The sequence below is a fragment of the Streptococcus devriesei DSM 19639 genome, from assembly GCF_000423725.1.
In the GTDB taxonomy this organism is placed as follows: Bacteria; Bacillota; Bacilli; order Lactobacillales; family Streptococcaceae; genus Streptococcus; species Streptococcus devriesei.
Map to the genome: position 1 here is coordinate 1 of NZ_AUIN01000014.1, position 57,671 is coordinate 57,671.

General features: G+C 42.1%; 49 protein-coding genes, 7 tRNA genes and 6 pseudogenes (1 of these 62 running past the window's edge). 55 read left to right on the plus strand and 7 right to left on the minus strand.

Annotated features, from left to right (window positions below; genetic code table 11):
- Window positions 1–183: 183 nt before the first annotated feature.
- The 16 genes and pseudogenes from G573_RS0103470 (at window position 184) to lplA (ending at window position 13,533) form a co-directional block, all read left to right on the plus strand.
- Window positions 184–257: transfer RNA gene (locus G573_RS0103470), tRNA-Met, on the plus strand.
- 6 nt (window positions 258–263) lie between these two features.
- Window positions 264–336 (plus strand) — tRNA-Phe (locus G573_RS0103475).
- Window positions 337–351: 15 nt separating this feature from the next.
- Window positions 352–432 (plus strand) — tRNA-Tyr (locus tag G573_RS0103480).
- A 6-nt stretch (window positions 433–438) separates the two neighbouring features.
- A tRNA-Trp gene (locus G573_RS0103485) sits at window positions 439–509 on the plus strand.
- A gap of 14 nt (window positions 510–523) precedes the next feature.
- Window positions 524–596, plus strand: a tRNA-His gene (locus tag G573_RS0103490).
- 8 nt (window positions 597–604) lie between these two features.
- Window positions 605–676, plus strand: a tRNA-Gln gene (locus G573_RS0103495).
- A gap of 15 nt (window positions 677–691) precedes the next feature.
- Window positions 692–775 (plus strand) — tRNA-Leu (locus tag G573_RS0103500).
- A gap of 236 nt (window positions 776–1,011) precedes the next feature.
- Window positions 1,012–5,406 carry a PolC-type DNA polymerase III gene (locus G573_RS0103505; RefSeq protein ID WP_027975410.1) on the plus strand — a complete coding sequence of 1,465 codons (4,395 nt, stop codon included), beginning with the start codon at window positions 1,012–1,014 and terminating at the stop codon, window positions 5,404–5,406.
- Between the two features lie 179 nt (window positions 5,407–5,585).
- The gene (locus G573_RS0103510; RefSeq protein ID WP_027975411.1) at window positions 5,586–6,014 is read left to right on the plus strand and encodes a MarR family winged helix-turn-helix transcriptional regulator; all 429 of its coding nucleotides are present in this window, start codon (window positions 5,586–5,588) and stop codon (window positions 6,012–6,014) included.
- A gap of 78 nt (window positions 6,015–6,092) precedes the next feature.
- Window positions 6,093–6,647 (plus strand): NADPH-dependent FMN reductase, encoded by a 555-nt coding sequence (locus G573_RS0103515; RefSeq protein WP_027975412.1) that lies wholly within the window; start codon window positions 6,093–6,095, stop codon window positions 6,645–6,647.
- Window positions 6,648–6,939: 292 nt separating this feature from the next.
- Window positions 6,940–7,908 (plus strand): thiamine pyrophosphate-dependent dehydrogenase E1 component subunit alpha, encoded by a 969-nt coding sequence (locus G573_RS0103520; RefSeq protein WP_027975413.1) that lies wholly within the window; start codon window positions 6,940–6,942, stop codon window positions 7,906–7,908.
- A 121-nt stretch (window positions 7,909–8,029) separates the two neighbouring features.
- The gene (locus G573_RS0103525) at window positions 8,030–9,031 is read left to right on the plus strand and encodes an alpha-ketoacid dehydrogenase subunit beta (RefSeq protein WP_027975414.1); all 1,002 of its coding nucleotides are present in this window, start codon (window positions 8,030–8,032) and stop codon (window positions 9,029–9,031) included.
- A 248-nt stretch (window positions 9,032–9,279) separates the two neighbouring features.
- Window positions 9,280–9,529 (plus strand): annotated as a pseudogene (locus G573_RS11765) (biotin/lipoyl-containing protein); the annotation flags it as partial.
- Between the two features lie 101 nt (window positions 9,530–9,630).
- A pseudogene (locus G573_RS0103530) lies at window positions 9,631–10,647 on the plus strand (dihydrolipoamide acetyltransferase); the annotation flags it as partial.
- Between the two features lie 68 nt (window positions 10,648–10,715).
- Window positions 10,716–12,455, plus strand: coding sequence for a dihydrolipoyl dehydrogenase (gene lpdA / locus G573_RS0103535; protein ID WP_027975416.1), 1,740 nt, complete (start codon window positions 10,716–10,718; stop codon window positions 12,453–12,455).
- 88 nt (window positions 12,456–12,543) lie between these two features.
- Window positions 12,544–13,533, plus strand: coding sequence for a lipoate--protein ligase (gene lplA / locus G573_RS0103540; protein ID WP_027975417.1), 990 nt, complete (start codon window positions 12,544–12,546; stop codon window positions 13,531–13,533).
- A gap of 133 nt (window positions 13,534–13,666) precedes the next feature.
- On the opposite strand, the gene def is transcribed toward lplA, so the two are convergent.
- Both def and G573_RS0103550 read right to left on the minus strand, forming a co-directional pair.
- Window positions 13,667–14,281: a peptide deformylase gene (gene def, locus G573_RS0103545; protein WP_027975418.1), complete on the minus strand. Its 615-nt coding sequence runs from the start codon at window positions 14,279–14,281 to the stop codon at window positions 13,667–13,669.
- Window positions 14,282–14,354: 73 nt separating this feature from the next.
- Window positions 14,355–15,002, minus strand: a complete 648-nt coding sequence (locus tag G573_RS0103550) for a cyclic nucleotide-binding domain-containing protein (RefSeq protein WP_027975419.1) — start codon at window positions 15,000–15,002, stop codon at window positions 14,355–14,357.
- 96 nt (window positions 15,003–15,098) lie between these two features.
- Between G573_RS0103550 and G573_RS0103555 the strand changes: the two genes are divergently transcribed.
- From G573_RS0103555 to rpsI, 16 genes are all read left to right on the plus strand, one after another.
- Window positions 15,099–16,274: an MFS transporter gene (locus tag G573_RS0103555; RefSeq protein WP_027975420.1), complete on the plus strand. Its 1,176-nt coding sequence runs from the start codon at window positions 15,099–15,101 to the stop codon at window positions 16,272–16,274.
- 379 nt (window positions 16,275–16,653) lie between these two features.
- Entirely contained in the window at window positions 16,654–19,323 is a 2,670-nt protein-coding gene (gene adhE / locus G573_RS0103560) for a bifunctional acetaldehyde-CoA/alcohol dehydrogenase (RefSeq protein ID WP_027975421.1), read from the plus strand.
- Window positions 19,324–19,530: 207 nt separating this feature from the next.
- Window positions 19,531–19,800, plus strand: a complete 270-nt coding sequence (gene rpsO / locus G573_RS0103565) for a 30S ribosomal protein S15 (protein WP_003090378.1) — start codon at window positions 19,531–19,533, stop codon at window positions 19,798–19,800.
- Between the two features lie 422 nt (window positions 19,801–20,222).
- The gene (gene pnp / locus G573_RS0103570) at window positions 20,223–22,415 is read left to right on the plus strand and encodes a polyribonucleotide nucleotidyltransferase (protein WP_027975422.1); all 2,193 of its coding nucleotides are present in this window, start codon (window positions 20,223–20,225) and stop codon (window positions 22,413–22,415) included.
- Window positions 22,405–23,145, plus strand: a complete 741-nt coding sequence (locus G573_RS0103575; protein WP_027975423.1) for an SseB family protein — start codon at window positions 22,405–22,407, stop codon at window positions 23,143–23,145. Before pnp ends, G573_RS0103575 begins: the two co-directional genes overlap by 11 nt.
- A 17-nt stretch (window positions 23,146–23,162) precedes the next feature.
- Window positions 23,163–23,786: a serine O-acetyltransferase gene (cysE, locus tag G573_RS0103580; protein WP_027975424.1), complete on the plus strand. Its 624-nt coding sequence runs from the start codon at window positions 23,163–23,165 to the stop codon at window positions 23,784–23,786.
- Between the two features lie 52 nt (window positions 23,787–23,838).
- Window positions 23,839–24,015: a hypothetical protein gene (locus G573_RS11405; RefSeq protein ID WP_156888792.1), complete on the plus strand. Its 177-nt coding sequence runs from the start codon at window positions 23,839–23,841 to the stop codon at window positions 24,013–24,015.
- A gap of 11 nt (window positions 24,016–24,026) precedes the next feature.
- A complete protein-coding gene (cysS, locus tag G573_RS0103590) occupies window positions 24,027–25,370 on the plus strand; it encodes a cysteine--tRNA ligase (protein WP_027975425.1) in 1,344 nt (447 codons plus the stop codon).
- Entirely contained in the window at window positions 25,363–25,758 is a 396-nt protein-coding gene (locus tag G573_RS0103595; protein WP_027975426.1) for a Mini-ribonuclease 3, read from the plus strand. The genes cysS and G573_RS0103595 overlap by 8 nt, the downstream gene beginning before the upstream one ends.
- A 164-nt stretch (window positions 25,759–25,922) precedes the next feature.
- Window positions 25,923–26,423, plus strand: a complete 501-nt coding sequence (locus G573_RS0103600; RefSeq protein ID WP_027975427.1) for a beta-class carbonic anhydrase — start codon at window positions 25,923–25,925, stop codon at window positions 26,421–26,423.
- 46 nt (window positions 26,424–26,469) lie between these two features.
- Window positions 26,470–27,210: a 23S rRNA (guanosine(2251)-2'-O)-methyltransferase RlmB gene (gene rlmB, locus G573_RS0103605; protein WP_027975428.1), complete on the plus strand. Its 741-nt coding sequence runs from the start codon at window positions 26,470–26,472 to the stop codon at window positions 27,208–27,210.
- Window positions 27,211–27,325: 115 nt separating this feature from the next.
- Entirely contained in the window at window positions 27,326–28,186 is an 861-nt protein-coding gene (locus G573_RS0103610) for a DegV family protein (protein WP_027975429.1), read from the plus strand.
- Window positions 28,187–28,320: 134 nt separating this feature from the next.
- Window positions 28,321–28,815 carry a hypothetical protein gene (locus tag G573_RS0103615; protein WP_027975430.1) on the plus strand — a complete coding sequence of 165 codons (495 nt, stop codon included), beginning with the start codon at window positions 28,321–28,323 and terminating at the stop codon, window positions 28,813–28,815.
- The gene (locus G573_RS0103620; protein WP_027975431.1) at window positions 28,812–29,006 is read left to right on the plus strand and encodes a helix-turn-helix transcriptional regulator; all 195 of its coding nucleotides are present in this window, start codon (window positions 28,812–28,814) and stop codon (window positions 29,004–29,006) included. Before G573_RS0103615 ends, G573_RS0103620 begins: the two co-directional genes overlap by 4 nt.
- Before the next feature lie 360 nt (window positions 29,007–29,366).
- Complete coding sequence (rplM, locus tag G573_RS0103630) at window positions 29,367–29,813, plus strand: 50S ribosomal protein L13 (RefSeq protein ID WP_027975432.1); 447 nt, start codon at window positions 29,367–29,369, stop codon at window positions 29,811–29,813.
- A gap of 21 nt (window positions 29,814–29,834) precedes the next feature.
- Window positions 29,835–30,227 (plus strand): 30S ribosomal protein S9, encoded by a 393-nt coding sequence (gene rpsI / locus G573_RS0103635; protein WP_027975433.1) that lies wholly within the window; start codon window positions 29,835–29,837, stop codon window positions 30,225–30,227.
- A 106-nt stretch (window positions 30,228–30,333) separates the two neighbouring features.
- Here the strand turns inward: rpsI and G573_RS10885 are convergent.
- Both G573_RS10885 and G573_RS11735 read right to left on the minus strand, forming a co-directional pair.
- Window positions 30,334–30,600: pseudogene (locus tag G573_RS10885) on the minus strand (tyrosine-type recombinase/integrase); the annotation flags it as partial.
- A pseudogene (locus G573_RS11735) lies at window positions 30,593–30,709 on the minus strand (phage tail tip lysozyme); the annotation flags it as partial. The pseudogenes G573_RS11735 and G573_RS10885, both read right to left, overlap by 8 nt.
- Window positions 30,710–31,494: 785 nt before the next feature.
- On the opposite strand from G573_RS11735, the gene G573_RS0103650 reads away from it, so the two are divergent.
- The 6 genes and pseudogenes from G573_RS0103650 to msrA all read left to right on the plus strand — a co-directional run.
- On the plus strand, window positions 31,495–32,409 hold the full coding sequence (locus G573_RS0103650; protein WP_027975436.1) for a magnesium transporter CorA family protein: 915 nt from the start codon (window positions 31,495–31,497) through the stop codon (window positions 32,407–32,409).
- Between the two features lie 37 nt (window positions 32,410–32,446).
- Window positions 32,447–33,301, plus strand: coding sequence for an SDR family NAD(P)-dependent oxidoreductase (locus G573_RS11250; RefSeq protein WP_027975437.1), 855 nt, complete (start codon window positions 32,447–32,449; stop codon window positions 33,299–33,301).
- A 197-nt stretch (window positions 33,302–33,498) separates the two neighbouring features.
- A pseudogene (locus G573_RS11255) lies at window positions 33,499–33,722 on the plus strand (uracil-DNA glycosylase family protein); the annotation flags it as partial.
- A 135-nt stretch (window positions 33,723–33,857) separates the two neighbouring features.
- The gene (locus G573_RS0103660) at window positions 33,858–36,827 is read left to right on the plus strand and encodes a MucBP domain-containing protein (RefSeq protein ID WP_084522372.1); all 2,970 of its coding nucleotides are present in this window, start codon (window positions 33,858–33,860) and stop codon (window positions 36,825–36,827) included.
- A gap of 613 nt (window positions 36,828–37,440) precedes the next feature.
- On the plus strand, window positions 37,441–37,878 hold the full coding sequence (msrB, locus tag G573_RS0103670; protein WP_027975439.1) for a peptide-methionine (R)-S-oxide reductase MsrB: 438 nt from the start codon (window positions 37,441–37,443) through the stop codon (window positions 37,876–37,878).
- Window positions 37,879–37,908: 30 nt separating this feature from the next.
- Window positions 37,909–38,403 (plus strand): annotated as a pseudogene (gene msrA / locus G573_RS0103675) (peptide-methionine (S)-S-oxide reductase MsrA); the annotation flags it as partial.
- 260 nt (window positions 38,404–38,663) lie between these two features.
- Here msrA and G573_RS0103680 read toward each other — a convergent pair.
- A complete protein-coding gene (locus tag G573_RS0103680) occupies window positions 38,664–39,776 on the minus strand; it encodes an NADH-dependent flavin oxidoreductase (protein WP_027975441.1) in 1,113 nt (370 codons plus the stop codon).
- A gap of 122 nt (window positions 39,777–39,898) precedes the next feature.
- Between G573_RS0103680 and G573_RS0103685 the strand changes: the two genes are divergently transcribed.
- From G573_RS0103685 to G573_RS0103720, 8 genes are all read left to right on the plus strand, one after another.
- The gene (locus G573_RS0103685; protein WP_027975442.1) at window positions 39,899–40,429 is read left to right on the plus strand and encodes a TetR/AcrR family transcriptional regulator C-terminal domain-containing protein; all 531 of its coding nucleotides are present in this window, start codon (window positions 39,899–39,901) and stop codon (window positions 40,427–40,429) included.
- A 662-nt stretch (window positions 40,430–41,091) separates the two neighbouring features.
- Entirely contained in the window at window positions 41,092–41,802 is a 711-nt protein-coding gene (locus G573_RS11690; protein ID WP_027975443.1) for a GntR family transcriptional regulator, read from the plus strand.
- A 65-nt stretch (window positions 41,803–41,867) separates the two neighbouring features.
- Window positions 41,868–42,269: a PTS sugar transporter subunit IIA gene (locus tag G573_RS0103695; protein WP_027975444.1), complete on the plus strand. Its 402-nt coding sequence runs from the start codon at window positions 41,868–41,870 to the stop codon at window positions 42,267–42,269.
- Entirely contained in the window at window positions 42,266–42,736 is a 471-nt protein-coding gene (locus G573_RS0103700; RefSeq protein ID WP_027975445.1) for a PTS sugar transporter subunit IIB, read from the plus strand. The genes G573_RS0103695 and G573_RS0103700 overlap by 4 nt, the downstream gene beginning before the upstream one ends.
- A 22-nt stretch (window positions 42,737–42,758) precedes the next feature.
- Window positions 42,759–43,538, plus strand: coding sequence for a PTS mannose/fructose/sorbose/N-acetylgalactosamine transporter subunit IIC (locus G573_RS0103705; RefSeq protein WP_027975446.1), 780 nt, complete (start codon window positions 42,759–42,761; stop codon window positions 43,536–43,538).
- Window positions 43,539–43,549: 11 nt separating this feature from the next.
- Window positions 43,550–44,365 carry a PTS system mannose/fructose/sorbose family transporter subunit IID gene (locus tag G573_RS0103710; protein WP_027975447.1) on the plus strand — a complete coding sequence of 272 codons (816 nt, stop codon included), beginning with the start codon at window positions 43,550–43,552 and terminating at the stop codon, window positions 44,363–44,365.
- Window positions 44,366–44,398: 33 nt separating this feature from the next.
- Window positions 44,399–45,364: an SIS domain-containing protein gene (locus G573_RS0103715; protein ID WP_027975448.1), complete on the plus strand. Its 966-nt coding sequence runs from the start codon at window positions 44,399–44,401 to the stop codon at window positions 45,362–45,364.
- A gap of 55 nt (window positions 45,365–45,419) precedes the next feature.
- Entirely contained in the window at window positions 45,420–46,040 is a 621-nt protein-coding gene (locus tag G573_RS0103720; protein ID WP_027975449.1) for an HAD family hydrolase, read from the plus strand.
- A gap of 249 nt (window positions 46,041–46,289) precedes the next feature.
- Here the strand turns inward: G573_RS0103720 and G573_RS0103725 are convergent.
- A protein-coding gene (locus G573_RS0103725) for an IS3 family transposase (RefSeq protein WP_169364438.1) occupies window positions 46,290–47,635 on the minus strand; the annotation gives its coding sequence in 2 pieces (ribosomal slippage) (window positions 46,290–47,179 and window positions 47,179–47,635; 1,347 coding nt in all).
- A 272-nt stretch (window positions 47,636–47,907) separates the two neighbouring features.
- Between G573_RS0103725 and G573_RS0103735 the strand changes: the two genes are divergently transcribed.
- The 7 genes from G573_RS0103735 to G573_RS0103765 are packed head-to-tail and all read left to right on the plus strand — an operon-like array spanning window position 47,908 to window position 54,261.
- Window positions 47,908–48,789 (plus strand): substrate-binding domain-containing protein, encoded by an 882-nt coding sequence (locus G573_RS0103735; protein ID WP_027975452.1) that lies wholly within the window; start codon window positions 47,908–47,910, stop codon window positions 48,787–48,789.
- A gap of 10 nt (window positions 48,790–48,799) precedes the next feature.
- Window positions 48,800–49,645 (plus strand): phosphate ABC transporter permease subunit PstC, encoded by an 846-nt coding sequence (pstC, locus tag G573_RS0103740; RefSeq protein WP_027975453.1) that lies wholly within the window; start codon window positions 48,800–48,802, stop codon window positions 49,643–49,645.
- A gap of 2 nt (window positions 49,646–49,647) precedes the next feature.
- The gene (gene pstA, locus G573_RS0103745; protein WP_027975454.1) at window positions 49,648–50,532 is read left to right on the plus strand and encodes a phosphate ABC transporter permease PstA; all 885 of its coding nucleotides are present in this window, start codon (window positions 49,648–49,650) and stop codon (window positions 50,530–50,532) included.
- Complete coding sequence (gene pstB, locus G573_RS0103750; protein WP_027975455.1) at window positions 50,525–51,274, plus strand: phosphate ABC transporter ATP-binding protein PstB; 750 nt, start codon at window positions 50,525–50,527, stop codon at window positions 51,272–51,274. The genes pstA and pstB overlap by 8 nt, the downstream gene beginning before the upstream one ends.
- Window positions 51,271–51,927 carry a phosphate signaling complex protein PhoU gene (gene phoU / locus G573_RS0103755; protein WP_027975456.1) on the plus strand — a complete coding sequence of 219 codons (657 nt, stop codon included), beginning with the start codon at window positions 51,271–51,273 and terminating at the stop codon, window positions 51,925–51,927. The genes pstB and phoU overlap by 4 nt, the downstream gene beginning before the upstream one ends.
- Window positions 51,924–52,601, plus strand: coding sequence for a winged helix-turn-helix domain-containing protein (locus G573_RS0103760; protein ID WP_027975457.1), 678 nt, complete (start codon window positions 51,924–51,926; stop codon window positions 52,599–52,601). The genes phoU and G573_RS0103760 overlap by 4 nt, the downstream gene beginning before the upstream one ends.
- A complete protein-coding gene (locus G573_RS0103765) occupies window positions 52,594–54,261 on the plus strand; it encodes an ATP-binding protein (RefSeq protein WP_027975458.1) in 1,668 nt (555 codons plus the stop codon). The genes G573_RS0103760 and G573_RS0103765 overlap by 8 nt, the downstream gene beginning before the upstream one ends.
- A gap of 298 nt (window positions 54,262–54,559) precedes the next feature.
- Here the strand turns inward: G573_RS0103765 and G573_RS0103770 are convergent, their stop codons facing one another.
- Entirely contained in the window at window positions 54,560–55,312 is a 753-nt protein-coding gene (locus G573_RS0103770) for a MurR/RpiR family transcriptional regulator (RefSeq protein ID WP_027975459.1), read from the minus strand.
- A 158-nt stretch (window positions 55,313–55,470) separates the two neighbouring features.
- Here G573_RS0103770 and G573_RS0103775 point away from each other — a divergent pair, with 158 nt between their 5' ends.
- Window positions 55,471–57,318: a glucose PTS transporter subunit IIA gene (locus tag G573_RS0103775; RefSeq protein WP_027975460.1), complete on the plus strand. Its 1,848-nt coding sequence runs from the start codon at window positions 55,471–55,473 to the stop codon at window positions 57,316–57,318.
- Window positions 57,319–57,328: 10 nt separating this feature from the next.
- A protein-coding gene (locus G573_RS0103780; protein ID WP_027975461.1) for a glycoside hydrolase family 1 protein crosses the window boundary here: on the plus strand, window positions 57,329–57,671 show its 5' end (the start). The gene runs 1,121 nt beyond the window's last position; 343 of the gene's 1,464 nt are visible here — the first part of the coding sequence; the start codon lies at window positions 57,329–57,331; its stop codon lies off the right edge, out of view.

Consider the following 57,671-nt stretch of genomic DNA (forward strand, 5'->3'; position numbering starts at 1 on the left):
GGAACGGTCTTGAAAACCGTCAGGCGTGTAAAAGCGTGCGTGGGTTCGAATCCCACATCCTCCTTAAGTCATGAAGACGTTAAGAAAATCCGTATAAAAGTAGGGAACTGACGCAGCGTGGTTAGCACGCAAGGAAGTTTATCTTTTTTACTAGGATTTTAGTCTGAATACTGTTATTATTGTCGCGGGATGGAGCAGTTAGGTAGCTCGTCGGGCTCATAACCCGAAGGTCGTAGGTTCAAATCCTGCTCCCGCAATAGGAAGGCTCGGTAGCTCAGTTGGTAGAGCAATGGATTGAAGCTCCATGTGTCGGCGGTTCGATTCCGTCCCGCGCCATAGTATATAATTTTAGGAAGGGTAGCGAAGAGGCTAAACGCGGCGGACTGTAAATCCGCTCCTTCGGGTTCGGGGGTTCGAATCCCTCCCCTTCCATACCTTACGGGCATAGTTTAAAGGTAGAACTAAGGTCTCCAAAACCTTCAGTGTGGGTTCAATTCCTACTGCCCGTGTTAATAATATTTTGGCGGGTGTGGTGAAGTGGTTAACACACCAGATTGTGGCTCTGGCATGCGTGGGTTCGATCCCCATCACTCGCCTTTATTATTGGGGTATAGCCAAGCGGTAAGGCAAGGGACTTTGACTCCCTCATGCGCTGGTTCGAATCCAGCTACCCCAGTTTGTAATTATACTAGCCGGCGTGGCGGAATTGGCAGACGCGCTGGACTCAAAATCCAGTGTCCTCACGGACGTGCCGGTTCGACCCCGGCCGCCGGTATAGTTTAGAGTCTTCAAACAGTGGTTTGAAGACTTTTTTATCATATTTATAATGAAATGCTTTGATTTTACTGATAAGTGCTGCCACAATTTGAGAGAATTAGTTAATAATGCAGGATTAATTGTTTGCATACGAATAGCTGCTTGTTTCATTGGCTGCACTGGAAGTTTTGACTTTTGTCTCGTCAATAGTTTTGAATTATGATAGAATAGAACTAGTAATTGTGAGGAATTGATATGTCAGAAATGTTTAAAAAACTGATGGATCAGATTGAAATGCCGCTTGAAATGAAAACTTCAAGGGCTTTTTCGTCTGCCGATATTGTGGAAGTGAAGGTTTGGCCTGAGAGCCGTGTTTGGGATTTTCGCTTTTCGTTTGACGCCGTTTTGCCGATTGATCTTTATCGGGAATTATCCAGCCGTCTTGTTTCTAGTTTTGAAAAAGCTGATATTAAGGCTGTTTTTGACATTGAGGTGAGTCACCCTAACTTTTCTGATGAACTCTTGCAGGCTTATTATCAAGAAGCTTTTGAGCTGCCTTCTTGCAACAGTGCCAGTTTTAAGAGTTCTTTTTCTCATTTAAAAGTTTCTTATGATGGGAATAAGGTTCTGATTGCAGCACCGCAATTTGTTAATAATGATCATTTCCGCCAAAATCATCTGCCTAAATTGGAACAGCAGTTCGAGCGCTTCGGCTTTGGGCAGCTGACTTTTGATATTGTTTCTGATCAGGCAATGACTCAGGACCTCAAGACGCATTTTGAGGCTTCCCGTGAGCAGCAGATTCAAAAGGCCAGCCAAGAAGCCTTACAGGTTCAGAAATCTTTGGAAGCGTCGATGCCGCCTGCTGAAGAGGCTCCTAAACCTGCTTATGATTTTAAAGAACGTATCAAAGAGCGGCAAAGGGCCTTTGACAAGGCGGATATTACGCCCATGGTTGAAATTGAAACAGAAGAAAATCGCATTACCTTTGAAGGCGTAGTTTTTGATGTTGAGCGCAAGACAACAAGGACTGGCCGTCACATTATCAATTTTAAAATGACCGATTATACTTCCAGTTTTCCTATGCAAAAATGGGTGAAAGATGATGAAGAACTTAAAAAATATGACATGATTACCAAGGGGTCTTGGCTGCGGGTACGGGGGAATATTGAAAATAACCCCTTTACAAAGGCGCTGACTATGAATGTGCAGAATGTTAAGACCATTGTCCACCAAGAGCGAAAAGACTTGATGCCTGAGGGAGAAAAACGTGTTGAATTTCATGCTCATACGAATATGTCCACGATGGATGCCCTGCCAACTGTTGAGCAATTGGTTGCCAAAGCGGCTCAGTTTGGACATCCGGCGGTAGCGATTACTGACCATGCGAATGTGCAGAGCTTCCCTCATGGATATCATGCCGGTAAAAAGAATGGCATCAAAGTCTTGTTTGGCTTGGAGGCAAATCTTGTCGAAGACCGCGTGCCTATCACCTATAATGAAATTGATCTGGACATGAACGAGGCGACCTATGTTGTTTTTGACGTGGAAACAACAGGCCTCTCAGCCGTCAATAACGATTTGATTCAAATTGCTGCATCTAAGATGTATAAGGGAAATATTGTTGAGCAGTTTGATGAATTTATTGACCCGGGCTACCCCCTCAGCCAGTTCACGACTGACTTAACAGGGATTACGGATCAGCATGTTAAAGGGGCAAAACCGCTTCTGCAGGTTTTGCAAGAATTTCAGGCCTTTTGCCAAGATACGGTTTTGGTGGCTCACAATGCAACTTTTGACGTTGGCTTTATGAATGCGAATTATGAGCGAAACGGCTTGCCGACAATCACACAGCCGGTTATTGATACCTTAGAATTTGCCCGCAATCTCTATCCTGAATACAAGCGCCATGGTCTAGGGCCTTTGACGAAACGTTTTCAGGTATCTTTGGAGCATCACCATATGGCCAATTATGATGCGGAAGCAACGGGCCGCCTGCTTTTCATCTTTCTTCGGGAAGCTAAAGAAAAGCACGATGTTACTAATCTTTTAGATTTGAATACCAAAATTGTTGATGACGATTCTTATAAGAAAGCCCGAGTTAAGCATGCGACCATTTATGTGCTCAATCAAAAGGGGCTGAAAAATCTGTTTAAACTGGTCAGTCTGTCCAATGTTACTTATTTTGCCGGTGTAGCCAGAATACCAAGAACAGTACTTGATGAGTACCGCGAGGGTCTTTTATTGGGGACAGCCTGCTCAGACGGTGAAGTTTTTGATGCCGTCTTATCAAATGGGATTGATGCGGCTGTTGAAGTGGCTAAATACTATGATTTTATTGAAGTTATGCCGCCTGCCCTCTATGAGCCTCTTTTGGCTCGCGAATTGGTTAAAGATAAAGCGGGGCTTGAGCAGATTATCAAGGACTTGATCGAAGTTGGAAGACGCTTGGATAAGCCGGTTCTGGCAACAGGTGATGTTCATTATTTGGAGCCGGAAGATGGGATTTATCGTGAGATTATCGTCAGAAGTCTGGGACAGGGAGCCATGATTAACCGCCCCATTGGCCGCGGGGAAGCTGCCCAGCCGGCTCCTTTGCCTGAAGCGCATTTCCGGACAACCAATGAAATGCTGGATGATTTTGCCTTTTTAGGAGAAGAACTGGCACGCGAGATTGTGATCAAAAATCCCAATGCTATGGCAGATCGCTTTGAGGATGTTGAGGTTGTCAAGGGAGATCTCTATACCCCCTTTATTGAAAATGCCGAAGAAAAGGTTGCTGAGATGACCTATGAAAAGGCCTTTGAAATCTATGGCAATCCTCTGCCCGACATTATTGATCTGCGCATTGAAAAGGAACTGACGTCGATTTTGGGGAACGGCTTTGCGGTGATCTACCTAGCTTCGCAGATGTTGGTAGAACGCTCTAATCAACGCGGTTATTTGGTTGGCTCGCGCGGTTCTGTCGGCTCCAGTTTTGTAGCGACCATGATTGGGATTACAGAAGTTAATCCTATGCCGCCTCATTATATTTGCCCTAATTGCAAGCATTCCGAATTTATTACCGACGGTTCTGTCGGTTCCGGCTACGACCTGCCTGATAAAAATTGTCCTGAGTGCGGCCATAGCTATCAAAAAGATGGTCAGGATATTCCTTTTGAAACCTTCTTAGGCTTTGATGGGGATAAGGTTCCCGATATCGATCTGAACTTCTCAGGCGATGATCAGCCGAGTGCTCACTTGGATGTCCGCGATATTTTTGGAGAAGAATATGCCTTTCGTGCGGGAACTGTAGGTACTGTTGCTGACAGAACAGCCTACGGTTTTGTTAAGGGTTATGAGCGGGATTACGGCAAATTTTACCGCGATGCTGAAGTTGACCGTCTGGCACAAGGATCAGCCGGTGTGAAACGGACAACCGGCCAGCATCCGGGGGGGATTGTTGTTATTCCCAATTACATGGATGTCTATGATTTTACGCCTGTTCAGTATCCGGCTGATGATTTGACGGCCGAATGGCAGACGACCCACTTTAACTTCCACGATATTGATGAAAATGTCCTTAAACTTGATGTTCTCGGCCATGATGATCCGACCATGATTAGGAAATTGCAGGATTTGTCCGGGATTAATCCTAAGGATATCCCGGCTGATGATCCTGATGTCATGAAACTTTTTTCAGGGACAGAAGTTCTAGGAGTTACTGAGGAACAAATCGGAACACCGACAGGGATGCTGGGGATTCCTGAGTTTGGGACTAATTTTGTCCGCGGCATGGTTGATGAAACCCACCCGACGACGTTTGCGGAGCTTCTGCAGCTCTCGGGGCTCTCTCACGGAACAGATGTCTGGCTGGGGAATGCTCAGGATCTGATTAAGCAGGGGATTGCTACTTTGTCAACGGTTATCGGCTGTCGTGACGATATTATGGTTTATTTGATGCATGCGGGTCTGGAGCCGAAGATGGCCTTTACCATTATGGAGCGCGTGCGTAAGGGAGCCTGGCTGAAAATTTCTGAGGAAGAGCGCAACGGCTATATCGCAGCTATGCGTGAAAATAATGTCCCTGACTGGTACATTGAATCCTGCGGAAAGATTAAGTACATGTTCCCCAAGGCCCATGCAGCAGCTTATGTTTTGATGGCTCTGCGTGTTGCTTATTTCAAGGTTCACTATCCTATTTACTACTACTGTGCTTATTTCTCCATTCGTGCTAAAGCCTTTGAACTCAAAACAATGAGTGCCGGTCTTAATGCTGTTAAGGCACGCATGGCTGATATTAGCCAGAAAAGGCGCAACAATGAGGCTTCCAATGTTGAAATTGATCTTTTTACGACTCTGGAAATTGTCAATGAGATGCTGGAGCGCGGCTTTAAATTTGGCCAGCTGGATTTGTACCGAAGCGAAGCTACGGAATTTCTTATTGACGGGGATACGTTAATACCGCCTTTTGTAGCTTTGGAAGGCTTGGGCGAAAACGTCGCTAGGCAGATTGTTAAGGCACGCAGTGAAGGAGAGTTCCTTTCCAAAACCGAACTGCGCAAACGCGGCGGTCTGTCTTCTACCCTGGTTGAGAAGATGAGTGATATGGGAATTCTTGGCAATATGCCGGAAGATAATCAATTATCACTTTTTGATGATATTTTCTAATATTTTATAAAACCGGAATATTTTTTTTCCGGTTTTTTTGCTATGGACAGCTGAATTCTATGAACAAGGTGTTTTCTGAGAGGATAAAAGAGAGAGTGAGTAAAAGCAGGAGATCTTTCTTGCTAATAACACTAACTAGTAGTAAAATAAAAGGTGATACAGACCATAGGAGGAGTTGTATGGGGAATTTAGATAAGAATCCCGCAGTCAAGGCCATGGTTGTTTTTCGAAAAGCCATGCGAACAATTGATGCCCAAGTTGCTCCCAGCTATAAGGACAACGGCCTGACACCGACACAGTTTGCGGTTTTAGATGTTCTGTATGCCAAGGGAGAGATGACTATCAGCCGCTTGATTTCTTCTATATTGGCAACATCCGGAAATATGACGGTCGTCATTAAAAATATGGAGCGCAATGGCTGGATTTATCGAAAGCCCGATCCAAAAGACAAGCGTGCCTGGGTTGTTGGCTTGACCGAGGCTGGCAGGCAGCTGATTCAAAAAGCTTTGCCTGAACATATTGCTCTGGTCGAAAGATCCTTTTCGGTCATGACTAAAGAAGAGCAGCTGCTTCTGATTGATCTGCTGAAGAAATTTAAAAATCTTTAAGAAAAAGCAATTATTATACAGGGCAGGGCTGGCTCATTATTACTATTTAGTGATAAATTTAACTTTTAAGGAGATTTTATGACAAAGAAAATTCTATTCATTGTTGGTTCATTTAGCACAGGATCATTTAATCGGCAATTAGCGAAGAAAGCGGAAGAAATAATAGGGGACAGAGCTCATGTTTCTTACTTGGATTATGAGCGTGTTCCCTTGTTTAATCAGGATTTAGAGGTACCGGTGCATCCTGAGGTGGTCCATACCCGCGAGGAAATCCAAGAAGCGGATGCCATCTGGATTTTTTCACCGGTGTATAACTACGCCATCCCGGGAGTGGTCAAAAATTTACTCGACTGGCTGTCGCGTGCTCTTGATTTGTCAGACCCAACGGGTCCGTCTGTTCTTCAGGATAAATTGGTGACTGTTTCATCGGTAGCTAATGGTATATCAGCAGAAGAAGTCTTTAAAGATTACCGTTCTTTGCTGCCTTTTATCCGTATGAAGCTGGTTGATCAGCTGACAGGTGTGCCTATCAATCCGGAAGCTTGGGGAACAGGAATTCTGGAAGTTTCGCAGGAAAAATTAGCGGAGCTGTCTGATCAAGCGGATGCCTTGCTGTCTGCCTGCGATAACTAGGATAATTCACATCAGCAAATTTTCAAAAGAAGCTGAGACTTTGTGCTAATCCTGCAAAAGGGTGCTCGCAGATGTCTCGGCTTTTTAACTATGAAAGCAGCGATCTGTTTCTTGGCAAATCAAAAAAATGCTTAGGAACAGCGTCTTAAAAGTCTTTGAGAAAAGTTTGTGAAATAAATAATTAAGAACACAAGAAAACCATTGTTATAGGCTTAGAAAGCGGTTAAAATTCTTGCAGATTGTGAAAATTTAGTCTATGATAGAAGAGTAAGAAAGAATTTTGGAGGTTATTATGGTAACTTTGTCTAAAGAGCAATATTTGGATATGTTTCTAAAAATGCAGCGCATTCGCGATGTTGATATGAAACTCAATAAACTTGTACGCCGTGGTTTTGTACAAGGGATGACTCACTTCTCGGTCGGAGAAGAAGCTGCTTCAGTTGGCGCTATTGCTGATTTGACAGATCAGGATATTATCTTTTCCAACCACCGCGGACATGGTCAGACGATTGCTAAAGGAATTGATATTCCTGCACTCTTTGCAGAGCTGGCCGGCAAGGCAACTGGCTCTTCTAAGGGCCGCGGAGGTTCCATGCACTTAGCCAATCTTGAAAAGGGCAATTACGGAACTAATGGGATTGTTGGCGGCGGCTATGCTCTGGCAGCTGGTGCTGCTTTAACGCAGCAATATGAAGGAACAGGCAATATTGTCATTGCTTTTTCAGGTGACTCTGCGACAAATGAAGGATCCTTTCATGAGTCTGTCAATTTGGCTGCGGTCTGGAATCTGCCGGTTATTTTCTTTATTATCAACAACCGTTACGGTATCTCGACAGATATTAATTATTCAACTAAAATTCCTCACCTTTACATGCGTGCAGATGCTTATGGAATTCCGGGCTATTATGTTGAAGACGGTAACGATGTCATCGCTGTTTATGAAAAGATGCACGAAGTTATTGACTATGTTCGCTCCGGCAATGGCCCTGCTATCGTCGAAGTTGAGTCTTACCGCTGGTTTGGCCACTCAACAGCTGATGCCGGTGCCTACCGTACCAAAGAAGAAGTAGATGCTTGGAAGGCTAAGGATCCTCTGAAAAAATACCGTACTTATTTGACAGACAATAAAATTGCTACCGATGAAGAACTTGATGCCATTGAGGCAGAGGTTGCTCAGGAAATTGAAGAGGCCGTCAAGTTTGCTCAAGACAGCCCGGAACCAGAACTCTCAGTAGCTTTTGAAGATGTCTGGGTAGATTAAGCTATTTTGTCAAAAAACAGTCTGAGAACTGTAACAGTTAATAGGCAGAGCAGTATTTTTGCTCCTGCTCTGCGGTTCGAAAAAAGAGCAGTTTACTTTTTTGATAGAGGAGAGAATTTAAATGACTGAAACAAAAGTAGTAGCTTTGCGTGAAGCGATTAATCTTGCCATGAGCGAGGAGATGCGCAAAGATGATAAGGTTTTCCTGATGGGAGAAGATGTCGGTGTTTACGGCGGGGACTTTGGTACTTCTGTTGGTATGCTGGCTGAGTTTGGAGAAAAACGTGTTAAAGATACCCCGATTTCAGAAGCTGCGATTGCAGGCTCTGCGATTGGTGCTGCCCAGACAGGTCTTCGTCCGATTGTGGATTTAACGTTCATGGATTTTATCACGATTGCTATGGATGCCATTGTCAATCAAGGGGCTAAGGCTAACTATATGTTTGGCGGCGGTCTGAAAACACCGGTAACTTTCCGCGTGGCTTCAGGCTCAGGAATTGGCTCGGCAGCTCAGCACTCACAGTCTCTTGAAGCTTGGCTGACGCATATTCCAGGCATCAAGGTGGTTGCACCGGGGACTGTAAATGAGTCCAAGGCGCTTTTGAAATCATCTATTCAAGATAACAATATCGTTATTTTCATGGAGCCCAAGGCGCTTTATGGTAAAAAAGAAGAAGTCAATTTGGATCCTGATTTCTATATTCCGCTTGGCAAGGGTGATATTAAGCGTGAAGGAAGCGATGTTACCATTGTATCTTACGGCCGGATGCTGGAGCGCGTGCTGCAGGCAGCAGATGAGGTTGCAGCAGAAGGCATCAGCGTTGAAGTAGTTGATCCTAGAACTTTAATTCCGCTTGATAAAGACTTGATTATTAATTCTGTTAAAAAGACCGGAAAAGTTATTTTGGTTAATGATGCTTATAAGACAGGCGGCTTTACCGGTGAGATTGCGACTGTGATTACCGAAAGCGAAGCCTTTGATTATCTGGACGCACCAATTGTTCGTCTGGCTTCAGAAGATGTACCGGTTCCGTATTCTAATGTTCTTGAAAATGCGATTTTACCGAATGTAGAAAAAATTAAAACAGCTATTTACAAGCAGGTTCGTAAGGGCAAAGGCTGATTATAAAATAAATGCCGGAGAAGAGTAAGTTCAATTGACTGCCTTATTCTTGTCATAAATGCCTAAATCTGTTTGACTGCTGGGGTAGTTCAGCTATCAACCAGCTATAGTTTAAAAAACTGCAGCAATGTTTAATTTGGATAGAACAGTATACGTTTTGGAAATTGCGCAGTCTATATATGAAAACAATAAAATAAGAATTGGAACAGTTCTGTTCTAATCTTGATTTTATAAAGGAAGGGAAAGAAATGGCAGTTGAAATCATTATGCCAAAGCTCGGTGTTGACATGCAGGAAGGCGAAATCATCGAGTGGAAAAAACAAGAAGGGGATGAGGTCAAGGAAGGCGATATCTTGCTTGAAATCATGTCTGATAAGACAAATATGGAAATCGAAGCCGAAGATTCGGGTGTACTGCTGAAAATTGTCAAGGGTGATGGCGCAGTCGTTCCGGTAACAGAAGTCATCGGTTACATCGGTGCAGCTGGTGAAGTGGTTGATGTTAAGGAGGCAGCGGCTCAGCCGGTTTCGTCTCAAACGGCAGAACAAGCTGCAGATAAGCCGGCTTTAAGCCGACCGGCTGCTTCTCAAAGCGCTACAAAAGTGCGGGCCACTCCCGCAGCGCGCAGAGCTGCGCGTGAGCTGAAAGTTGATCTCAGTCAAGTTTCAGGCACAGGTGCAAATGGCCGAGTTCATGAAGACGATGTTGAAGACTTTAAGGCTGCCCAGCCTAAGGCAACACCGCTGGCTCGTAAAATAGCTGAAGACAAGGGAATAGACCTTGCTGACATAACAGCGACCGGCTTTGGCGGGAAGATCGTCAAGGAAGATGTTCTGGCCGTTCTTGAAAGCAGTCAGCCAGCCCAAGAGAAGACTGAGGTTCCTGCGGCTCCTGCAGCGGCTGAGCTGCCGGAAGGTGTTGAAATTATTAAGATGTCAGCCATGCGCAAAGCAGTTGCTAAAAGTATGGTTAACTCTTATCTGACAGCGCCAACCTTTACCCTCAATTATGATATTGACATGACAGAAATGATGGCTCTGCGGAAAAAACTGATTGAGCCCATCATGGAAAAAACCGGTTTGAAAGTCAGCTTCACTGATCTTATCGGTCTGGCCGTGGTTAAAACGCTGATGAAACCTGAACATCGCTATCTCAATGCTTCTTTGATCAATGATGCGACAGAAATTGAACTGCACAAATTTGTCAATCTGGGTATTGCAGTCGGTCTTGATGAGGGACTTCTTGTGCCGGTTGTTCACGGGGCTGATCAGATGAGCCTGTCAGACTTCGTTGTGGCATCAAAGGATATCATCAAAAAAGCACAGACTGGTAAACTAAAAGCGGCTGAAATGTCCGGTTCAACATTCTCAATCACAAACTTAGGAATGTTTGGCACCAAGACCTTCAATCCGATTATCAATCAGCCGAACTCAGCCATTCTGGGTGTTGGTGCAACGGTTCCAACGCCGACAGTTGTTGACGGTGAAATTGCTGTGCGGCCGATTATGGCTATGTGCTTGACTATTGACCACCGCCTTGTTGATGGCATGAACGGGGCTAAGTTCATGGTTGATCTTAAAAAATTGATGGAAAATCCATTTGAGCTGCTTATCTAATAGTTGTAAAATGGTAAGTACAAACAGGTAAACGATCTTATTATTATAGAGTTTAAAAGGAGAAAAAAATGGCAGTTGAAATCATTATGCCAAAGCTCGGTGTTGACATGCAGGAAGGCGAAATCATCGAGTGGAAAAAACAAGAAGGGGATGAGGTCAAGGAAGGCGATATCTTGCTTGAAATCATGTCTGATAAGACAAATATGGAAATCGAAGCCGAAGATTCGGGAGTGCTGCTGAAAATTGTCAAGGGTGATGGCGAAGTCGTTCCGGTAACAGAAGTCATCGGCTACATCGGTGCAGCCGGTGAAGTGGTTGAAACAAGTACAGCTCCGGCAGCTTCTGCCGATGATCTAAAGGCAGCCGGCCTTGAAGTTCCTGAGGCACCGGCCGAACAAGCAGTTGCTCAAAGGGCACCGCTGGCTGATGATGAGTATGATATTATTGTTGTCGGAGGCGGTCCTGCCGGTTATTACGCTGCTATTCGCGGTGCACAGCTGGGAGGCAAGGTGGCCATCGTCGAAAAATCAGAATTTGGCGGCGTTTGCCTGAATAAGGGCTGTATTCCAACTAAGACTTATCTGAAGAATGCTGAAATTCTTGATGGTATTAAGATTGCAGCCGGCCGCGGTATCAATTTTGCCTCAACCAACTATACTATCGATATGGATAAGACTGTGGATTTCAAAAACTCAGTTGTTAAAACCCTGACCAGCGGAGTCAATGGTTTGCTGAAAGCCAATAAAGTTGCTATTTTTAATGGTCTTGGACAGGTTAATCCTGATAAAACCGTGACAATTGGTTCTGAAACAATCAAGGGTCATAACATTATTTTAGCGACCGGTTCTAAGGTGTCGCGTATTAATATTCCAGGTATTGATTCACCGCTTGTTTTGACCTCAGATGATATTCTTGATTTGCGTGAAATTCCTAAGTCTCTGGCTGTTATGGGCGGCGGTGTTGTCGGTATTGAGCTTGGACTTGTCTGGGCATCGTATGGTGTTGAAGTCACTGTTATTGAAATGGCTGACCGCATTATTCCTGCCATGGATAAGGAAGTTTCTCTTGAGCTGCAAAAAATCTTGGCTAAGAAGGGCATGACGATTAAAACGTCGGTCGGTGTGGAAGAAATTGTTGAAGCCAATAACCAACTGACTTTGAAGCTCAATAACGGTGAAGAAGTTGTGGCTGAAAAGGCGCTGCTGTCAATCGGACGTGTGCCGCAAATGAAAGGGCTTGAAAAGCTTGACCTTGAAATGGAACGCGGCCGCATTAAAGTTGACGAATATCAAGAAACGTCTATTCCTGGAATCTATGCTCCCGGAGATGTTAACGGTACTAAGATGCTGGCCCATGCTGCTTACCGCATGGGAGAAGTAGCTGCTGAAAATGCCCTGCACGGCAACACTCGCAAGGCCAATCTTGCCTTTACACCGGCGGCAGTTTATACCCATCCTGAGGTAGCTATGTGCGGTATTACCGAAGAAGATGCGCGGGCTAAATATGGTGATGTGCTGATTGGGAAATCAAGCTTTGCAGGTAACGGCCGTGCCATTGCATCAAACGAAGCTCAAGGTTTTGTTAAGGTCATTGCCGATGCCAAGTACCATGAAATTCTTGGTGTTCACATCATTGGCCCGGCTGCAGCAGAATTGATTAACGAAGCATCAACCATCATGGAAAATGAGCTGACAGTTGATGAAGTGGTTCAATCTATCCACGGTCATCCAACCTTCTCAGAAAACATGTACGAAGCATTTGCCGATGTTTTGGGCGAAGCCGTTCACAATCCGCCAAGACGCCGCTGATTATTGAGAAATTTAGATTATATGTGATGGGGATAGATAAAATAATTTTATGCAGCTATCCCCTTTTTAATAATTTTTGGGAGAAACAATGAAGTATATTGTCAGTCATTCAAATAACCCAGCTTTTAATATTGCTTTAGAAGCCTATGCTTTTAGGGAAATGCTGGATGAAGATGAAATTTTTATTCTTTGGATTAATGAGCCGACAATTGTTATCGGCAAACACCAGAATGCTATCGAAGAGATTAATAAGGAGTACACTGATGCTCACGGTATTCATGTCGTTCGCCGTTTATCGGGCGGCGGAGCTGTCTACCATGACCTTAACAATCTCAATTATACGATTATTTCAAATAAGGCAGATGAGGGAGCTTTTGATTTCAAGACTTTCTCAAAGCCTGTTATTGATACTCTGGCTAAATTAGGAGTCAAAGCTGAATTTACCGGCCGCAATGACCTCGAAATTGACGGGAAAAAATTCTGCGGCAATGCTCAGGCTTATTACAAAGGGCGAATGATGCATCACGGCTGCCTGATGTTTGATGTGGATACGTCTGTTTTAGCAGATGCACTTAAAGTAAGCAAGGACAAGATTGAATCCAAAGGCATCAAATCCGTCCGAGCTCGGGTGACAAATATTAATGATGAGCTGCCTCAGAAAATGGACGTGCTGGCCTTTCGTGATGCCCTTCTGGAACAAGTTAAAGAAGAAAATCCGGATATGACAGAGTACGAATTTTCAGAAGCTGAGCTGGAGCGCATCAGGCAATCTGAAAAAGAGCAGTTTGGCAACTGGGATTGGATTTACGGAGCAGCGCCGGAATATACGATTAAGCGCAGCGTCCGCTATCCTGCCGGTAAAATTACTACCTATGCTAACGTTGAGAAATCCTTGATTAAGTCTATCAAAATTTATGGTGATTTCTTTGGGATTGGTGATGTATCAGATATTGAGAAGCTCCTAGTCGGCAGCCGCTATGAATATAAGGATGTCTTGGAGAGACTCAAAACCATTGATACCAGTAATTATTTCAGCCGCATGACAACAGAAGAAGTCGCAAAAGCGATTGTGGCTTGATTGAGCCTTTTTGACAGAGGCCTGTCTATCTCAATAGCTCACGTTTAGCCTCTTGATATATCTAATCAGAATAAAAAAGGAGCGAAACAAATCAATGTTTCGCTCCTTTTTAAATTGGACGATTTTTGCCGATTTAGTCAATAAGCAGCAGATTTTCCTTGACTTCAAAAGGATTCTTTTCGTTGATACGATCATAGAACATGATACCGTTGGTGTGGTCAATTTCATGCTGCACGACAATGGAGTTGAAGCCTTTGAGCTTCACTTTCTTTTTGTTGCCGTCTTTATCGTAATATTCAATTGTAACACGGGAATGGCGAATTACATAGCCTTCGACGACACGGTCAACTGACAAGCAGCCTTCGCCATCAGCCAGAGCAGCATCCTGAACAGAATGGGCGATGATCCGAGGGTTATACATCACTTCTTCTAAGGCATAGGCTTCTTTGGGAGGATTTCCGTCCTCATCTTCAGGGTTGGGAACGAGAACTGCGATAATGCGCTTTGAAATATCCAGCTGGGGCGCAGCCAGACCGACACCGCCGCGCAGCCCCATTTTTTCAGCAGTTGCAGGATCTTGTGAGTTTTTCAGAAACTGCAGCATTTTTTCACCCAGAATAATGTCCTCATCGGCTAAAGGGAAAGTGACATCCTGAGCAACAGCGCGAAGAGTTGGATTGCCTTCGCGGATAATATCATCCATGTCAATCAAATGACTGGCTCGAGTAAGTTTTTCTATAATAGACATTCTTTTCTCCTTGTTCTTACAATAAATTTAATATAGCACAAAATAAGGGATAAATAAAGTTAGAAGAATCCCCTTATTCCTTGATCTGCCACCGGCTCAGCTGCTTAGCATCAATAATGTGATAATAAGGTTTTTGCTTGCGGATTAATCCTAGAGCAATGAACTCTCGAATAACCCGGAGCAAGTGACGGTAGCTGACACCGAATGAATCTGCCAGAGTACTCAATTCCAAGCGAAACCTGCCGTCTTTTTGAACAGCTAAGATATGGCTGGCCAGACGCTCCTTAACGGTATAAGAAAGGTTGGTTGAAGCACGGATATTCTGCTGATAGAGAGCCTGAGCCAGACCCTGTCCCAATTTCAAAAGAAAAAGCGGATCTTTAAGTAGCGTGTCCTTATTAGCTTCAAGCGGCAGCTGAATGACCCAGGACTGCTCAAGGGCAATAACAGAAGACACGGTCTGCTGATCTGTTAAAAATTCAATATCGCCGATAATGGTGGGCTTATCCTGAATGTCTAAGATATGCTCTTTGCCGTTAAAGAGACGGCGGACAATTTTGATTTTTCCCTGAACAAAATAGGACAGTGCCTGCAAGTCTTGGCCCTGCTGGCAGATGCTTTGTCCGGCAGAAAACGATTTGACCTGCAGTTTTTCAAAATAATAGGCAGGAAAAATATTTTCCAGCTGGAATTCTTGAATCCAATCGGCTAAGGCTTTCATGGCTTTGTTCTCCCTATTTATGACATATGTCATATTTTTCTTTGCTAAGTTTGATTATACTCTATTTACAAGAAAAAACAAGTTTAAGGAGTTTTCATGAAACACTTTTTGGAAAAGGCCAGCCTTTTATCATTATCCTTAATGCTGGTGTCGACTTTTGCGGTCGCCCCTGCTCTTCCTAAGATGGTGGCCTTTTATCAGGAACGAGGCTACAGCAGTGCCCAAGTCGAGCTGCTTTTATCCGTATCATCTTTTGCTATCTTAGCAACTCTGCTGCTAAACCCTTGGCTGGGCCGTCTGCTGTCAGAGCGTTTGAGTGTTATTTTAGGCTTGTCGCTTCTTTCTCTGGGAGGTATTTTACCGGTTTTTGTTCAGGTTTATGGAGTCGTCTTTCTGTCCCGTCTGCTTTTGGGATTTGGAATCGGCTTGATCAATGCGCGTGCCATTAATATTATCAGTGAACGGTTCTCGGGGAAAACGCGCGTGCAAATGCTGGGACTCAGAGGTTCCATGGAAGTTTTAGGATCAGCAGTTCTGACCTTTTTAGCTGGTCAGCTGCTGGGGTATTCGTGGTCAGCTGCCTTTTTGGTTTATGGTTTTGGCCTGCTCATTTTAGCTTTATATCTCTTGTTTGTTCCGCAGAGAGAGGAAAAGAAGGAAACAACAGTCGTCAGGAAAGATCACAAGGACAGTTTGACACCGCGTCAGCTGCTCTACATTTTAGGAATGGCTCTCTATGCAAGCTTTGTCATTCTGGTAAATTCAGCCAATACCTTACGCATTCCCATTTTAGTGGATAAACTGCAGTTAGGAACAGCCGGTCAAGCCAGCCTTATTTTAAGCCTAATGATGCTGATGGGAATTTTGGCAGGGACACTGTTTAGTTTTTTGCTTAGCTGGCTTAAAGATTACTTGATGCCCTTGGTTCTTTTAGTTTTAGGGTCAGGTCTCTTGCTGCTTTGGCAGGCTCAGCAGTTATGGCTTTTAGGGCTGGGAGCCTTGATTACCGGCTTTGTCTATAGTTTAGGCGTGACCCTGGTTTTTCATAAGGTTTCAGAGCGTATCCCGCGCCATCAGCTGACTGCAGCGACAACACTGGTGCTGATTGGCTGCAATCTCGGCGGCGGCTGTGCTTCTGTTGTCCTGCAGCTCTTGGCACAAATTGATCCGCATTTGAATGCTGCCTTTTTAATCTTTGCTGTTGCCAGTTTTGTTTTAGGTTCTATCCTGCTGGTACAGACAAAAGCTTGGTCTAAAGGTTCCAGACACTGATTCTGGAGCTTTTTATTAAGCGGTAAAATAGCATCTGTAAAACTTTTTAAAAAATTTGAGAAAAAATTCACAAAAATACTTGACCTTTTCCCCAAATAGGTTTATTATAGTTGGTGAAGAATATCACAAATAGCACGACGACTAAAAACAGTTCAATGCTTGGCTGATGATTTTGCTGTATGGCTGCTTGTTCGGCCAATTTCAATTTGGGAGCCTTTCATTTAAAAGTGCACAGCAGGTGTATTTTAATTGAAAATGAAAGCGCTAAACTAACAAAGCCTGAGCAGCATATCAGCAGCCGAGTATTGATACTGATTTAATCTACTGCGATTCTTCTGGAAACAACTCTATGAACTACCTTATGTAGGAGGATTTTTTAATGGCAAAAGCAACTAAAACTGCAGAACTCAGTGCTGAAGAATTGGCGCAACAGTACACGGGGGAACTTGTAGACAAGGCCGTAGAAGCTGAACGCGTTTACGCAACCTATTCCCAAGAACAAGTTGATAAAATTGTCGCAGCTATGGCGCTTGCCGGTTCGGAAGCCGCTCTTGAATTGGCGAAGGAAGCGCACGAAGAAACAGGCCGTGGTGTTATCGAAGATAAAGATACCAAGAACCACTTTGCGACAGAATATGTTTACGAACGTATTAAAAATGAAAAAACGGTTGGCATTATTGGTGAAGATAAAGTAGCCGGCAGCATCCAAATTGCAGCACCTCTTGGTGTTTTGGCTGGTATCGTGCCAACAACCAATCCAACATCAACAACCATGTTCAAAATTTTGGTTGCTTTGAAGACACGCAATGCAATCGTCTTTGCTTTCCACCCTGCGGCTCAAAAATGTTCTGCTCATGCGGCTAAAATCTTGTATGACGCAGCGGTAGCAGCTGGTGCTCCTAAGGACATTGTGCAATGGATTGAGACACCATCAATTGCCAATACCAATGCTTTGATTTCAAACAAGAAGATTGCTTCAATCTTGGCAACCGGCGGACCTGGTATGGTTAATGCCGCTCTTAAATCAGGTAACCCATCCATGGGTGTTGGTGCCGGTAACGGTGCGGTTTATGTTGATGCAACTGCCCACCTTGACCGTGCGGTTGAAGACCTTCTTTTGTCAAAACGTTTTGACAATGGTATGATTTGTGCGACTGAAAACTCAGCAGTCATTGAAGCACCAATTTACAAAGAATGGCTTGCTAAAATGCAGGAAAAAGGTGCTTACTTAGTACCTAAGAAAGACTATAAGAAAATTGAAGATTTCGTCTTCAATGACAACCACGGTGTTAACGGACCGGTTGCCGGTATGTCAGCTGCCTGGATTTGTGAACAAGCTGGTGTGAAATTGCCGGAAGGCAAAGATGTGCTTTTGTTTGAATTGGACAAGAAAAACATCGGCGAAAAACTATCTTCAGAAAAACTTTCTCCGCTCCTTTCAGTTTACAAAGCCAAAGACCGTCAAGACGGTATCGAAATTGTTGCTGCTTTGCTTGATTACCAAGGTGCTGGTCACAACTGTGCTATCCAAATTGGTTCACAAGCTGATCCGTTCGTTGCAGAATTTGGGGATGCACTTAACTCATCTCGTATCTTGGTTAACCAACCAGACTCAGTCGGTGGTATTGGTGATGTGTATACAGATGCATTGCAAGCCAGCTTAACACTTGGAACAGGATCATGGGGGAAAAATTCATTGTCACACAATCTATCTACTGGCGACCTCTTGAACGTGAAAACTGTTGCGAAACGCCGCAACCGTCCTCAATGGATTCGTTTGCCAGAAAAAACTTACTACGAAAAGAACGCTATTTCTTACCTGCAAGATGCCTATGAACCAATGACACGCGCCCTCATCGTTGCTGACCCAGGTATGGTTCAATTTGGCTTCGTTGATACGGTTTATGCACAATTAGCACTTCGTGATGAAAAAGTGGTGACATCACTTTACGGCACTATCAAACCAGATCCAACGCTTGGTCAAACCATTGAAATTGCTAAACAAATGCGTGACTTCAAGCCTGATACCGTTATTGCTATCGGTGGTGGTTCCGCTATTGATGCCTCTAAGATTGCCCGCTTGATCTACGAAGTGTCTCTTGACCGCGAAGAAGGCTGGCTTGATGCTTACGAAAATGTCAGTGAATTCTTCCTTGAATTGCAACAAAAATTCATTGATATCCGTAAACGTATCGTGAAATTCAAACACCAAACAGCAACTCGTCTCTTCTGTATTCCAACAACATCAGGTACAGGTGCAGAAGTAACGCCGTTCGCCGTTATCACGGATGACTTCACACACGTGAAATACCCGCTTGCTGACTATGAATTAACACCGCAAGTTGCTATCGTTGACCCAGAGTTTGTTATGACTGTGCCAAAACGTACAGCAGCTTGGTCAGGTCTTGATGCTTTATCACACGCCCTTGAATCTTATGTATCTGTTATGGCATCTGACTTCACACGTCCATGGTCACTTGAAGCCATCAAGTTGATTATCGAAAACTTGGAAGATGCTTACAACTATGATCCTAAGAATCCAACGCTTCGCGGTGAACAAGCCAAAGAAAACATGCACTATGCTTCAACGCTTGCTGGTATGGCCTTCGGTAATGCCTTCCTCGGAATTAACCACTCACTGGCTCACAAGACTGGTGGTGAATTCGGACTTCCGCACGGTCTTGCTATCTCAATCGCTATGCAGCACGTTATCCGTTACAATGGCGTAGCAGGAAATGTCAAACGTTCTGTTTACCCACGTTATGAAGAATACCGTGCACAGCGTGACTACGCTGATATCGCTCGCGCTCTTGGTCTGAAAGGCAAAGATGATGCAGAACTTGTCGAAGCACTCTGCGCACGCATTGATAAATTGATGCACGCAGTAGGCGTTGAGCCAAAACTCTCAGCAAACGGTGTCACTAAGAAAGCCTTTGAGGCAGCTGTTGACCGCTTGGCAAGCTTGGCATACGATGATCAATGTACACCGGCTAACCCACGTCAGCCATACATTGCAGAACTCAAACAACTCTTGATTGATATGTTCTAATCAATTTTGATACCTCTAATTTAATCCCGGCCAACCTGTACTAATGTATGGGTTGGCTGTTTTTTCTTGGAAATCATGAAAGATGTTTGACTTGATGTGGTGAATTTGCTAGAATAATAACTGTCTTAAAGACAAGTAACCTTTTCTTGGTTCTAGGACTTGCCAAAACCTAGCACTCGGATTAAGGATTCAGAAGGAGAATATACTATGGCAATCTCAAAAGAGAAAAAAAATGAAATTATCGCTCAGTATGCTCGTCATGAAGGCGATACTGGTTCTGTAGAAGTGCAAGTTGCTGTCCTTACTTGGGAAATCAACCACCTCAACGAACACATTAAACAGCATAAAAAAGACCATGCTACTTACCGTGGTTTGATGAAGAAAATCGGTCACCGTCGTAACCTCTTGGCTTACCTTCGCCGTACAGATGTTAACCGTTACCGTGATCTTATCAGCTCACTCGGACTTCGCCGTTAATCTAAAGGCGTCCGAAAACATTTTAAAAAGCAGCCTGCTGAAATTAATTTTTCAACAGGCTGCTTTTGTTTATCTTACATTAAACTGCCAGTGAGTCAAGTGACTGCACCGTAAGGCAGCTGTCAGCAATCTTGCAAAGGAAGAGAGCAAACGAATTTCCGCTCCAAACCAATAAAAAGCCATTTCTCCTCTTTTTCTTTTCTTGGAAAATATGTTAAAATAGACGAGATACGTGGTTTTGTGCAAAGTTGAAGAAGTAAGCAGTCTCTTGTTTCAGGGCTTGTGATAAGACGGCCGCTGAAGGATTCAGACAAGCGAGTCTTGCCGGCTGTATGGGATGAAACCCAGCCCGCTCACAGTTTCCTGAGCTTATTCCCTCAATTTTGTGGAAAACACGTAGAATAATTTTTCAGGAGAAAATAATGTCGAAACAAGTGTTTGAAACAGTCTTTGCTGGTAAAAAGTTAGTGGTTGAAATCGGTCAGGTTGCTAAACAAGCCAACGGCGCTGCTGTTATCCGTTATGGAAATTCAACGGTTCTTACAGCTGCTGTTATGTCTAAAAAAATGTCAACAGGTGACTTTTTCCCGCTGCAAGTCAACTATGAAGAAAAAATGTATGCGGCTGGGAAAATCCCCGGTGGTTTTAACAAACGAGAAGGCCGTCCGTCAACGGATGCAACCTTAACCGCCCGTCTTATTGACCGTCCGATCCGTCCGATGTTTGCGGAAGGTTTCCGCAATGAAATTCAGGTGATTAATACTGTTCTTTCTTACGATGAAGACGCCAGCGCGCCAATGGCTGCTATGTTTGGTTCTTCTCTGGCACTTTCGATTTCAGATATTCCTTTTAATGGGCCGATTGCCGGAGTGCAGGTGGGCTACATCGACGGCGAATTTATCATCAATCCAACCGCTGCCCAAAAAGAAGTGTCGCTGTTAGAACTAACAGTAGCAGGAACTAAGGAAGCCATCAACATGGTTGAATCCGGTGCCAAAGAATTATCAGAAGATATTATGCTGGAAGCGCTTCTTAAAGGACATGAGGCTGTGCGTGAGCTGATTGCTTTCCAAGAAGAAATCACAGCGGCAGTCGGCAAAGAAAAGGCTGAGGTTGAACTGCTTCAGGTGGACAGCGATTTACAGGAAGAAATCATTGCAAACTATAATACAGAACTCCAGCAGGCTGTTCAGGTCGAAGAGAAAAAAGCGCGTGAAGCAGCTACTGAAGCTGTCAAAGAACGTGTGACGGCTGAATATGCGGAACGCTATGCAGAAGATGACGACTACGACCGCATCATGCGTGACGTTGCAGAGATTCTCGAGCAGATGGAACATGCAGAAGTGCGCCGCCTCATCACCGAAGACAAGATTCGTCCTGACGGCCGCCGTGTGGATGAAATTCGTCCGCTTGATGCCGAAATTGATTTTCTGCCGCAGGTGCACGGTTCAGGCCTTTTCACACGCGGTCAGACTCAGGCTCTGTCTGTCTTGACACTGGCACCGATGGGCGAAACACAAATTGTTGACGGTCTTGATCCGGAGTATAAGAAGCGCTTTATGCACCATTACAATTTCCCGCAGTATTCTGTCGGTGAAACTGGGCGCTATGGCGCACCGGGCCGCCGTGAAATCGGTCACGGAGCTCTGGGTGAGCGTGCGCTTGCCCAAGTGCTTCCAAGTCTGGAAGAATTCCCTTACGCTATTCGTCTGGTAGCAGAAGTTTTGGAGTCAAACGGATCGTCCTCTCAAGCGTCCATCTGTGCGGGAACTCTGGCTTTGATGGCTGGCGGTGTGCCAATCAAGGCACCGGTTGCAGGCATTGCTATGGGACTGATTTCAGACGGTACCAACTATACTGTCTTAACTGATATTCAAGGGCTTGAAGATCACTTTGGCGACATGGACTTCAAGGTCGCCGGCACCCGTGAAGGGATTACCGCCTTGCAGATGGATATCAAGATTGCCGGAATAACACCCCAGATTTTGCAGGAAGCTCTGGCTCAGGCTAAAAAAGCCCGCTTTGAAATTCTTGACTTAATTGAAGCAACCATTCCTGAACCTCGTCCGGAATTGGCTCCGACAGCACCTAAAATTGATACCATTAAGATTGATGTGGATAAAATCAAAATTGTCATCGGCAAGGGCGGTGAAACAATCGATAAGATTATTGAAGAAACCGGTGTTAAGATTGATATTGACGACGAAGGCAATGTCGCTATCTACTCCAGCGATCAAGACGCAATTAATCGTGCTAAGGACATTATCAAAAACTTAGTGCGTGAAGCAAAGGTCGGTGAGGTTTACGAAGCAAAGGTTGTCCGTATCGAAAAATTCGGTGCCTTTGTCAATCTTTTTGACCAGACAGATGCTCTTGTTCACATTTCTGAGATTGCCTGGAGCCGAACCAATAAGGTCGAAGATGTACTGGCAATAGGGGATACGGTCACTGTTAAGGTTATCAAGATAGATGACAAGGGACGGGTAGATGCTTCTATGAAAGCTCTTCTTCCGCGGCCGCCTAAAGCAGAAAAAACCTCCGGGCACCATAAGTCTGAAGGGCATCACCGTCCGAGAAAAGACCATAAGGATAAAGAAGAAAAACATGATGCATAAATTTAACAAAGAACTTGATATGGCTCTGAGAAGTTTTATCAAGGAACCGGATAATTTTTTAAACAGCCTAACTCTGGTCAACAGTCTTCATTCCTTCCCTGTATTGGCAAGCGATCAGCCCTATGCTATCTCGCTTGAAGGGCAGAAAGTGACACCTGTTTTTACAGACATGGAGGATTTGAAACTCTTTAGGGCGCAGCAAACCAGTGCCAGAAAACAAAACTGGGTGGAGCGTCCGAGTCTGGAAGTTTTAGAAGAAGTTATTGTCAACCGTTTAAACGGTATTGTCTATAACATTAAGCGCACAGGCGATTTTGGCAATTCTACCATCTTCAAAAGCAATGAGATGGTGCAGTTTATCAATAACTATACGGCCATTCTTAATACCGTTTTCAGTGAAGAGAACCAAGCGGCAGATATTTTGGATAAATATTATCTGGTACCGGCTTTTATTCACCCTAAAGAAAACGGTGACTTTGACAAGGGGTTCCCGACCATGTCCAATCCCGACGGGGAAAGCTATGTTCCTATCTTTTCTAATCTGCCGAGCTTTGTGAAATGGTACCATGATAAAGAATTCGGGCTCCCTTTTAGAGAAGCTCAGGGAGTTATTATGACCTGGAAGGTTGCTGATATTCAAGAATCAGAAACCAAGGAAACAACTCTGGGAGTAGTCATTAATCCATTTGATGATAAGCAGATTGTTGTCGAATGGTCTGGTATGGATTAGAGACAAAGGAGACGACTATGGGTTGGTGGAAAGAAACCATTGATATTGTCAAAGAAAAAGATCCGGCGGCACGCACATCGCTTGAGGTTCTTTTGACCTACCCGGGTGTTAAGGCCTTGGCCGCTCACCGGATTTCTCATTTTTTGTGGAAACATCACATGAAATTGTTGGCACGGATGCACAGCCAGTTCTGGCGCTTTTGGACACAGATTGAGATTCATCCGGGGGCGGAAATGGCTGAAGGTGTCTTTATCGACCATGGTTCAGGTCTAGTTATTGGTGAAACAGCGGTTGTTGAAAAAGGTGTTATGCTCTATCACGGTGTGACCCTTGGCGGTACAGGTAAGGATGTCGGCAAGCGCCACCCCACCGTCCGAGAAGGAGCTCTTATATCGGCTCATGCTCAAGTGATCGGTCCGGTTGAAATCGGCAAAAATGCAAAAGTAGGTGCCGCTGCTGTTGTTGTTTCTGATGTGCCATCGGATGTAACAGTTGTCGGTGTTCCGGCTAAGGTGGTCCGTGTACATGGCAAAAAAGACGAGCTGGTTATTCATCAAATTGAAGAGGAACGTGAGACTAAATACTACACTTCTAAATTGGAAGAACTGCGCGAGGCCAGTCTGCATTCGTCGCGTTTATAGGCGTAAGGCTTTCATAAATCTGAAGACAGAAAGATTTACAAGGAGTTAAAAGATGACTGCATTTTTAAAGAAAAATCGGCTGTATGTATTGGTTATTATCCTGTCTGCGATAGTTGCTGTGATGCAGCTCTTTTCAGGCAATCACTCAGGTGCACTGGTGTGGAGCTGTATTACCTTTGTGTGGATAATTGTGCTTTACAGTAATATAAAAAACACTCCGAAGAAATGATTGGGGAATCTATGATTAAAATTTACGATACCATGACGCGCAGTCTGCGCGAATTTATGCCTATTCATAAGAACACAGTAAACATGTATGTCTGCGGTCCGACAGTTTATAATTATATTCATATCGGCAATGCCAGAAGTGCAGTCGCTTTTGACACTATTCGCCGCTATTTTGAATACCGTGGTTATAAGGTCAACTATATTTCGAATTTTACGGATGTGGATGATAAGATTATCAAGGCAGCTGCACAAGCCGGCATGACAACTAAAGAACTGTCTGATAAATTTATTGCGGCTTTCATGAAAGATGTTGCGGCTCTTGCTGTAAAACCAGCTACTGAAAATCCCCGTGTCATTGATTATATGGATGAAATCATTGACTTCGTGCAAGTTTTAGTAGATAAAGGTTTTGCCTATGAAGCATCAGGCGATGTTTACTTTCGGGTTCGCAAGTCTAAAAACTATGCTGCCTTAGCCAACAAGACGCTGGAAGAACTGGAAATCGGTGCCAGCGGCCGCGTGGATACCGAAAGCGAACTGAAGGAAGATCCGCTGGATTTTGCCCTCTGGAAATCAGCCAAAGCAGGCGAAATCTCTTGGGACAGCCCTTGGGGCAAAGGCCGCCCGGGCTGGCATATTGAATGTTCTGTAATGGCAACAACGATTTTAGGCGATACCATTGATATTCACGGCGGCGGAGCTGATCTGGAATTTCCCCACCATACCAATGAAATTGCCCAGTCAGAAGCTAAGACAGGACAGCCCTTTGCCAACTACTGGATGCACAATGGCTTTGTCAATGTAAATGATGAAAAAATGTCCAAATCTCTTGGCAACTTTGTAACGGTCCATGATCTTCTAAAGACTGTAGATGGCCAGGTTTTGCGTTTCTTTTTGGCAACGCAGCACTATCGTAAGCCGATTAACTTCACTGATAAGGCTATCCGCGATGCTGATATTAATTTAAAATATCTCAAAAATACCTATACCCTGTCTGTTGGAGCAGCAGCTGATAAAGAGGCGCTGACTAAGTTTGAAGCAGATTTTGCAGCGGCTATGGATGATGATTTCAACACGGCTAATGGAATCACTGTCATCTTTGAGATGGCCAAGTGGATCAATTCCGGCAATTACGACAGCACAGTCAAAGAAGCTTTTGCAAAAATGCTGGAAGTTTTTGGTATTGTCTTTGAAGAAGAGGTCTTGGACGCTGATATTGAAAAGCTGATTGAAGAACGTCAGGCTGCGCGTGCTAATAAAGATTTTGCTACCGCAGACCGCATTCGCGATGAGCTGGCAGCCCAAGGCATTAAGCTCCTTGACACCAAAGATGGTGTGAGGTGGACACGTGACTAAGGCAGATGTCAATCTCATCAATGGTATTGCCTTGGCTTTTGAGGGTGATGCTGTCTATTCGACCTACATTCGCCGGCACCTGATATTTCAAGGTCAAACTAAGCCCAGCCAATTGCACCGCCTGGCTACGCATTATGTATCTGCTAAGGCACAGGCCATGCTCATCACTAAAATGCTGGATGCAGGGCTTTTGACCGAAAAAGAAGAAGACATTTACCGGCGCGGACGAAATGCCAATGCCAATACCAAGGCTAAAAATACTGACATCGTGACCTATAAAATGTCTACAGGCTTTGAAGCTGTCATGGGCTACCTCCATATGACCGAGCAAATCGAACGGCTGGAAGAGCTGATTGACTGGTGTATTTCTGAAGTGGAAAGAGTGTGATAGAGGATCTTATCTGTTACAAAAATAAATGTCAACAGTTCTCGTAAGGGAGCTGTTTTTTGCTGACTATAAAAAACACTTATATCTGATCATAATAAAATGGTATTATGCAAGTGATTTCTATTTTGATAATATAAATTTTATAAATACTTGGAGGTTTTATGGTGGCAGTATTTGATGATTTTTTAGAAGCTAATGCTAGTTATATTAAAAATTTTAACAATGTTGATTTAGAGCTTCCGCCCAAACGTCAAGTTGCAGTAGTGACTTGTATGGATGCAAGACTCCATCCTGCACCTGCTCTTGGAATTAAACTTGGTGACAGTCATATCATTAGAAATGCAGGTGGGCGAATTGATGAGGGAACTATTCGGTCTTTGGTGATTTCACAGCAATTATTGGGAACAAAAGAGATTGTTGTTTTACACCATACAGATTGTGGTATGCTTACTTTTGAGAATGAAGATCTATACCAAATTGTAAAGGAAAAATTGGGAGAAGATGTTAGTGATAGGGATTTTCTTCCAATTGCAGATTTAGAGCAAAGTGTTGTTGATGATGTTAATTTCTTGTCAGGCTTGAAAGTTTTAGCGCCAGATACACCTATTAGTGGAGCTATATACGATGTGAAAACTGGAGCAGTTAGAGAAGTCACTCGAAAATAATTTAGAGATCGGTTAGAATACCGGTCTCTTATGTTATAATAAAGCTATGAAACAGACTGAACAAACAACCGACATCGTCTATGGTGTTCATGCGGTGACTGAAAGTCTCCAAGCCAATACCGGCAATAAGCTTTACATTCAGGATGACCTGCGCGGAAAGAATGTTGATAAACTCAAGAATTTAGCAGCTGAGAAGAAAGTTTCCATCTCTTGGACGCCCAAGAAAACACTGTCAGAGATGACAGATGATGCTGTCCACCAGGGCTTTGTTCTGCGCGTTTCCGAGTTTGCCTACGCTGAGCTCGATGCTATTTTGAAAATGGCAGAGCAAGAAGACAACCCTCTGATTCTCATTTTGGACGGACTGACAGACCCTCATAATTTCGGCTCTATCCTGCGAACAGCTGACGCAACCAATGTCTGCGGGGTGATTATTCCCAAACATCGGGCAGTTGGTGTGACACCGGTTGTTGCCAAGACATCGACTGGAGCTGCGCAACATGTGCCCATTGCCCGTGTGACCAATCTCAGCCAGACCCTTGATAAGCTTAAGGAGCAGGGCTTTTGGATTTTTGGCACCGATATGAATGGTACGCCGTCGCATAAGTGGAATACAGCAGGGAAGTTAGCACTTATTATTGGCAATGAAGGCAGAGGTATTTCTCAAAACATCAAAAAACAAGTAGATGAGATGATTACTATCCCGATGGGCGGCCATGTGCAAAGTCTTAATGCCAGTGTTGCAGCTGCCATTTTGATGTATGAAGTCTTTCGAAATCGTTTGTAGGTTTTGAGCAGTTGAACTGCTCTTGTCGCCTGCCGCAGATTCTTTTGCTATAATAACTGGTAATGATTCAAAAAATAGTTTTAATGATAGAATGATAGATTTTAGGAGGTTAAGCATGAGCTTTGCAATTATCACAGATTCTACCGCCGATTTACCGGAAAGCTGGGCTCAGGAAAATGATGTTCAGATTCTGGGTTTGACTGTTCAGCTGGACGATGTCACTTATGAGACGGTGGGTTCCAATCGTCTGACCAGTGAGATTTTGCTGGAAAGAATGGCTGCAGGCAGCAAACCAACAACAAGTCAGGTCAATGTAGGCCAGTTTGAATCGGTCTTTCGCCAAGCTGCTGAAAAAGGAAAAGCCGTGCTTTACGTGGCCTTTTCATCGGTCTTATCCGGCACCTGTCAGTCGGCTTTGATGGCGCGTGATATTGTGTTGGAAGAATATCCAGATGCTGTGATTGAAGTAGTGGATACTTTGGCCGCAGCCGGAGGCGAAGGTTATTTAGCCATGCTGGCAGCTCAGGCACGAGATCAGGGTCTCTCACTGCAAGAGACCAAAAAGCTTGTGCTTGATACAGCTCCGCGGCTCCACACCTTCTTTTTAGTTGATGATCTCTATCATTTGATGCGCGGCGGCCGATTGTCTAAAACATCTGCTCTTGTCGGAAGTCTTGTCAATATTAAGCCTTTATTGTGGCTGGATCCAAGCGGGAAATTAGTACCGCTGGTAAAACTGCGCGGCCGCAAAAAAGGCATGCGAGAAATGGTCAAACGAGCAACAGCTGACCTTGGACATGAAACGGCAGTTGTGGCCTATTCTACTGATACTGAAGCTGCAGAGAGTTTAAAAGCCCAGCTGCTAGAAAACGAAAAAATAAAACACGTCCTGATATTACCCCTAGGTCCCGTTATTTCAGCCCATGTCGGTCCGAATACATTAGCCGTCTTTACCATTGGAAAAAATCCACGATAACATTAATCTTAGGCAAGCAAATTCGTTTTGTTTGTCTTTTTTGAATGTTATTTCAGATAAAATGTAAAATATAATTGACAAAAAGAAAATTAAAGACTACAATATAGGTGTAAAAAGAAAAGGAGGACAGACTCATGATTATCTTAATAAAATTCGTTTTGTTCGCCGCGGTTATTGCTGTTTTAGCTGTCGGTTATAAACATTCCAAAAAAATGCAAGAATATGATGAACGGCAAGAGCTTCTCCAAAACAGAGCTTATCGCTATGCAGCGCACGGTATGATATTTACGAGCGCCGCTGCTGTCATTTGGAGCGAGGAACTCATGAAAGTCCTCAATGGGGAACTGCTGGCTTTACTGGTTATGCTGGTTGGTACCGTGATTTATGTTTCTTATGCTGTTTTGCATGATGCCTATTTTCCGATGAATAAGAATAGCGGTATGGCGTCAGTCGGGCTGTTCAGTGTCATAGCAATTATTGAGTTAATCGTGGTTGTAAAAAATATGCTGAGCCACACCTTTTCTGCCGAAAATGGCGGTTTGCATCTTTTACTTCTCGTTGCCTTTGTCATTATTTTAGGTGTTATATTTTATAAGAGGCACTTGGACAAAGAGGAGGCTGATTCATGAAAAACCTGCGCTTAAAGGCTGCGCGTGCCGGAAAGGATCTGTCTCAGCAAGCTCTGGCAGACTTGGTTGGTGTATCGCGTCAGACTGTGTCAGCCATTGAAAAAGGAGATTACAATCCCACCATTAATCTCTGCATTAAGATATGCAAGGTATTGGAAAAAACGCTGGATGAACTTTTTTGGGAGGACTAAAAGAGGCCAATAAGAAGACAAAATGTTTTAAAAGCTTCTGCTAGGAGCGAACGATGAAATTCTTGTTTTCCAAGACACTGGAGTGACTGATTTCTCTTGTACTAAGAGGAGCTGCCTGTGGCTGGACAGATTTGCTGAATAAGAATGGACAGGTCGCTCTGGCAGAGGCTGTAGGCGATATTTTCGCCAGAATAAAAACTTATGATTTACAAGAAAAAAACCTTGACTTTGGTCTTGGTTTTTTGGTATGATTATGAATGGTATTGTTTACCCCATTTGAAAGGCCCCGGAACCCTTCAAATAACCAGTGGACCGGAACATCCACTACTTGTAAACATAAAGATTCGTATAGGAGAAATCATGAACAAAACAACATTTATGGCTAAACCAGGCCAAGTTGAACGTAAATGGTACGTTGTTGATGCCACTGATGTACCTCTTGGACGTCTTTCAGCAGTCGTTGCCAGCGTTCTTCGCGGAAAAAATAAACCAACTTTCACACCTCACACTGACACAGGTGACTTTGTTATTGTTGTTAATGCTGAAAAAGTGAAATTAACAGGTAAAAAAGCAACTGATAAAATCTACTACACTCACTCAATGTATCCAGGTGGATTGAAGCAAATTTCAGCAGGTGAATTGCGTGCTAAAAATGCTGTTCGTTTGATTGAAAAATCAGTTAAAGGAATGCTTCCGCACAATACTCTTGGACGCGCACAAGGCATGAAATTGAAAGTTTTCGTTGGTCCTGAGCACACACATGCTGCACAGCAGCCAGAAGTACTTGATATTACAGGTCTTATCTAAGAGGAAAGGAGAAGCTAAATAATGGCACAAGCACAATACACAGGTACTGGACGCCGTAAAAACGCTGTTGCACGCGTTCGCTTGGTTCCAGGTACCGGAAAAATCACAGTAAATAAAAAAGATGTCGAAGAATACATCCCACGCGCTGACCTTCGTCTCGTTATCAACCAACCGTTTGCAGTAACATCTACTGAAGGTTCATACGATGTTTTCGTTAACGTTATCGGCGGCGGTTATGCCGGCCAATCAGGTGCAATCCGTCATGGTATCGCACGCGCACTTCTTGAAGTTGATCCAGATTTCCGCGACTCTCTCAAACGCGCCGGTCTCCTTACACGTGACGCCCGTATGGTTGAACGTAAGAAACCAGGTCTTAAGAAAGCACGTAAAGCTTCACAATTTAGTAAACGTTAATCAGTACGATTATATCAACGTTTCAAAGCACTCAAGAGTTCACCTCATGGGTGCTTTTTTCGTGTTTTTTTGAAAAGTTCACCTCAAAATTTACCTTATTTTCACCTTATTGTTTTAGTGATTTTAAGGCAAATTCACCAACTGCCATAGGAACGACATTAGAAGTATTGACATAAATCTGAGTTGTTCCTGTATCGCTATGAGTCAAAGCTTCTGAAATAGCTTCTAAACTCATACCGGCTTCTTTAGCTAAAGTTGCTCCTGTATGACGTAACTTGTGCAGTGTAGCGTGTATTAGTTCCTTATGACGGCGTTCGACTGACTTCATCTTATTATTAAGATAATCAGCGTGCAGTGGTTTATTGACATTGCCTCAATGGATAAGTGGCAGAAGTATGATTAGAGGTATCAGTTGCTTTGGTAAGACAGTAACCAACGGGAATACCTGCAGATGTCACGCCTCCGCCATCATGTGGCTTAGAAGCGATACTTTGAGGTGGTTTGGGTATTCCGTCATAGCCATCTATAAATTTATCTAGCTTTTCCATAACCTTTTGCTTGTTTTTGGCCAGAACCAGAAGTATCTGTAAAATAGACACCCCATCTGTAGCATTTGAAATACTCTCTGAGTCATTTTAATTGTCAAAATCCTATTTTTTGTAATAGGTATTATCTCCAAATTGTAACCCCCATCTTAATTTCATTTACCAGCATCTCCATCAATAGTAGAACTGGTCATGACCGTTTAAAATCACAAGTCCATTTTGAAAACAATTTTCCCTTTAGCATGCTCTTGACATAGACAATCAATGCAAAAAATAGTAGATTCAAAGACTATGTCTCATTATCTTTTTTTCTTTTTGGGAAGGCCGTAAGCACTTATTGCAGCTACTTTAAGATCATCAGTTATTTTCATTCCATTCCTTGCAGTAGCTTTTATGGCCAGTATCTTAAAACAACTACCAACAGGCACTGAGAATTTAAACGCTGATTATTTTTTCTATTTTCTATTTTCTGTTTTTTATTTGGCGGTATGCAAAATTTATTACTTAAATGGGTTGAAGACGGTATGCTATTAACTTCAAAAGATATGGGAAAGATTGCTTTATATCCATCAACATTGGAAAGACTAACGACTTCTTAGCCAACTCCTGAATAGGCTAGCCCTATGACATACACTACACCAAATGGTTCTTCACCTTGATAACCTTGTATCTCTTAATTATTTGGGGTATACTAGCAATAGTATTTTTATCTGAGGTGACTTATGATACAACAACGTCAATTTGGAACCAATAACCAATACTCTTGGTTCACGATAAATGCAGAAACGACAGACTTAGCAAATGTTGTCGTTGATGATTATCAACTGGATACCGAAGCCATTACTTATGCTTTGGACAAAAACGAGCGTGCGCATATCGACTATGACAGTGACAAAGACCGCCTGCTTGTCGTCTATAATGCACTCAATCTCAAAAAAGATGATAACCACTATGAAACAATTCCTATTACATTTATCGCTACCGATGATAGTCTCATTACCATTGTTAATGAGGAAAACCGGTATGTAACGGATTTAATTGCGACAGCTCTGAACCGTCATGAGGAGCAGTCTATTTTTAATCTGTTATTTACATCTTTGACAATGATTTCAAATCGCTATTTTCCTGTCATGGACGAGATTGACCGCGAGAAAGATCGCTTAAATGCCCTCTTGAGGAAAACAACCACTAAAGAAAGTTTACTAGCTCTGTCAGATTTAGAAACGGGATCTGTCTATATCTTGGCTGCTGCCAATCAAAACGTTCTCCTCTTGGAACAACTCAAAAGCCATCCCCGCTTCAGACACCTCAAGGAGGAAGAATTAGAGCAACTCGATGATGCCTTAATCGAAGCAAGACAACTGGCTTCAATGAGTCAACTTCATTCACAAATTCTTCAGCAATTATCCAGTGCTTTTAATAACGTCTTGAATAACAACTTAAATGATAACTTGACCAAACTAACCATCATGTCAATATTATTAGCTGTTCTTGCTGTCATCACTGGTTTCTTTGGTATGAATGTCCCACTTCCTTTTAGCCAAAACGGCTCTGCTTGGATTTTTATATCACTAGCATCTATCATGCTTTGGATACTGGGCGCTTTTTTACTCAAGTATCTGATCAAACAAAAATAAAGGACTTAGATGATTAAGTAGTTGAGAGGAACAATTGATGAAAACTTATATTATTACTGGTGGTAATTCCGGGTTAGGATTTGAAACTGCTAGACGTATTGCCAAGACAGATTCTCATATCATTTTGGCCTGCAGAAATGTAGCAAAAGGCCAAGCTGCTGCCGAGACCATTAAACAAGAAAGCGGCAATCAAAACATTGATGTTCGTAAACTTGATTTAGCATCCCTAAGATCGGTCAGAGAATTTGCTAATAGTTTAGAAGGTATCTCTATTGATGCACTAGACAACAATGCTGGTATTTCAGGTCAACATACAGGAATCACTGAAGATGGATTTGATGTCGTCTTTCAAAGCAACTATCTCGGACATTTTCTGTTGACTTTGCTTCTCTTACCTCAAATGACAGAGCAAGCCAGAATCCTCAATGTTTCCAGTGATATGCACAACTCACCCTTTGTAGATTTGGAGTGGAGGGATTTAGACAGTATCATATACCCTACTGATGATACAATGGGACTACGCTATTATTATTCAAAACTCTTCAATCTTTATTTCACCTATGAATTAGATAGACAATTACAGGCACAGGGGAAAGAAATACTTGTAAATGCTTTTAATCCAGGATTTATGGCAGACACTAATTTGGCGGGTGGTCACATTACTCCTGAGAGGATTGAACATGTCAAGCAAACGATGCCTGACCGTTACAGTGAACTACCACTTTCAGCGGATGCTGTTGCAGATATTCTAACACAGAAAGACTTTGCGACCATCAGTGGTCAATACTTTGACCGTAGCACACAAACTGTTCAATCCTCTAAGCTCTCTTATCATGCAGACCACGCAAAAGAATTGTGGGAAGCTAGTTTAAAACTAGTAGGTGAAGTATAATATTATATTATATGTTCGTATCACTTTGATAGCCATTTTTCCGCTATTCTCAGATAGAAATAATGATAAAACTATTCAGGAAACGATTGGTGCTGATTCGTCTATTCCAACCATGTATGAATATATAGTCGGCTTGGTATGATATTATATGAGCGATAAAAACTATGATTTACATGAAAATTTTAATTTGACTATGACAGCTGACAATCCTAATCGGCAGCTATGCCCAAAAATACTATCTGCAGCAAAAATCCTCGGTCAAACTGACAGATACTGTGGAGCACTATAAGGATTATCTGCCTGAGTATTTTCCGCTCGTTCACCCTTCTCCCAGAAATCAAATCTGGATGGCGCGGCATCCAGATTTGAAAAGCAGGTCGTGCCGGATTTAAGAAAGACCGTCCGGCAAATTATGAATTAAATAATAAGAAATCCGGACGAATTCTGGATTTTTTGTATAATCTGATAAAAATAGCTGTAAAAAACCATGTTTTTTGAAAAATTTTATGCAAAAAATTCGTTTTTGCTGAAATTATCTTGAAATCTCTTTTCAAAAATGTTAAAATGTTTTTTCAAAAATATTTCATTGCAAATAAATTTGAAAAAAATATTTCGTTATATTAAAGGAGATTTTATGATGAATCAAAAACGTTATGCACTGAGGAAACTTAAGGTTGGGTTGGCTTCGGTAGCTGTAGCATTTGCTTTGGGGACAGCAAGACAAGCAGCAGCAGACGATACCGCATTGGCCGCACAAAATTCGGCTGCGATAAACCAAACCAGTACAGCCTCTCCATCATCGGAGACAGCTGCATCGGCTTCCGCAACGCAGGCTGCACCAACTGTACAAGCTTCGGCTAGTCCAACAGCAGCACAGGCAGCGCCGGAGCAAAATGCCAGCGTTGTTGAAACACAACCAGCAGCATCAACTGAAACAGTGGATGTTACCGTTAACCCAAGGTCTGAATCTGCACAGCCTGTTGCAGCTGCTTCTGAAGTTGTCTCTACAGAAAATCAAATATCTGAAGCTGCTCCGGCTGCTGAAGCTTCGAACCTGCCAGCTGATACAAACCTCTCTACAGTTACGTCAGACCAACCAGCTGCAGCTGTAGATAAGCTTAAACAAGATGATACCGCACCTTTAGCTGATAATAAAGTTGAGACACCAGCGACTATTTCGACAACAGGTAGCAAGCTATCAGATATATCAAATCTTCCGATTCCTGGTGAAGAAACACAGCCTGTTGTATCTGGCCATGGTGAATTAACACAGAAAACTGCTGTTACGGCAACAACAATGGATGATGCTAATGGTGCTACAGTATCAACGCCAGATAACCTAGCAAAGTTAATTGCGCAAGGTTATAATCTAGATCCTACAAAAGATCACATTACTTATGCTTTTGCAGAATTAGAAGGTTTAAATCAGAAGCTTAAAGCAAATGGTGATACGCGTGAGCTCTACTTTAACCTTGCTTTTGACCGCAGACGTGATGCTGTAGGCGGTGACAAAGCTATCTATGTTAATCTTTGGGATAAGACAAGTAACACACTTCTCGAAACAATTGTTCTTGCGGAATCACGTGTAAACTATACTTCTAAAGTTTTAGAAGATTTAACAGCCTCTGGTGTTGCTGAAGCAGCAGGCTATGTCTTCTCAAAAGCAGATTTAGATAATGGCGGGCAATCAAGTTCTAACGTATTTGTTTATCATAGCGTTAAAACTTCACAAATTCATACCTTGTACTCTCTAACAGAAGGTACAAAGATTGGTGTTCGTGAGTCAGATGCCCAGTTTAAAGATACTGTAGCCTCAATTCAAAATACTTATTATGTTTCAAAAAATCCAGATGGTTCAGTGACTCAATTAGCTGTATGGACGAATGAAGGTTGGGCAGGTTCTGCCTTCACATCATCAGGGGAGCGTGAGTTCAAAGGCTATGAATTAGTACAATCACCAACTGAAGATAAAATGTCTGGTCTGATTGCGGTTCGCCCAGTTGTTGGTTATACATGGGAAGATACAAAGCGTGGAGGCAATAATTCAGGTGATCGTTGGGCTCAACGTATTGGTGAGGTTGTTAACGACCAAAGTGCTATCATTCTGAAAATCATCTCTGCAACCAATGCTGACATGACTGAAAATGTTCAGGTTGAATTTACATCTGACGTAATTTATCCGGCAGGAGCAGTTAAACCGGATGGTACCATTTCAACAGGTTATGCGACTAACGGTCCAGCACAAATGGTAGTAGGTAAAGTCACATATGATGGTGGTCGCTATAACTATCAAAATGGTTCAGGCGCCTTACGTGGATTTAAACTTCAAAGCTCCATGTTCACACCACAGCCGGACGCGGTTTATGTTTATGAACCCATGGGAACAGTAACGGTTCACTATGTAGACACAGAAGGAAATACACTTCGTGCTGATGTTATTGATACTAAGGATGAACCAACAGGTACAGCCTATGACACAGCTGATAACAAACCGGAAAAAATCCAAAATGATGGAGTTACTTACTATTTGAAAGAAGTAGCTGATTCGAACATTGTTGGTGGTAAGACTGTTTATGAAGTAAATGACTATACAACTGCAGATCCTGAGCAAGGAACTGTGGCACGCAGCACATACAAAAACGTTACTTACGTCTATGAAGAAGGCGGAAGTGTCATCATCAACTATGTACTTGCGGGTACTGAAAATTCAGCTAACCCGGTATACCTTCAAGCTACTGTCAAAGATGAAGACTACACTAAAGGTGGTACAGCCTACGATACGACTGACCATATGCCTGAAATCATCACTAGCGGGGGCAAAACATACAAACGTGTCCCAGCATTGACTATTGGTGATGAGCAAGGTACTGTTGAGCCAGGTAAGACTAAAGAAGTAACCTACGTCTATGATGAAATCAAGACAGGTTCAGTTGTTGTTAACTACGTTGATGAAAATGGTACACCAATTAAGAACCCTGTGACTGATACACCAGAAACAGATGTGGATACACCATACGACACAACAGACAATAAACCGGATGTCATTAAAACTGACGATGGTAAAACTTACCAACTTATTAAGACAGAAGGAACTGAGACTGGACAAGTTTCTGAGGGTGAAACGGTAGTTACTTATATCTATCGTGAAGTTGTAACAGAAGTTCCAAACGATTACCCAACAGTAGAACTACCAGAAGGTCATATTAGCATAGTGCCAAATGACTACCCAACTTATGACTTGCCAGAATTGGATCTTCCAATGCCAGACAAGCCAGAGGTTAGAGTTCCTGAAACTCCAGAGCAGCCTAATCAAGTACCATCAGTTGATTTGACAAGTGACCCTACTCCAGCTCCTAAACCGGCATCAGCAAAATCAGTTTCAGAAGCGCCTGTTCAAAAAGCAGCAGCACTTCCAGAGACTGGTGACGCAAATAATGGGCCTGCTGCAGTGGGTGTTGCTGCCTTAATGGCAGCATTTGGTCTTGGTTATGTAGGAAAACATAGTCGTAGCCGTAAAAAAATGTAAGCGCCCAAGAACAAGGTGTATTAAAAATGACCCGGAGAATTGCTTCTCTAGGTCATTTTGTTTATGAAGGCAGTGTTTTTGCACTGTAAGCACCTGATAAGCAATCGACCAATAACGAAGAAATAATCCTCTGTACTAAAACAGGAAAACTGTAGGCTCCTTATAATGTCAAAACAACTTAACTGGTTTAGACAGAGTAGTTTGTCTCACTCTCTGTTTTTTTAATTAAAATATAATCGTAAGTGATATACTAGAGATATACCGTGTATAAAGTCATTAAGATTTTTTAAAATAGCATTTGTAGAATGGATGGATTAGCTATTTAACAAAAGAAGAGGAGTGTCTGGGCTATGAAGCTGACAGATGAATTATTTGCAAAATATAGGTTAATAGAGGATACTCTGTTGCCATTTCCAGCCAAGTGCCAGCTTGGCTGGACTGGCTGACACCGATCATCGAGAAAAAGATGACCGCACAGGACCTTAGCAGCATGATCATGTCCTTTCCAACTCAAACCTATGTGCTCTGGTCAACATTGACATCACTTTTAAAAGCACAATAGTTGGAAAAATTTTAACACCTATCTTTATATCAATAAAAAGGAGGACCCCACATGACAGAAGAAGCAAAAGAGGCATTGCGCAAGCGTATCGGCGATTTGGCCTATGAGGTGACACAAAACGCCGCAACTGAGCGTGCCTTCACAGGGGAATACGACGAGTTTTTTGAAAAAGGCATTTACGTTGATATCGTAAGTGGCGAGCCCTTGTTTTCATCAGCAGATAAGTATGACTCAGGCTGTGGCTGGCCAGCCTTTACCAAACCTATTGACAATCATCGGGTGACCGACCACGAAGACCGTTCTTTCGGTATGCGCCGTATCGAAGTTCGCAGCCAGGAAGCTAACTCACACTTAGGACATGTCTTTAACGATGGCCCTATTGACCGCGGCGGTCTGCGCTACTGCATCAACTCTGCTGCGCTCAAGTTTATTCCTTACGAAGAAATGGAAAAAGAAGGCTACGCAGATTATATGTCTATCGTTGAGTAAGAACCTATTTTAGAACACGGAGGCAAGTATATGAAAACAATTTATCTGGCGGGAGGTTGCTTTTGGGGTGTTGAAGGCTACTTTGACTTGATTGACGGTGTTGTGGGAACCCGTGTGGGCTATGCCAATGGTCAATCTGAAGTCACGTCTTATGCCTTGATTGATGCGACCGATCATGCAGAAACTGTCGCTGTCACTTACGACCCGGAACGCATCACCCTGCATGAATTACTTTTGCACTATTTCCGCATTATCAACCCTTTCTCTATCAATCGTCAAGGCAGCGATATGGGCCGTCAATACCGCACAGGTATTTATTACACGGATGAGAGTGACAAGGCAATTGCGCAAGAAATGATGCAAGCCGTCAGTCAAAAACACGATGGCCGTCCTCTGGCTGTTGAGCTGGAACCCTTGCGCCACTTCATTGACGCTGAGGACTATCACCAAGACTACCTCAAGAAAAATCCCAACGGCTACTGCCATATTGATTTATCTTTAGCTAAGGGACCAATAAAAGAGATTGATTGAAATTAGTTTAAGGATTTTTAAAAATATTAACATCTAATCCTGACAGATCAAGTCTCAAGAACGTTCGTAAAGCGAGTTCGTTTTTAAAACAGTAAAAACAGCTGCAATACAGCTATGACTGCACTCCGTGGCTCACACCATGGGGTGTTTTTGATATTTAGCTAAATCAATTTGTATATTTTTACATTATCGCCAAGCAAAAAAACCCAGAAGCAGTGATGCTATCTGGGGTCTTTTGATGTTAGTGATCATGTTTAAATACCTTCGACTGGAGGAAGCGGAGAGTTTTCAGCATGGAACCACTCTACTAAATCATCCGGCCAGTTCAGCTCTTCTAAATTTTCGACTCTTGTCCGAATGGTATCTGCCTTGCCGTCTTTGATTTTTTGCATAAATGCCGGTTCAACCAATGCTGCTCGGCCTATTGCGACCAAATCAGCTTCATTTAGGGCATCTAAAGCGTCATCGGCAGTAAATACGCCGTTGACAATGATTAACTTGGCACGTCCTTTGATAGCTTTATTGGCTAAAGCTGCGTAACTTTCTTCGTGTCCGTCCGGTTTAGCATCATAGTGGGTAAACAGAGAAATATGGATATAATCCAATTTATTTTGATCCAGCAGTGCATCAACTAATTGCATGCTGTCATCCACAGTATATCCAATGGTTTCTCCATGAACTTCATCTGGGGAGATGCGATAGCCTACGATAAAACCTTCTGGCGCATATTCCTCAACAACACGGCAGACTTCCTTGGCGACAGCCAGAGGGAAGTTCATTCGATTGGCTAAGGAGCCGCCCCATTTGTCGGTGCGGTGATTTGAATAAGGAGAGAAAAATTGCTGAAGGAGATAATGATTTGCTCCATGAATTTCAACGCCGTCAAAGCCTGCATCGATGGCACGCTTGGCAGCTCTGCCAAAGTCCTTAATGGTCTCTTCAATTTCACTGGCAGACAATTCCCGAGGATGATGAGTTAAAAATGGGAAATCCATCTCAGTTGGCACAGCAGCAACGCCGCCATTCTGCGTAATATCTGCCTCACGGCCTGCATGGTAGAGCTGTGCAATGGCTTTACTGCCATCTTTTTTGATGGTTTGTGCCAGTTCTTTAAGACCTGGAATGAATTTATCATCAAAAATGCCGATCTGTCCTTTAAAACCGCGTCCGATCATGTTAACATTCATGGCTCCGGTGATAATCAAGCCGGCAACTTTGGTTCGAATACTGAAGTAATCTAAATCGGCCTGACTGACGCTGCCATCAAGATTGGCACCTTTTGCTTCCATTGGAGCCATAACAATAGCTGAAGGAGATTTTCCGCCATTTGGGAAGTTAATTTCCTCGAGAAGTTTTTGATAAGTCATGTTTAGACCCCCTTTTATATCCTCATTGTGATATAATTATCATAGCATAATGAAACCGTTTTCAAAGCGACAAAATGTTACTTTTGTTGTGACAAAACAGAGAAAGTGTAAGAGCATCTGCAATGACAGTACCAACTAAAAAGATCATTTCTAATTCCATTATCCACTTACTTGAAAAAACCAGTTATGAAAGTCTCACTGTCTCAATGATTATGAAAGAGGCCGGTATGTCCAGGCAAACGTTTTATCATTATTTTCAGGATATTCCTTCGGCCATGTTTTCGATTTTTTCCGAGGATTTAGAAAAAAGTTTTGCCTTATTTAAACAGGGAAAAAGCTACCGGGACAGCACGGAGTATCTGCTAAATAATTTAAAAGAAAAAAAGAATTTTTTGCGTGTGCTGGTTACTGAATTCGATAATAAGTTTTTTGTTGAAAATTATTATGATTTATTAATGGATGTCTCGTATGATTATATTGGTTTAGCACAAATTGATGATGAAATTGAATTCTTATTGAGTTTGTACTGGTTTGGTGTGATCTATAAAATGATTGGCTGGATTAAGTCAGGCATGACAATGGGAGTTGAAAGATTAGTTGAACTATTGTATGCCGGCATGCCAAACAGGCTGCAGGCTTATATGTCATTTTAGTTCAGCCAATAATTGTTTTTGATTATAGTTCAATTTTATTAGACTAGGACGAAAAGTGCAGGATTGAAGGCACTTGATATAACAGCGTTTAATAATCCAGTACAGTTAGGAAAAAGCTAGTTTTCAAAAATGTTAATTAGTATGATTATATACATACTTCAAGCCAGCTAAGAATTTACCCTTTAGCTGGCTTTTGAATAAAATTTCCTTAAGCCTTATTGGAAAATTTTTAGTTCATCAAGTAAAATAATTTATATACCATTTTCTTCTCAAATTTTAATTTTATGATAGTTAACTTTGTTTTTACTCCATTTAGCATTGATTATAAGTTTTGCTGCCTATTTATTTTGATAAGAAATGTGTTTATACCCAGAATTTAATTGTTTATATTTTCATTATCAAAAATTTTGAGCTGAATAAGTTTCTTAAAGTTATTTGAAGCATAGTAGGATTTTTTTGTGCTTAAGTACTTCTTAAGTAGTTCCTTTTATTATACCTATACTTACTCTAATGTCTGTGTGATGACTGCTTACGATAAATGTAACTTGTTAGATTATCTAAATTATTTTAAAATAATTAAAAATAGCTTGACAAAGTTAAATTGAAAGCGTATTATTACAAGTGTAAATACGTTATATAACGTATTATAAGAAAGGAATGGTATGCCAGTTACAAATAGTCAAGTGCCACTTTATATTCAAATTAAAAGCAGTTTGAAAGATAAGATAACAAATAATACTTACCATGTTGGTCAAAAAATTCCAACAGAGACTGAGCTTGAAGAATTATATGGAGTCAGTCGTGTCACGGTCAGGAAGGCAATCAAAGAGCTTGTCTCGGAAGGTTATCTTATCAAAAAGCAGGGTAAAGGAACCTTTGTTAATCATAAAAGAGTTAATCGTAAACTGTCGTATGTTATGGGCTTCTCACAAAGCTGTTTAAAGAACGGTTTACAGCCATCAAGCGAAGTGTTAGAAAAACGCATAATGTTACCAACACCTGAAATTGCTGAAAAGCTGCAAATTGATTTAGACGATGAAGTTCTTTATATTCAGCGTAAACGTTTTGCTGATGGTATTCCTATTTTTTTAGAAAATAATTATTTTTCCTTTAAAGATTTTTCTTTTTTGATGGAAGAAAATCTTGAGGGTTCTCTCTATGATATCTTAGAAAAACGAGGGATAAAAGCAGAAAAATCTGACGAGAAAACATTAGAAATTGTTCTCGCAGATGATAAGATGGCAGCTCTTATGTCTTTGCCTGTAGGGACAGCCTTTTTCTATCTGAATGTTAGAATTTCTGATCAGAACAATAAGCCTATTCATGTTGGTCACCAGTATTATCTTGGTGAGTATTACAAATTCGATATGTAAAAGCATATTGAATTTAATTTTGGGTAAAAATAATACGTTATAATACGTTATGTAAAGGAGGATACATGATAATCTTAGCAAGTCATGGAAAACTGTCGGAAGGAATGAAGCACACAGTGGAAATGATTACAGGTTCCCAACCTAATCTTTTCGCATTTTCAGCTTATTGTAATGGAATTGAATCGATTAAGGATTTAGTGAAAGAAACAATTAAAGGAGTAACTGACGAAAGAATTATTATTTTAACAGATGTTTTGGGAGGCAGTGTTAATACGGAGATGACCGAACTACTATTAGATTTTTCAAAGGTTCAATTAATTACTGGTATGAATTTGCCTTTAATCTTGACCTTATTAACACTTAGCGAAGAGGCAGACATTACAGATGCCATTAATGAAGGAAAAAATAGTCTCATATCAATAAATCAGTTGATAGAAGATTCAAATTTGGAGGATGATGACCTATGATTAAATTGGTTAGAATTGATTACCGTCTCTTGCATGGTCAAGTTGTCTTTGCTTGGAGTAAAACATTAGGTATTGAGAGAATAATTGTTATAGATGATGATACGGCTACAGATGAGTTCAAAAAGATGTCTTTAAGCCTGTCCAAGCCTTCAGGAGTCAAGTTGAATATCTTTACTCTTGAAACTGCACTAAGTAAAATGCCTAAAGTAGAAACTTTAAATGAGAATATCATGATTATTTTAGGTAGTACTGCAGTAGCACGTGCATTTTGCGAGGGATATCCAAAAATTTCTGAAATCAACTATGGTGTTCTTCCTAAAAAAGAAAACGCTACGCAATACAGTCAAGCCATTTATCTTAATAAAGAGGAAGTGGAGGATTCACGTGTTTTAAAAAATATGGGAATTAATCTCTTTATGCAACAGGTTCCGACTTCAAAAAAAGAAAGTCTGTCAGATAAACTTTAAAACTATATAAGGAGGGCAAACAATGTTTGTAAAAGCTGTTTTACTAGGATTAGTTGGTGTTTTCTGTGTCCTCGACTCTCGTTTGTTGGGACGTTTGAATTTTGAAAGACCGCTGATTGTCAGTACCTTGGTAGGTATTGTTTTAGGAGATGTTACTCAAGGATTAACGATTGGGGCATCTTTGGAATTAATGGCTTTGGGTCTTGTTAATATTGGGGCTGCTGCACCGCCGGATATGAATATGGCAGCTATTATTGCTACAGCATTTTCTATTCTATCTCATGCAAATACCGAAACGGCCTTGACCATTGCAGTTCCAATCTCTGTTTTAGGACAACTATTAGGTGTATTAATGAGGACAATTCTGTCTAATTTAACACATGTCGCTGATGACATGATTTCAAGAGCTAATTTTACCGGTGCACTCCACATGCATATTGTTTGGGGAACAGTTTTATATTCTTTGATGTATTTTGTTCCGATTTTCTTAGCAATTTATTTTGGTACTGACTTAGTAAGAGATATTGTAACTATGGTACCTAAATGGTTAACAACGGGATTAGGAGTAGCTGCTAAAATTCTTCCGGCCTTTGGTTTCGCTTTACTGTTACAAACAATGCTGACGAAAAAAATGCTTCCGTTTTTACTGTTAGGTTTTCTAATCACTGCTTACTCTGGTTTAGGGGTGACTGGAGTGGCTCTCTTTGCATGTTTGGTAGCCTTCTTTATGGCTGATGTAAAATTTTCTACAGCTACGGTTTCTGCAGACAATGAAGCAGATCCTCTGGATGATGACTTATAGGAGATAGATAAATGGCAAAAACAACAAATGAAGACAAGAAAAGATTTAGACAATTTTTCTGGCGTTCGTGGGCAATTCAGGCTTCCTGGAATTATGAACGTCAAATGAATATGGGATTTTTGTACGGTATTGCTCCAACCTTAGATCGTCTCTATCCGGATGCCAAAGATCTTCCTCGAAAAAAGGAAGCTTATGAGCGTCACATGGCTTATTATAATTGTACTCCTCAAACAAGTGCTTTTGTTTTAGGCTTGTCGGCGTCAATGGAAGAACAGTATGCTAAAAATCCTACAGATTTTAACCCAGATGTTATTAACGCGATGAAGACGAGTTTGATGGGACCTCTATCTGGGGTTGGTGATTCATTTTTCCAAGGTACGATTCGCATTTTGGCTTTTGGTTTGGGAATTACTCTGGCACGGCAAGGAAGCATTTTGGGACCAATTCTTGCAATGTTCATATCTTTTGTCCCTTCTTATTTAGTAACTTATTATGGTGGGAAATTAGGCTATCAAGTCGGTCAAAAATATCTTACTCGACTTTATTCTGAAGGATTGATGGATAAGGTAATGTATGTTTGTTCAATTGTCGGTCTAATGGTTATTGGTTCAATGATTGCTAGTATGATAGGCATTACGACACCACTTACTACCGGCAAGAGCTTTATCCTTCAAGATGTTTTGGATGATATCATGCCGCAGATGCTGCCTTTGTCTCTGACCTTCTTGATGTACTGGTTATTGCAAAAGAAGGTCAGTGTTACTTGGATGCTGGTTATTTCGATTGTGGGGGGTATTATTTTAAGTGCTCTGGGCGTATTGGCATAAATTTATAATTTGTAAATAAAAGGAGGAATTTATATGAATTCAAAAGACATTATTTCAGAAATTGTTGGTTCTAACGACATTACATCTGTTATGTTTGTTGGCTGCGGTGCGTCAAAAGGTGAACTTTATCCGGCAAAATATTTTTTAGACCACAATGCCAAAAGCTTGCAAGTTAGCCATTATACTGCTAATGAATTTAATTTTGCAACACCTGCAAATCTTGGTTCTTCAACAATTGTTATTTCTGCTTCATTAGGGGGAACTACGCCGGAAACGGTTGAGTCCAACAGTATTGCAAAAGAACATGGTGCCCATGTTATTACTCTAACCAGATCTGAAGGCTCACCTCTGACAGTTGATGCCGATTATACCATTGTTCATAGATTTGCAGAGAGCTATTCTGCTAAATTGGAAAAAATGGGTTATGCTCTTGAGTTAGCTGTGGAAATTTTGAATCAAGTAGAAGGTTACGAGTACTATCCTGATATGATTGATGGGTTGAATCGTATTTATGATTTTTGTGATGATGCTGTAAAAACAGTAGAAAAGGATGCGAAGCATTTTGCAGAGCAATATAAAGATGCGCCTGGCATCTATGTGATGAGCAGTGGAGCAACAGCTGAGGTTGCTTACTCTTCCTCGGTTTGTCTGATGATGGAAATGCAGTGGATCAACTCAGGCAATTTTCACTCTGGTGAATTTTTCCATGGACCATTTGAAATTGTAGAAAAGGATGTTCCTTTTATTCTCTTTATGAATGAAGGAAGTACTCGTCCGCTTGACGCTCGTGCTCTAACTTTCCTACAGCGTTTCGATGCCAAGGTCACAACTTTGGATGCGCTTGATTTTGGTTTGTCGTCAGCTGTTAAGAAAACAGTTGTAGATTACTTTAATCCATTTGTGATTACAGCGGTTTTCAGAGTTTACGCCGAACAACTGGCTATTGCAAGACAGCATCCTTTGACTAAACGTCGCTACATGTGGAAATTGGAATACTGATAAGTGTATTAATGGCTGGGGGAACTCAGCCTTTTGAATTTGGAGAGACTAGGATATGTTTGACGGTGTTATTTTTGATATGGATGGTGTCTTAATTGATAGTGAACGTTTTTATTTTAAGCGTCGCTTAGATTTTTGTTCAGAAAATGCAATTGTTCCAAAAACTAAGACGATTGAGGCTTTTATTGGAGAAACTAATGAAAAAATATGGGAAATGCTAATCCCTGATGATACTTCCAATAAAGAGGACTTAAAAAGGAGATATAAGGTTTATATGGAAGAGCACTCGCTTGATTTTAAAAAAGCGATGAGACCAGAAGTTTTAAAGCTTTTTCAGGAAATTACAAAAAGGAAGAAGAAACTTGCTATTGCGTCATCTTCCCCCTACAGGGAAATTAAAAAGATGCTAGTAGAGACAGATTTAGAAAAATATGTCAATTTTGTGATCAGTGGAGAGGAGCTTAGAGAGAGTAAACCTCATCCAGAAATTTATCAACGTGCACAAAGTGCTCTTGGTCAAGGGAAATACTTAGCTGTAGAAGATTCTGAACTTGGTATCCAATCTGCTAAAGCTGCTTGTCTTTATACACTCGCTTTAAGTCAAGATTATTGTATCGACCAGAAAAAGGCTGATAAAATTATTTCAAATCTCAAAGAAGTTCTAAATTATTTATAATTAACCTGAAGGCAGAGAGATTCCTCATATCTGTTATTTGGTTACTATTATATAGTTGTTTGTTGCTAAACTTTTTACAATCACAATGCTTTCTAGAAGAACCAAACTTTCTTGTTAAATCAATTCTTCTTTTTAAATTATCAACTGCCTTTTTGATATCGTACTTTAAAAATGGTAATATTCCAATATCAACAGTTATCGGCACTTCATGCTTTACTGTACTGACCCCAAAAAGTTGGACAAGAACTATTATTGAAAGGATTTGGTTCTGTATTGAACAGGGCTAAATCCTTTTAATTTTGTCTTAATGCGTTTGTGATTGTAATAAAAAATATAGTCTGTGATGGCTCGTTCAAGCTGGTCTAGCGATTTGAAGGTCTTTTCATAACCATAAAACATCTCAGATTTAAGGATACCAAAGAAGGATTCCATCATCCCGTTGTCAGGACTATTACCTTTACGAGACATGGAAGGATGAATGCCCTTAGATTCCAAAAAATGATGATAAGACTGGTGTTGATACTGCCATCCTTGGTCACTATGGAGAATAGTTCCTTCATAATGATTAGCTGGAAATGCCTTCTCAAGCATGGTTTGAACTTGCCTTAAGTCCGGTGATCGCGATAAGGTGAAGTCAATAATCTCACTATTATAACCATCTAGAACAGGTGATAGATAGAGCTTTCCTTCTGGTAGAGCAAACTCAGTTACATCTGTATAACACTTCTCATAAGGCTGAGAACTTTCAAACTGACGTTTAATCAGATGATCAGCTTTCTTGCCGACCTCGCCTTTGTAAGAAGAATACTTGCGTTTACGACGGATACGAGCAGCCAATCCCATTTCTTTCATCAGACGTTGAACCTTCTTGTGATTCACACAGAACCCACGATTGCGAAGCTCCAAGTAAATCCGACGATAACCATAATTTCCCTTGTGCTCATCGTAAATGGCTTGGATTTCGGACTTGATAGCTTTGTCCTTGTCAGCTTTATCCAGTTGCTTCACCTGATAATAGTAGGTGGAACGAGGCATTTTAGCTGTCGCAAGTAAGAGGTCTAGTCGGTATCCTCCTTGGACCATCTCTCTAATTGTTTCTGATGTTCGTGCGCTAGAGCCTCGTCCCTTTCCTCTAGCTCCTTTAACTTTTTTAGGAAGGCCACCTCAGTACGTAGACGTTCATTTTCTTCCTGAAGGCGTTCCAGTTCTGTCATTTCTTCCCAAGTTTTCTTTGGTTTACGTCCCATTTTAGGTATCCTTCCTCTTGGTTTCTCAAGAATAGTATACCCGTTTTTCTTGTATTGCGTTATCCATCTTGAAAGCATACTAGAATTTGGTAAAGCATAATCTAAGGATGTTTGTTTCTGAGAGTGGCCGCCAATCAGGACTTTATCTATTATCTCTTGCTTCAGTTCTGGAGGATAATAACGATTCTTACCTTTTTGAACAATGGCTATCCCATACCTATCAATCAGGCGAAGCATGTATTTGAGATCGGATTCTGCAATACTAAATTTATTGGATAAGGATTTAATTGACTCTCCGATTTGTCGTAACTCATAGATTTGAATCTTGCTTTCATAGCTTAATTTCATAAAAATAGCACCCCAATCGTTAGATTTTACGTCTAACTTTTGGGGTGCGGTTCATTACATCATGGAGTGTTTTTGTGTGCTTTCGAACTTTTTGGGGGATCTGGCTTGGAAGGGCTCAATAAAGCCCTTTATCGCAGGGCTGTTAGGGGAGAAAAGCTGTCGGTGCCTAGATATTTTACAAAAACTTTACACAATCAAGGTAAAAGATTTGATGTTCGGTGCGTATAATAAAGGCTGTAAGATTAATATGTCTTTTAGATTAGGAGTCTATCATGAAAAAATTGAAATTCTTATCGGCGCTTGCAGTGACAGGTTTGGCTGGTTTAGCTTTATTGAGTGCCTGCGGCAGTTCTAGTGAAAAATCGTCTTCGCAGACGATAAATGTTGTTTCCCGTGAAGATGGATCGGGAACACGGGGAGCTTTTGTTGAGCTGTTCGGAATTGAAGAGGAAAAGAGCAACGGCGAAAAGGTTGATTTGACAACCGATAAAGCAGCTGTAACCAATTCAACTGCCGTGATGCTGACAACAGTTGCCGGAGATGAGAATGCTATCGGTTATGTTTCCATGGGCTCTTTAGACGATAAGGTTAAGGTTGTGTCAATTGACGGCGCCAAGGCATCGGTAGAGAATGTCAAAAACGGCAGCTATAAAATTTCCCGTCCATTCAACATTGTGACGCAAGATAAGATTAGCGACGTGGCTCAAGACTTCATCAGCTACATTATGAGCAGCGATGGTCAAAAAGTTGTTGAAAGCAACGGCTATATTGCAATTGATGGGAAAGAAAAATACGAATCCAGTGTGGATTCCGGAAAATTAGTTATCTCAGGTTCAAGTTCAGTAACACCTGTTATGGAAAAGCTTAAAGAAGCTTATCTGAAAGTCAATCCTAAGGTGACGATTGAAATTCAGCAAAGTGATTCTTCAACCGGAATTACCAACGCTATTGATAAGACCTGTGATATCGGAATGGCTTCAAGAGAGCTTGAAAAATCTGAAACCTCAAAAGGTGTTAAATCACAGGAAATTGCTCTGGACGGAATTGCTGTTATTGTCAACAAAGGCAATGATATCAAGGAATTGAGCAGTAAACAAGTTAAAGCAATCTTCAAAGGCGATACAACAAAATGGGATGATATTCTCTCAAAATAAGGAGCTATGAATGAATCATTCTAAAGAAAAAGTAATGCAAGCGGTATTCTTTCTTACCGCCTGTATTTCTATTATATCGGTTATTTTAATCTGTGTTTTCCTTTTTTCAAGCGGTATTCCTGCCATTCAAAAAATAGGTCTTAAGGATTTTCTTCTGGGAACTGTTTGGCAGCCTGCCAATAATATGTATGGCATCTTTCCTATGATTGTGGGATCCGTTTATGTGACTCTGGGAGCCCTTGTGATAGGGGTTCCTATTGGTGTGCTGACAGCAGTTTTTATGGCCAGATTTTGTCCGGAAAAAATTTACAGGCCCCTGCGCAGCGCTATCAATCTCATGGCAGGCATTCCGTCTGTTGTTTACGGTTTCTTTGGTCTCGTGGTTTTAGTGCCTTTTGTCAGGGAACATATCGGCGGATTTGGTATGGGTGTTCTTACGGCATCAGTTTTGCTGGGATTGATGATTTTACCAACCATTATCAGCGTTTCTGAATCGGCCATCCGAGCAGTGCCCAATAGTTATTATGAAGGCGGGCTGGCTCTGGGAGCCTCGCATGAACGCAGTGTCTTTTTTGCCGTTTTGCCGGCAGCCAAACGGGGAATTCTGGCGGCGGTCATTTTAGGAATCGGCCGTGCGATTGGTGAAACCATGGCTGTTATCATGGTTGCCGGCAACCAAGCTGTTTTGCCTGATTCTCTGACATCCGGCATTCGAACCCTGACCACCAATATTGTTATGGAAATGGGTTACTCAAGCGGCCTGCATAGAGAAGCTTTAATCGGGACAGCGGTTATTCTGTTTATTTTTGTCCTTATTATCAATATCAGTTTCTCCCTGCTTCATAAAGAGGATTAGTCATGGAAAAGGAAAACATCAATCAACGAAATTTTCAGCAGCAATTAAAATCCTACAAGCAGGATCCGGTCTCTCTGGTTTTATTCCTGCTGGTATATGGTGCAGCCGTTCTTACTTTTGTAGCTATTATCTTTATTGTGGGCTATATCTTAATCAAGGGGATTCCCAATCTCAGTTCTAAACTTTTTGAGTTTAAGTACACCAGTGAGAATGTCTCCTTGCTCCCTGCCCTTGTTAATACTGTCTTTATCACGGTTTTGTCCCTGGTTTTGGCAGTTCCTATTGGTATCGGGGCATCTATTTATTTGACAGAATACGCCAAGCGGGAAAATCCTTTTGTTTCTGTTATCCGTATTGCAACAGAGACACTTTCAGGAATTCCGTCCATTATTTACGGTCTCTTTGGTGCACTTTTCTTTGTGAAATATGCGCATTTTGGCCTGTCACTCCTGTCCGGGTCAGTGACCCTGAGTATCATGATTTTGCCCTTGATTATGCGGACGACAGAAGAAGCCCTCTTATCCGTGCCGGACAGTTATCGTGAAGGCAGTTTTGCTCTTGGTGCCGGCAAGCTCCGCACGATTTTTCACATCGTGCTGCCGAGTGCCATGCCGGGGATCTTTTCAGGTGTTATTCTGGCTATCGGGAGAATTGTCGGTGAATCGGCTGCCCTTATCTTTACAGCAGGAACAGTAGCCGAAGTTGCTAAGAGTGTTTTTCGCTCTTCCAGAACCCTGGCAGTGCACATGTATGCTATTTCGGGAGAAGGACTGTATATTAACCAAACCTATGCGACAGCAGTTGTCTTGCTGGTGCTGGTGATTATAATCAATCTCTTATCGGAGACAATTGCAAGAAAATTAGGAAGTGAGACAGGCAATGAGTAAATTAGCCATCAATCATTTGGATTTGTATTACGGGGATTTTCATGCCTTAAAAGATGTCAATCTGGCTATTGAAGAACATGAAATAACAGCCTTTATCGGACCGTCAGGCTGCGGGAAGTCAACCCTTTTAAAGAGTCTCAACCGCATGAATGATCTTGTTAAAAACTGCAGAATCACCGGCGATGTGCTGCTTGATAAGCAAGATGTTTACCGCGATATTGACATCAATGTTTTACGCAAAAAAGTCGGCATGGTTTTTCAAAAACCCAATCCTTTCCCCATGAGCATCTATGATAACATTGCTTTTGGTCCGCGGACGCACGGTATTCATGCTAAAGCCCAGCTGGATGAAATCGTTGAGCACTCTTTGAAAAATGCTGCTATCTGGGACGAGGTCAAGGATCGGCTGACGAAATCAGCTCTTGGTCTGTCAGGCGGCCAGCAGCAGCGCTTATGCATTGCCAGAGCCTTGGCTATTGAGCCAGATGTACTGCTAATGGATGAGCCAACCAGTGCCCTAGACCCTATTTCCACTGCTAAAATCGAAGATCTGGTAACAGAACTTAAGAAAAAATATACCATTGTGATGGTTACTCACAACATGCAGCAGGCGGTCCGTATTTCTGATAAAACAGCCTTTTTCCTCCTGGGAGAAGTGGTTGAATACAATAAGACCAGTCAGCTCTTTTCACTGCCGCAGGATAAACGGACGGAAGAATATATCACAGGGAGGTTTGGTTGATGCGTTCAAAATTCGAAAATCAGCTTAATGAGTTAAATAAGGATTTAATCTTAATGGGGGCTCTTTGCGAAGAAGCCATTTCCAAATCTCTTGATATTTTAGAAGATGATGAATTTTATCTGGTTAATAATGTCAGTGAAATTGCCGCTCAAACCGATCAGCTGGAAAGAGATATCGAGTCACAGTGTCTGAAACTCCTGCTTCGGCAGCAGCCGGTAGCCAAGGATTTGCGGCGGATATCAGCTGCTCTTAAAATGATTTATGACATGAAGCGTATTGGTTCTCAGTCTGCTGAGATTGCCAGTATTATCGCCTTAAAGCACATTAAATCAGGGCAAAAAGAAGTTCAAATTCTCCAAGAAATGGCACGCTTTGTCGTTCAGATGGTAACAGACAGCATTGATGCTTTTGTCCGTGACGATGAAGCTCTGGCGCAAGAAGTTATCGTTAAAGACAGCCATGTTGACCAACAATTTGATACAATAAAAGAAGGCCTGATTACATACTTTACCGAAGCAGATGCGGACGGCGAGTATGCAATTGATGCCCTGATGGTTTCAAAATATATTGAGCGAATCGGAGACCATGCAGTTAATATTGCCAAGTGGGTGCTTTTTTCAATCACAGGGCAGTTAGATGGAGAAGCAACATGATATTTTGCATTGAAGATGACGATGATATCCGTGAGCTGATGCTATATACCCTGCGCACTGCGGGTTTTGAGGCTCAAGGGTTTCCTGACAGCCAGTCTTTCTGGCGGGCTCTGAATAAAGAGCAGCCCGAACTCATTCTTTTAGATATTATGCTGCCTGAGGAAGATGGGATCAGTATTTTAAAAAAGCTGCGCGCAGACAGCGGCAGCTCCCATATTCCTGTTATCATGGCAACAGCTAAGGGAACCGAGTACGACAAGGTCAAAGGCTTGGATTTGGGAGCAGATGATTATCTGGTCAAACCCTTTGGAATGATGGAGATGGTATCTCGCATTAAGGCCGTGCTGCGCCGCAGCGGGAGCATTCAAAAAGATGAAGAGCTCACTTTTGGTCAGCTGAGGCTCAATCCGCGCAATTACACAGTGACACGAAACGGGGCAAGGATTGATCTGACACTCAAAGAATTTGAACTGCTGTCAACACTAATGCGCCATCCCAGCCGTGTTTTTACCCGTCAGGAGCTTTTGGATAAAGTGTGGAGCGACAACTTCCTGATTGAAACGCGGACAGTGGATGTTCATATCGGTACCTTGCGGACAAAGCTGGGTCCTTGCGGGGAATACATTCACACCGTGCGCGGAGTTGGCTATCGAATGGAGGAGCCGCATGACTAAAAAACTATTCCGGTCGATTTTATTAGCCAGTATTGGTGTTGTTCTGTCTTCTTTGATTTTAATAATGGGGGTGCTCTACCGCTATTTTACAGATGTAGAAATGGAGCAGCTGCAGACGCAGACAGCTTTAGCCGCCCAAGGGATTTCTCTGGAGGGTGAAGATTACTTTGACAGTCTGAAAACGTCCAATGTCCGTATCACCTGGGTGGATAATACCGGCAAGGTTCTCCATGATACCAAGTCCAATCCGGCTAAGATGAGCAACCACGGCAATCGTGAAGAAATCAAAGAAGCCTTGAAAGACGGTTACGGAGAAAGCACACGCTATTCATCAACGCTGACCCAGCGCTCGCTCTATGTTGCCCAAAGGCTGGATAATGGAACAATTGTCCGCCTGTCGGTCACACAGCGCAGCATTCTTCTCTTACTGCTGGGCATGCTGCAGCCCTTGATTCTGATTGTGATTCTTGCGGTTGTGCTTTCAGTCTTTGTGGCCAGATACACAGCCAGAAAGCTTGTCTTACCTCTTAATCATCTGAATTTGGAGGAGCCGCTGGCCAACGATGTTTATGAAGAACTGTCACCGCTTTTAAGGCGCATCGACCAACATCAAAAAGAGCTGAGCAAACAAGATGACCTGCTGACAAGACGCAAAAAAGAATTTGACACCATTATTTCCAAAATCAAAGAAGGCATGATTTTGTTAGATGAAAAGCGTTCTATTATCAGCATTAATGCAGCCGCGATGCAGCTGTTTCAGACAGATAACAGCTGTATGGGCAAAGATATTTTAGAAATAACACGCGATATCACACTCAACCAGCTTTTAGAAGAAGGCCTGAAAGGCAAGAAAAAAGAAGGCTTACTCACTTTTGGCAAGGAGAATTACCGTGTGCTGATACGGCCGATTAGCTCAGACAGCAAGGTGACCGGTGTCATGATTTTGCTGTTTGATGTTACCGATCAGCTGCAGGCAGAAAACATGCGTCGGGAATTCACGGCTAACGTTTCCCATGAGCTAAAGACCCCTTTGCATTTGATCTCCGGCTACTCTGAAATGATGACCAATGATTTGGTTTCTGATCAAGATGTGCAGCAATTTTCAGAAAAAATCTACATTGAGTCACAGCGCATGATTCAGCTGGTTGAAGATATTATCAATTTATCTCATTTAGACGAGTCTTCTCAAGTAGCGATGGAAACTGTCGATCTGTATCAAGTGGCAAAAAATGTGATGGACACCCTCTCATCAAAGGCAACCCAAAAGAAAGTGTCTCTGCATTTGTCAGGAGAGTCAGCTCAGCTAACAGGCAATCCGGCTCTGCTCCATTCAGTTATTTACAATCTTTGTGACAATGCGATTAAGTACAATCGCGAGCACGGCGATGTTTATGTCAGTGTGAAACCTCAGCAGGATACAGTTGTCTTGGAGGTCAAAGACAATGGCATCGGAATTGATGAGAGTGAGCAAGAGCGCATCTTTGAGCGTTTTTACAGAGTGGATAAGAGCCGCTCGAAAAAAGTCGGCGGCACAGGCCTGGGACTCTCCATCGTCAAACACGCTCTACAAATCCATGACGCCGCAATCACTGTCCAAAGTATCCAAGGCCAGGGAACAACCATGACAGTTACCTTTAAAGGGGAGTCAGGAGAACTCTAAAACGAATCTAACATTTTCTTACTGTCAATCTGATACTGCTTTGATAGATGCAAAACGAGGCTGGGTTTTTAGCTCAGCCTCGTTTTTGAGTTTTTATCAATGCAGTGAATTGATATTAACAGTGCCTCTTTTGAGTTGATTTAGAGTTGATAAAGGGGAGTAAGAAAAACTGATTAACCCTGCCGGTTTGAGTTTAAACAGCTTTCCAGACGACAAATATCAGTACAGCGGCTTCAGTCCTAACTAATTGTGCAGAAGGAAAGCTGAATTCAACAGCTCCTTGGCAGCTTTATTTCAATCATCCTAGCTTCTCATGAATTAAATTGAGAAGGATTTCCACAAAAATAATGGCTACAGACTGGATATCGACAATGGACTGCTGGCTGAATACACTTCCGGGGAGGACAATGGTGTGTCCAAAATACTTAGCAGATGTAGCTTTTTCATTAAGAGTGATTAAGTAAGAGTTTTGAGGCATATTATTTTGCAGAGCAGACAGAATCCTTTTGTAGTTGGAGATACTGCCAGTCACGGAAAACATAATCAAAGTGTCTTCCTCGCTGATGATATTAGTCAAATGGGAGCCGCTGTTTAAGTCCCCTGCAAAATGGCTGGCAATACCGATATTTTGCAATCCCATGTATAAATATTTAGCTGGCAAAGAAGACAGGTAAATACCAAAAATATGTAAGTTTTTTGGGGTTAAAATGGCCTGAGTTAAGCGTCTGATATCATCACGGTTAAGAGCGCGTATCTGATTGATGAGACTTGCGTAATTATCTGTCATCTGATCTAAAATATCAACAGAATCCCGTTTATAGTGATGGTGGAGATAATCAATCGCTGCATAGCGGAAGTCTTTAAAACCTTTGTAGCCTAGAGTTTGACAGAATCGCAGAACTGCAGATGTTGATGTGTGTGACAGTTCAGCGATTTTGGTAATAGTAAAAGTCTCTAAGCTTTCAATATTTTTGGTTACATATTGGTAGACTTTCCATTCAGTCTTTGAATAATCTGATTTATGTTGTTCAATGTTTTCTAAAAAATTCATAGTCATTTTACCTGTATATATTGTAGAGTAAAATAAAAAAAATGTCAAAAGAAGTCGAAAATTTTATCAAATCCTGTTGACAACGCTTTTAAAAGGTCGTATAATTTCTGTAAAAAATAACAATTTTTTTTGACAATTTTATCAAAAAGGAGAATGCCATGGATTACAAGAAATTAGCCCAAGAAATTATTGCTGACGTAGGCGGTGCCGCTAATGTTGATATACTTTCGCATTGCATGACACGACTGAGATTTAACCTCAAAGATGCTTTGAAAGCGGATAAAAAAGCTTTAGAGGAGCTGGATGGTGTTATGGGTGTGGTTTATGCCGGCGGCCAGTATATGGTTATTCTCGGGGAAAATCTTCTGCCTGTTTATGATGCTATTGTTCACGGCTTTGATATAAAAACCGGAGGAGCGATTGCTGAAAATTTAGATGGTGATTTGAAACAAAAAGAGCCTTTGACTTGGAAAAATGCACTCAATAAAACAATTGGCTTTATTTCCAGCTCAGTAACGCCAATGATTCCGGGATTGATTGCCGGCGGTATGCTGAAAGTAGCACTTTTATTGGTGGTTACTTTTATTAGCGCAGATTATGCGAATTCTCCCAGCTATCAGCTGCTCTCTGCTATTGCAGATGCACCCTTTTATTTTATGCCGATTTTTGTGGCTTACGGAGCGGCAACAAAGCTGGGCGGCACACAAATTTATGCCATGGCCGCAGCGGCAGCCTTGCTTCATGGAAATTTTACAGCCTTGGTAACAGCAGCAAAGCCAATTAGCTTATTTGGTCTGCCAGTGAATCTGCTTTCTTATGGAACGACGCTGCTGCCGGCTCTTTTGATTGCCATCGTTGCTTATTATGCAGAAAAACTACTAAATAAAATTATTCCTAATATTTTTAAAGCTGTTTTTGTCGGGATGGGAACTATTTTTATTGCAGGTAGTTTAGGCTTCCTGATTTTGGGACCATTGGGAAATTATGTTGGCCGAGGAATTGCTGCTCTCTTTATGTGGCTGGATGGAACTGTCGGTGCCTTAGCAGTTGGTTTGTTAGCGGCTGCGCTTCCGTGGATGGTTATGGCCGGAATGCATACTGCCATTACACCTTTCATGCCTCAGCTGATTTCCAATCCGGGTTATGATTCCATGCTGCGGCCTGCCTTTTTAATGCACAATATGGCTGAAGGCGGAGCTGTCCTTGGAGTAACAGCGCGCACCAAAGATAAAATAAAGCGCAGCGAATATCTGTCAATTGCGATTGGCTGTATTGTTGCCGGGGTTACCGAACCTGCTATTTACGGGGTCAACCTTAAATATAAAAAACCGATGTATGCTGTTATGGCCGGAGGCTTTGCTGGTGGTCTTGTTGCCAGCTTTCTTGGTGTTCGTGCCTATGTTATGGGTTATTCTAATATTTTGTCTCTGCCTATTTTTAAAGAAACAGCTTGGGCAGCAGCCATTAGTATTTTAGTATCAATTATTGTTGCAGCCATCGTAGCTTTTGTTTTGGGAATTGACAGTAAAGATCTAGAAAAGGCAACAGAACCTGTTAAAGTTCAGGTAGCAGATGATGCTATTGTAGCTGTAGCAGATGGTCAGCTGCTTGCGCTTGAAGATGTTGCTGATGAAGTCTTCTCTTCTAAAATGATGGGAGATGGTGTAGCTATCACTCCAGAAAGTGATTTTATTGTTGCTCCTGCTAATGGCCGGCTGACAACGGTTTTCCCGACAGGGCATGCTTTTGGTTTGGTGCGGCCGGACGGTGTCGAAATTCTTGTGCATATTGGTATTAACACAGTTGAATTACAGGGACAGGGATTTGATGTTCTTGCTAAGCAGGGAGATTTGGTCAGAGCCGGGCAGCCAATTGTTAAGGTTGACCGTGATACCTTGATGCAAAAAGGTTACGATTTAACCACCATGATTGTTGTTACAGACAGCAAAGACAAACAAATATCACTTAAACATGAAGGAACAGTAAAATCAGGAACAGTGCTGTAGGAGAAGATTTATGACTTATCAATTACCAGAAGGATTTTTATGGGGCGGAGCGACCGCGGATTTTCAGTTTGAAGGGGGCTTTGGTGAAGGGGGGCGCGGTCTTTTGTCTCACGATTATGAAACCGATGGCTCGCCGGAAAGTCCTCGTCACCACACGATGAAAATGCCGGATGGCTCTATTATCAGACCCAGAAGTTCTTTCTTCTATGCTGATCCGGTACCTCCGGAAGCTAAGCCTATTTTCCTAGATGAGGAGTATTATCCCAGTCATAAAGCCGTAGATTTTTACCACCATTACAAAGAAGACATTGCTTTAATGGCTGGTATGGGCTTTAACGTCTTTCGCTTTTCAA

Coding starts and splice junctions, on each gene's coding strand:
- G573_RS0103695 (WP_027975444.1), top strand. CDS start 41,868: ATGATAATCTTAGCAAGTCATGGAAAACTGTCGGAAGGAATGAAGCAC.
- adhE (WP_027975421.1), top strand. CDS start 16,654: ATGGCAAAAGCAACTAAAACTGCAGAACTCAGTGCTGAAGAATTGGCG.
- G573_RS0103510 (WP_027975411.1), top strand. CDS start 5,586: ATGGGGAATTTAGATAAGAATCCCGCAGTCAAGGCCATGGTTGTTTTT.
- G573_RS0103610 (WP_027975429.1), top strand. CDS start 27,326: ATGAGCTTTGCAATTATCACAGATTCTACCGCCGATTTACCGGAAAGC.
- rpsO (WP_003090378.1), top strand. CDS start 19,531: ATGGCAATCTCAAAAGAGAAAAAAAATGAAATTATCGCTCAGTATGCT.
- G573_RS11405 (WP_156888792.1), top strand. CDS start 23,839: ATGACTGCATTTTTAAAGAAAAATCGGCTGTATGTATTGGTTATTATC.
- G573_RS0103735 (WP_027975452.1), top strand. CDS start 47,908: ATGAAAAAATTGAAATTCTTATCGGCGCTTGCAGTGACAGGTTTGGCT.
- msrB (WP_027975439.1), top strand. CDS start 37,441: ATGACAGAAGAAGCAAAAGAGGCATTGCGCAAGCGTATCGGCGATTTG.
- G573_RS0103575 (WP_027975423.1), top strand. CDS start 22,405: ATGATGCATAAATTTAACAAAGAACTTGATATGGCTCTGAGAAGTTTT.
- G573_RS0103550 (WP_027975419.1), bottom strand. CDS start 15,002: ATGAAAGCCTTAGCCGATTGGATTCAAGAATTCCAGCTGGAAAATATT.
- G573_RS0103660 (WP_084522372.1), top strand. CDS start 33,858: ATGTTAAAATGTTTTTTCAAAAATATTTCATTGCAAATAAATTTGAAA.
- lplA (WP_027975417.1), top strand. CDS start 12,544: ATGAAGTATATTGTCAGTCATTCAAATAACCCAGCTTTTAATATTGCT.
- G573_RS0103555 (WP_027975420.1), top strand. CDS start 15,099: ATGAAACACTTTTTGGAAAAGGCCAGCCTTTTATCATTATCCTTAATG.
- G573_RS0103615 (WP_027975430.1), top strand. CDS start 28,321: ATGATTATCTTAATAAAATTCGTTTTGTTCGCCGCGGTTATTGCTGTT.
- cysE (WP_027975424.1), top strand. CDS start 23,163: ATGGGTTGGTGGAAAGAAACCATTGATATTGTCAAAGAAAAAGATCCG.
- G573_RS0103505 (WP_027975410.1), top strand. CDS start 1,012: ATGTCAGAAATGTTTAAAAAACTGATGGATCAGATTGAAATGCCGCTT.
- pstB (WP_027975455.1), top strand. CDS start 50,525: ATGAGTAAATTAGCCATCAATCATTTGGATTTGTATTACGGGGATTTT.
- G573_RS11690 (WP_027975443.1), top strand. CDS start 41,092: ATGCCAGTTACAAATAGTCAAGTGCCACTTTATATTCAAATTAAAAGC.
- G573_RS0103715 (WP_027975448.1), top strand. CDS start 44,399: ATGAATTCAAAAGACATTATTTCAGAAATTGTTGGTTCTAACGACATT.
- G573_RS0103770 (WP_027975459.1), bottom strand. CDS start 55,312: ATGAATTTTTTAGAAAACATTGAACAACATAAATCAGATTATTCAAAG.
- G573_RS0103620 (WP_027975431.1), top strand. CDS start 28,812: ATGAAAAACCTGCGCTTAAAGGCTGCGCGTGCCGGAAAGGATCTGTCT.
- G573_RS0103685 (WP_027975442.1), top strand. CDS start 39,899: ATGACAGTACCAACTAAAAAGATCATTTCTAATTCCATTATCCACTTA.
- pnp (WP_027975422.1), top strand. CDS start 20,223: ATGTCGAAACAAGTGTTTGAAACAGTCTTTGCTGGTAAAAAGTTAGTG.
- rlmB (WP_027975428.1), top strand. CDS start 26,470: ATGAAACAGACTGAACAAACAACCGACATCGTCTATGGTGTTCATGCG.
- G573_RS0103705 (WP_027975446.1), top strand. CDS start 42,759: ATGTTTGTAAAAGCTGTTTTACTAGGATTAGTTGGTGTTTTCTGTGTC.
- G573_RS0103680 (WP_027975441.1), bottom strand. CDS start 39,776: ATGACTTATCAAAAACTTCTCGAGGAAATTAACTTCCCAAATGGCGGA.
- G573_RS0103700 (WP_027975445.1), top strand. CDS start 42,266: ATGATTAAATTGGTTAGAATTGATTACCGTCTCTTGCATGGTCAAGTT.
- def (WP_027975418.1), bottom strand. CDS start 14,281: ATGTCTATTATAGAAAAACTTACTCGAGCCAGTCATTTGATTGACATG.
- rplM (WP_027975432.1), top strand. CDS start 29,367: ATGAACAAAACAACATTTATGGCTAAACCAGGCCAAGTTGAACGTAAA.
- G573_RS0103525 (WP_027975414.1), top strand. CDS start 8,030: ATGACTGAAACAAAAGTAGTAGCTTTGCGTGAAGCGATTAATCTTGCC.
- lpdA (WP_027975416.1), top strand. CDS start 10,716: ATGGCAGTTGAAATCATTATGCCAAAGCTCGGTGTTGACATGCAGGAA.
- G573_RS0103710 (WP_027975447.1), top strand. CDS start 43,550: ATGGCAAAAACAACAAATGAAGACAAGAAAAGATTTAGACAATTTTTC.
- G573_RS0103520 (WP_027975413.1), top strand. CDS start 6,940: ATGGTAACTTTGTCTAAAGAGCAATATTTGGATATGTTTCTAAAAATG.
- pstC (WP_027975453.1), top strand. CDS start 48,800: ATGAATCATTCTAAAGAAAAAGTAATGCAAGCGGTATTCTTTCTTACC.
- G573_RS0103760 (WP_027975457.1), top strand. CDS start 51,924: ATGATATTTTGCATTGAAGATGACGATGATATCCGTGAGCTGATGCTA.
- G573_RS0103515 (WP_027975412.1), top strand. CDS start 6,093: ATGACAAAGAAAATTCTATTCATTGTTGGTTCATTTAGCACAGGATCA.
- G573_RS0103765 (WP_027975458.1), top strand. CDS start 52,594: ATGACTAAAAAACTATTCCGGTCGATTTTATTAGCCAGTATTGGTGTT.
- G573_RS0103650 (WP_027975436.1), top strand. CDS start 31,495: ATGATACAACAACGTCAATTTGGAACCAATAACCAATACTCTTGGTTC.
- pstA (WP_027975454.1), top strand. CDS start 49,648: ATGGAAAAGGAAAACATCAATCAACGAAATTTTCAGCAGCAATTAAAA.
- G573_RS11250 (WP_027975437.1), top strand. CDS start 32,447: ATGAAAACTTATATTATTACTGGTGGTAATTCCGGGTTAGGATTTGAA.
- G573_RS0103775 (WP_027975460.1), top strand. CDS start 55,471: ATGGATTACAAGAAATTAGCCCAAGAAATTATTGCTGACGTAGGCGGT.
- cysS (WP_027975425.1), top strand. CDS start 24,027: ATGATTAAAATTTACGATACCATGACGCGCAGTCTGCGCGAATTTATG.
- rpsI (WP_027975433.1), top strand. CDS start 29,835: ATGGCACAAGCACAATACACAGGTACTGGACGCCGTAAAAACGCTGTT.
- G573_RS0103720 (WP_027975449.1), top strand. CDS start 45,420: ATGTTTGACGGTGTTATTTTTGATATGGATGGTGTCTTAATTGATAGT.